This is a genomic window from Streptomyces sp. NPDC005728 (assembly GCF_040630895.1).
GTDB lineage: Bacteria > Actinomycetota > Actinomycetes > Streptomycetales > Streptomycetaceae > Streptomyces.
Window position 1 is genome coordinate 50141 of the sequence record NZ_JBEXYL010000028.1, and the last position, 52213, is coordinate 102353.

At 70.6% G+C, this 52213-nt stretch carries 51 protein-coding genes and 3 pseudogenes; 34 read left to right on the top strand and 20 right to left on the bottom strand.

Annotated features, from left to right (window positions below; translation table 11 throughout):
• From ABZ471_RS20480 to ABZ471_RS20490, 3 genes and pseudogenes are all read left to right on the top strand, one after another.
• A pseudogene (locus ABZ471_RS20480) lies at positions 1 to 413 on the top strand (hypothetical protein); the annotation flags it as partial.
• Between the two features lie 154 nt (positions 414 to 567).
• Entirely contained in the window at positions 568 to 1221 is a 654-nt protein-coding gene (locus ABZ471_RS20485; RefSeq protein ID WP_359068191.1) for a 2'-5' RNA ligase family protein, read from the top strand.
• Positions 1222 to 1302: 81 nt separating this feature from the next.
• Complete coding sequence (locus ABZ471_RS20490) at positions 1303 to 1899, top strand: helix-turn-helix domain-containing protein (RefSeq protein WP_359068192.1); 597 nt, start codon at positions 1303 to 1305, stop codon at positions 1897 to 1899.
• A 33-nt stretch (positions 1900 to 1932) separates the two neighbouring features.
• Here the strand turns inward: ABZ471_RS20490 and ABZ471_RS20495 are convergent, their stop codons facing one another.
• The 7 genes from ABZ471_RS20495 to ABZ471_RS20525 form a co-directional block, all read right to left on the bottom strand.
• Positions 1933 to 3126, bottom strand: coding sequence for a TerD family protein (locus ABZ471_RS20495; protein WP_359068193.1), 1194 nt, complete (start codon positions 3124 to 3126; stop codon positions 1933 to 1935).
• A gap of 72 nt (positions 3127 to 3198) precedes the next feature.
• On the bottom strand, positions 3199 to 4188 hold the full coding sequence (locus ABZ471_RS20500) for a zinc-dependent alcohol dehydrogenase family protein (RefSeq protein ID WP_359068194.1): 990 nt from the start codon (positions 4186 to 4188) through the stop codon (positions 3199 to 3201).
• Entirely contained in the window at positions 4185 to 5030 is an 846-nt protein-coding gene (locus ABZ471_RS20505; RefSeq protein ID WP_359068195.1) for a carbohydrate ABC transporter permease, read from the bottom strand. Before ABZ471_RS20505 ends, ABZ471_RS20500 begins: the two co-directional genes overlap by 4 nt.
• Complete coding sequence (locus tag ABZ471_RS20510) at positions 5027 to 5965, bottom strand: sugar ABC transporter permease (RefSeq protein ID WP_359068196.1); 939 nt, start codon at positions 5963 to 5965, stop codon at positions 5027 to 5029. The genes ABZ471_RS20505 and ABZ471_RS20510 overlap by 4 nt, the downstream gene beginning before the upstream one ends.
• Positions 5962 to 7332 carry a sugar ABC transporter substrate-binding protein gene (locus tag ABZ471_RS20515; RefSeq protein WP_359068197.1) on the bottom strand — a complete coding sequence of 457 codons (1371 nt, stop codon included), beginning with the start codon at positions 7330 to 7332 and terminating at the stop codon, positions 5962 to 5964. The genes ABZ471_RS20510 and ABZ471_RS20515 overlap by 4 nt, the downstream gene beginning before the upstream one ends.
• 78 nt (positions 7333 to 7410) lie before the next feature.
• Positions 7411 to 8181: a DeoR/GlpR family DNA-binding transcription regulator gene (locus tag ABZ471_RS20520; RefSeq protein ID WP_359068198.1), complete on the bottom strand. Its 771-nt coding sequence runs from the start codon at positions 8179 to 8181 to the stop codon at positions 7411 to 7413.
• Positions 8182 to 8453: 272 nt separating this feature from the next.
• Positions 8454 to 9263, bottom strand: a complete 810-nt coding sequence (locus ABZ471_RS20525) for an NAD(P)-dependent oxidoreductase (protein WP_359068199.1) — start codon at positions 9261 to 9263, stop codon at positions 8454 to 8456.
• Between the two features lie 222 nt (positions 9264 to 9485).
• On the opposite strand from ABZ471_RS20525, the gene ABZ471_RS20530 reads away from it, so the two are divergent.
• Positions 9486 to 10427, top strand: coding sequence for a 5-dehydro-4-deoxyglucarate dehydratase (locus ABZ471_RS20530; protein ID WP_359068200.1), 942 nt, complete (start codon positions 9486 to 9488; stop codon positions 10425 to 10427).
• Positions 10424 to 11587, top strand: coding sequence for a hypothetical protein (locus ABZ471_RS20535; RefSeq protein WP_359068201.1), 1164 nt, complete (start codon positions 10424 to 10426; stop codon positions 11585 to 11587). Before ABZ471_RS20530 ends, ABZ471_RS20535 begins: the two co-directional genes overlap by 4 nt.
• Here the strand turns inward: ABZ471_RS20535 and ABZ471_RS20540 are convergent.
• On the bottom strand, positions 11524 to 12759 hold the full coding sequence (locus ABZ471_RS20540) for an MFS transporter (protein ID WP_359068202.1): 1236 nt from the start codon (positions 12757 to 12759) through the stop codon (positions 11524 to 11526). The genes ABZ471_RS20535 and ABZ471_RS20540 overlap by 64 nt on opposite strands.
• 175 nt (positions 12760 to 12934) lie before the next feature.
• Between ABZ471_RS20540 and ABZ471_RS20545 the strand changes: the two genes are divergently transcribed.
• The 21 genes from ABZ471_RS20545 (at position 12935) to ABZ471_RS20645 (ending at position 32616) form a co-directional block, all read left to right on the top strand.
• Positions 12935 to 13513, top strand: a complete 579-nt coding sequence (locus tag ABZ471_RS20545; protein WP_359068203.1) for a TIGR03086 family metal-binding protein — start codon at positions 12935 to 12937, stop codon at positions 13511 to 13513.
• 95 nt (positions 13514 to 13608) lie between these two features.
• A complete protein-coding gene (locus tag ABZ471_RS20550) occupies positions 13609 to 13914 on the top strand; it encodes an antibiotic biosynthesis monooxygenase (protein WP_359068204.1) in 306 nt (101 codons plus the stop codon).
• Between the two features lie 11 nt (positions 13915 to 13925).
• Entirely contained in the window at positions 13926 to 14207 is a 282-nt protein-coding gene (locus ABZ471_RS20555; protein WP_359068205.1) for a hypothetical protein, read from the top strand.
• Positions 14208 to 14243: 36 nt separating this feature from the next.
• Positions 14244 to 14504: a hypothetical protein gene (locus ABZ471_RS20560; RefSeq protein ID WP_359068206.1), complete on the top strand. Its 261-nt coding sequence runs from the start codon at positions 14244 to 14246 to the stop codon at positions 14502 to 14504.
• Between the two features lie 37 nt (positions 14505 to 14541).
• Positions 14542 to 15303, top strand: a complete 762-nt coding sequence (locus ABZ471_RS20565; RefSeq protein WP_359068207.1) for an MBL fold metallo-hydrolase — start codon at positions 14542 to 14544, stop codon at positions 15301 to 15303.
• A 120-nt stretch (positions 15304 to 15423) separates the two neighbouring features.
• Positions 15424 to 16080 (top strand): GntR family transcriptional regulator, encoded by a 657-nt coding sequence (locus ABZ471_RS20570; protein WP_359068208.1) that lies wholly within the window; start codon positions 15424 to 15426, stop codon positions 16078 to 16080.
• Entirely contained in the window at positions 16077 to 16988 is a 912-nt protein-coding gene (locus ABZ471_RS20575; RefSeq protein WP_359068209.1) for a dihydrodipicolinate synthase family protein, read from the top strand. The genes ABZ471_RS20570 and ABZ471_RS20575 overlap by 4 nt, the downstream gene beginning before the upstream one ends.
• Positions 16976 to 18706: an L-arabinonate dehydratase gene (araD, locus tag ABZ471_RS20580; RefSeq protein ID WP_359068210.1), complete on the top strand. Its 1731-nt coding sequence runs from the start codon at positions 16976 to 16978 to the stop codon at positions 18704 to 18706. Before ABZ471_RS20575 ends, araD begins: the two co-directional genes overlap by 13 nt.
• Before the next feature lie 106 nt (positions 18707 to 18812).
• The gene (locus ABZ471_RS20585; protein WP_359068211.1) at positions 18813 to 19748 is read left to right on the top strand and encodes a sugar ABC transporter permease; all 936 of its coding nucleotides are present in this window, start codon (positions 18813 to 18815) and stop codon (positions 19746 to 19748) included.
• An 8-nt stretch (positions 19749 to 19756) separates the two neighbouring features.
• Positions 19757 to 20629, top strand: coding sequence for a carbohydrate ABC transporter permease (locus tag ABZ471_RS20590; protein ID WP_359068240.1), 873 nt, complete (start codon positions 19757 to 19759; stop codon positions 20627 to 20629).
• Positions 20626 to 21918 carry a pectate lyase gene (locus ABZ471_RS20595; protein WP_359068212.1) on the top strand — a complete coding sequence of 431 codons (1293 nt, stop codon included), beginning with the start codon at positions 20626 to 20628 and terminating at the stop codon, positions 21916 to 21918. Before ABZ471_RS20590 ends, ABZ471_RS20595 begins: the two co-directional genes overlap by 4 nt.
• Entirely contained in the window at positions 21915 to 23054 is a 1140-nt protein-coding gene (locus tag ABZ471_RS20600; protein ID WP_359068213.1) for a Gfo/Idh/MocA family oxidoreductase, read from the top strand. The genes ABZ471_RS20595 and ABZ471_RS20600 overlap by 4 nt, the downstream gene beginning before the upstream one ends.
• A 2-nt stretch (positions 23055 to 23056) precedes the next feature.
• Positions 23057 to 23902: a PmoA family protein gene (locus ABZ471_RS20605; RefSeq protein ID WP_359068241.1), complete on the top strand. Its 846-nt coding sequence runs from the start codon at positions 23057 to 23059 to the stop codon at positions 23900 to 23902.
• Positions 23899 to 25407: a family 43 glycosylhydrolase gene (locus tag ABZ471_RS20610; protein ID WP_359068214.1), complete on the top strand. Its 1509-nt coding sequence runs from the start codon at positions 23899 to 23901 to the stop codon at positions 25405 to 25407. Before ABZ471_RS20605 ends, ABZ471_RS20610 begins: the two co-directional genes overlap by 4 nt.
• Before the next feature lie 31 nt (positions 25408 to 25438).
• On the top strand, positions 25439 to 25621 hold the full coding sequence (locus ABZ471_RS20615; RefSeq protein ID WP_359068215.1) for a hypothetical protein: 183 nt from the start codon (positions 25439 to 25441) through the stop codon (positions 25619 to 25621).
• Positions 25622 to 25673: 52 nt separating this feature from the next.
• Positions 25674 to 27011, top strand: coding sequence for a sugar ABC transporter substrate-binding protein (locus ABZ471_RS20620; protein WP_359068216.1), 1338 nt, complete (start codon positions 25674 to 25676; stop codon positions 27009 to 27011).
• Positions 27012 to 27143: 132 nt separating this feature from the next.
• Entirely contained in the window at positions 27144 to 27923 is a 780-nt protein-coding gene (locus ABZ471_RS20625) for a rhamnogalacturonan acetylesterase (RefSeq protein ID WP_359068217.1), read from the top strand.
• A 67-nt stretch (positions 27924 to 27990) separates the two neighbouring features.
• On the top strand, positions 27991 to 29259 hold the full coding sequence (locus tag ABZ471_RS20630; protein ID WP_359068218.1) for a polysaccharide lyase family 1 protein: 1269 nt from the start codon (positions 27991 to 27993) through the stop codon (positions 29257 to 29259).
• Positions 29260 to 29328: 69 nt separating this feature from the next.
• Entirely contained in the window at positions 29329 to 30462 is a 1134-nt protein-coding gene (locus ABZ471_RS20635; RefSeq protein ID WP_359068219.1) for a pectinesterase family protein, read from the top strand.
• A gap of 23 nt (positions 30463 to 30485) precedes the next feature.
• Positions 30486 to 31589: a chondroitinase-B domain-containing protein gene (locus tag ABZ471_RS20640; RefSeq protein ID WP_359068220.1), complete on the top strand. Its 1104-nt coding sequence runs from the start codon at positions 30486 to 30488 to the stop codon at positions 31587 to 31589.
• Between the two features lie 229 nt (positions 31590 to 31818).
• Positions 31819 to 32616, top strand: a complete 798-nt coding sequence (locus ABZ471_RS20645; protein ID WP_359068221.1) for an HAD family acid phosphatase — start codon at positions 31819 to 31821, stop codon at positions 32614 to 32616.
• Positions 32617 to 32634: 18 nt separating this feature from the next.
• Here ABZ471_RS20645 and ABZ471_RS20650 read toward each other — a convergent pair.
• Positions 32635 to 33669: pseudogene (locus ABZ471_RS20650) on the bottom strand (glycoside hydrolase family 43 protein); the annotation flags it as partial.
• Positions 33670 to 33869: 200 nt separating this feature from the next.
• Here ABZ471_RS20650 and ABZ471_RS20655 point away from each other — a divergent pair.
• A pseudogene (locus tag ABZ471_RS20655) lies at positions 33870 to 34097 on the top strand (pectate lyase); the annotation flags it as partial.
• 94 nt (positions 34098 to 34191) lie between these two features.
• Here ABZ471_RS20655 and ABZ471_RS20660 read toward each other — a convergent pair.
• Complete coding sequence (locus ABZ471_RS20660) at positions 34192 to 35040, bottom strand: hypothetical protein (protein ID WP_359068222.1); 849 nt, start codon at positions 35038 to 35040, stop codon at positions 34192 to 34194.
• Positions 35037 to 35603, bottom strand: coding sequence for a SigE family RNA polymerase sigma factor (locus ABZ471_RS20665; RefSeq protein ID WP_359068223.1), 567 nt, complete (start codon positions 35601 to 35603; stop codon positions 35037 to 35039). Before ABZ471_RS20665 ends, ABZ471_RS20660 begins: the two co-directional genes overlap by 4 nt.
• Before the next feature lie 243 nt (positions 35604 to 35846).
• Here ABZ471_RS20665 and ABZ471_RS20670 point away from each other — a divergent pair, with 243 nt between their 5' ends.
• Complete coding sequence (locus ABZ471_RS20670) at positions 35847 to 37298, top strand: NCS2 family permease (RefSeq protein ID WP_359068224.1); 1452 nt, start codon at positions 35847 to 35849, stop codon at positions 37296 to 37298.
• 42 nt (positions 37299 to 37340) lie between these two features.
• Here ABZ471_RS20670 and ABZ471_RS20675 read toward each other — a convergent pair whose 3' ends face one another.
• From ABZ471_RS20675 to ABZ471_RS20690, 4 genes are all read right to left on the bottom strand, one after another.
• Entirely contained in the window at positions 37341 to 38795 is a 1455-nt protein-coding gene (locus ABZ471_RS20675; RefSeq protein ID WP_359068225.1) for a penicillin-binding transpeptidase domain-containing protein, read from the bottom strand.
• 55 nt (positions 38796 to 38850) lie between these two features.
• Entirely contained in the window at positions 38851 to 39510 is a 660-nt protein-coding gene (locus ABZ471_RS20680) for a response regulator transcription factor (protein ID WP_359068242.1), read from the bottom strand.
• A 17-nt stretch (positions 39511 to 39527) separates the two neighbouring features.
• Entirely contained in the window at positions 39528 to 40772 is a 1245-nt protein-coding gene (locus ABZ471_RS20685) for a histidine kinase (protein WP_359068226.1), read from the bottom strand.
• Between the two features lie 86 nt (positions 40773 to 40858).
• A complete protein-coding gene (locus ABZ471_RS20690; RefSeq protein ID WP_359068227.1) occupies positions 40859 to 41626 on the bottom strand; it encodes an IclR family transcriptional regulator in 768 nt (255 codons plus the stop codon).
• A 140-nt stretch (positions 41627 to 41766) separates the two neighbouring features.
• On the opposite strand from ABZ471_RS20690, the gene ABZ471_RS20695 reads away from it, so the two are divergent.
• The 5 genes from ABZ471_RS20695 (at position 41767) to ABZ471_RS20715 (ending at position 46509) form a co-directional block, all read left to right on the top strand.
• Positions 41767 to 43296, top strand: coding sequence for an aldehyde dehydrogenase (NADP(+)) (locus ABZ471_RS20695; protein WP_359068228.1), 1530 nt, complete (start codon positions 41767 to 41769; stop codon positions 43294 to 43296).
• A gap of 45 nt (positions 43297 to 43341) precedes the next feature.
• The gene (locus ABZ471_RS20700; RefSeq protein ID WP_359068229.1) at positions 43342 to 43950 is read left to right on the top strand and encodes a DUF1349 domain-containing protein; all 609 of its coding nucleotides are present in this window, start codon (positions 43342 to 43344) and stop codon (positions 43948 to 43950) included.
• 99 nt (positions 43951 to 44049) lie between these two features.
• Positions 44050 to 44553 carry a GNAT family N-acetyltransferase gene (locus tag ABZ471_RS20705; RefSeq protein WP_359068230.1) on the top strand — a complete coding sequence of 168 codons (504 nt, stop codon included), beginning with the start codon at positions 44050 to 44052 and terminating at the stop codon, positions 44551 to 44553.
• Positions 44554 to 44624: 71 nt separating this feature from the next.
• On the top strand, positions 44625 to 45350 hold the full coding sequence (locus ABZ471_RS20710; RefSeq protein WP_359068231.1) for a DsbA family oxidoreductase: 726 nt from the start codon (positions 44625 to 44627) through the stop codon (positions 45348 to 45350).
• 97 nt (positions 45351 to 45447) lie between these two features.
• Complete coding sequence (locus ABZ471_RS20715) at positions 45448 to 46509, top strand: aminotransferase class V-fold PLP-dependent enzyme (protein ID WP_359068232.1); 1062 nt, start codon at positions 45448 to 45450, stop codon at positions 46507 to 46509.
• 60 nt (positions 46510 to 46569) lie between these two features.
• Here the strand turns inward: ABZ471_RS20715 and thpD are convergent, their stop codons facing one another.
• The 5 genes from thpD to ABZ471_RS20740 form a co-directional block, all read right to left on the bottom strand.
• Entirely contained in the window at positions 46570 to 47457 is an 888-nt protein-coding gene (gene thpD, locus ABZ471_RS20720; protein WP_359068233.1) for an ectoine hydroxylase, read from the bottom strand.
• Positions 47458 to 47462: 5 nt separating this feature from the next.
• The gene (locus tag ABZ471_RS20725; protein ID WP_359068234.1) at positions 47463 to 47867 is read right to left on the bottom strand and encodes an ectoine synthase; all 405 of its coding nucleotides are present in this window, start codon (positions 47865 to 47867) and stop codon (positions 47463 to 47465) included.
• Between the two features lie 30 nt (positions 47868 to 47897).
• On the bottom strand, positions 47898 to 49169 hold the full coding sequence (ectB, locus tag ABZ471_RS20730) for a diaminobutyrate--2-oxoglutarate transaminase (protein ID WP_359068235.1): 1272 nt from the start codon (positions 49167 to 49169) through the stop codon (positions 47898 to 47900).
• 13 nt (positions 49170 to 49182) lie between these two features.
• A complete protein-coding gene (gene ectA / locus ABZ471_RS20735) occupies positions 49183 to 49701 on the bottom strand; it encodes a diaminobutyrate acetyltransferase (RefSeq protein ID WP_359068236.1) in 519 nt (172 codons plus the stop codon).
• A gap of 253 nt (positions 49702 to 49954) precedes the next feature.
• Complete coding sequence (locus tag ABZ471_RS20740) at positions 49955 to 51055, bottom strand: aminotransferase class V-fold PLP-dependent enzyme (RefSeq protein ID WP_359068237.1); 1101 nt, start codon at positions 51053 to 51055, stop codon at positions 49955 to 49957.
• 147 nt (positions 51056 to 51202) lie between these two features.
• Between ABZ471_RS20740 and ABZ471_RS20745 the strand changes: the two genes are divergently transcribed.
• Entirely contained in the window at positions 51203 to 52045 is an 843-nt protein-coding gene (locus ABZ471_RS20745) for a transporter substrate-binding domain-containing protein (protein ID WP_359068238.1), read from the top strand.
• Positions 52046 to 52213: the final 168 nt, after the last annotated feature.

Consider the following 52213-nt stretch of genomic DNA (forward strand, 5'->3'; position numbering starts at 1 on the left):
ACGATCACAAGTATCCGGCGTCGAAGAAGCAGGATCACAAGCAGAAGCCGTCGAAGCAGGATCACAAGTATCCGGCGTCGAAGAAGCAGGATCACAAGCAGAAGCCGGCAAAGCAGGATCACAAGTATCCGGCGTCGAAGAAGCAGGATCACAAGGGGCAGGCTTCGAAGAAGCACGAGCACAAGCAGCAGCCGGCAAAGCACGAGCACAAGCAGCAGGCGTCGAAGAACCACAGCCACAAGCACCAGGCGTCGAAGCACAGCCACAAGCACCAGGTGTCCAAGCACGGTCACAAGCAACGTGCGTGGAAGCACGGTCACAGGCACCACGCGTGGAGGCACGGTCACAAGCACGGGGGTGTGGTTGAACGTTTCTCCCGCGTTTGGGTCGCGGCGGGCACTTCGGTTGCATGAGGGGTCGGATCACATGGCGGGGATCGCTGAGGCACGGGCCGCCACGGGGCGTATGACCCACGTCCGCATCGCCGCTGTGGGCGTCCCGAGGCCGTGAGCCACCCGCGGGAGTCCACGGGCGGCGGCCGTCGGCGGGCGGGGCCATGATGGCGGTGTGCCCCGCTCCCCGACGCAAGGCCCGGCCGAGGCCCCTGGCCCGGCTGCGGCGCCCGGCCGCCTCCAGTCGGCCCCCACGCCCCGGACCGCCGTGGCGTGGCTGCCCCCGGCCGGACTGTGGCCCGCCATCCAGCGCATCCGCGCCCAGTACGACCCGCAGATCCGCCGCTGGCCGCCCCACGTGAACCTGGTCTTCGGCTTCGTACCGGAGGAGGACTTCCCGGCGGCGCTCCCGCTGCTGGCCGCCGCGGCCGCGGGGTGCGAGCCCTTCGGCATCCGGCTCGCCGGGATCCGCACCTTCCGCCATCGGTCCTGCACCACCGTGTGGCTCGACCCCGCGGCGGCCGGTGCCGCGCCCTGGACGGAGCTGCGGTGCGCGCTGGCGGAACCCTTCCCGTACTGCACGGACCGTTTCCCGTGCTTCACTCCGCACCTCTCGCTCGGGCGCACCCGCGTCCCGCGCGCTCTCGAGGCCGAGTGCGCCGCCCGGCTCGACGTGCTGCACGCGCGCGTGGCCGAGATCGCACTCCTTTCCCGCCGCGGTGACGGCCCCATGCGGACGCGCGCCACGATCGGCCTGGGCACCGGGGCGGTACGCCGCCTCGGACCGGACCCGGTCACCGGCGGGTACGAGCCACCGGAGTGGCACTGACCGCGGAGCTGAGCGGGAACTGTCGCTGAACGGTGCTCGCTAAGCTGCGGAGAGGTTCCCCGGTCTGCAAGGAGTATCTGGATGGCGCAGGTCAGACCCATGCGTGCGGATGCTCGGCGCAACTATGAGCGGTTGCTGAAGGTGGCGGCCGAGGCCTTCGCCGAGCATGGGGAGCACGCGTCGCTGGACGACATCGCCAAGCGCGCCGGCGTCGGCTCCGGCACCCTCTACCGGCACTTCCCGACCCGGCAGGATCTGCTGGAGGCCGCCTACGTGGACCGGATCAAGGCCATGGCGGACCGGGCCGACGAGCTCACCGCGGAACTGCCGCCGGGCGAGGCGCTGGTGGAGTGGCTCTACGAGGTCTGCGTCGGGACGATCCAGGTGCGCGGCATGAAGGCGCTGTTGGGCTCGGCCGTCACCGACGGAAGCTCCGTCGCGGCCACGGACTGCGGCACCTCTCTGCAGGACGCGGCGCGTCGGCTGGCGGAGGCGGCACAGCGGGAAGGCAGCCTGCGCAAGGACGTCGAGCCGATCGAGGTCCTGCGCCTGGCGCATGGCGTGGCGTTGGCGTCGGAGCTGGCGAACGGGCAGGGCAAGGAGATACGCCGCTATCTGTCACTGCTGACGGAGGGACTGCGGCCGGGCGGGGAGGCCCGAGCGCCGGGCGCCCCCTGACCGAGGGGGCGCCGGTGGCTGTCGTACGACCGCTTACAGAGCCCGTGCTCCCGGGTCCACCATGTTCTTCACCGTCCGCGCCTTCACGAAATCACCCATCGCCGTCATCTCCCACTCGCCGGAGAACTGCCGGATGAGCTTGGCCATCATCACGCCGGTCTGGGGCTCTGCCTGGGTGAGGTCGAAGCGGACCAGTTCCTCGCCGCTGCCCGCGTCCACCAGGCGGCAGTAGGCCTTGGCGACCTCGGTGAACTTCTGGCCGGAGAAGGAGTTGACCGTGAAGACCAGACCGGTGACCTCCTGCGGGAGACGCCCGAGGTCGACGGTGATCACCTCGTCGTCGCCCCCGCCCTCGCCGGTGAGGTTGTCGCCGGAGTGCTTGATCGCGCCGTTCAGGATCTTCAGCTTGCCGAAGTAGCAGCTGTCGATGGCGTTGCGCTGGGGGCCGTAGGCGATGACCGACGCGTCCAGGTCGATGTCCTTGCCGCGGAACGCGGGCTCCCAGCCCAGGCCCATCTGCACCAAGGAGAGCAGCGGGCGGCCGCCCTTGACCAGGGACACGGTCTGGTTCTTCTGGAGGCTGACCCGGCCCTTGTCCAGGTTGATCTTCCCGGTGCCGGGCGCGGGAGCCGGCGGAGCGGCCGGGGCGGGTGGTGCGGCCGGGGTGACCGGTGCCTGGGCGGCGGGTGCCGGCGGTGCGGCCGGCTGCTGCGGGGCCGCCGGTGCGGCGGCGGGCTCCTCCACCGTCACGCCGAAGTCCGTTGCGATGCCCGCCAGTCCGTCGGCGTACCCCTGGCCGACGGCGCGGGCCTTCCACTGGCCGTTGCGCCGGTAGATCTCCACGATCACCAGCGCCGTCTCCGTGCCGAGCTGCGGCGGAGTGAACGTGGCCAGGGCCGAGCCGCCGTCCGCGTCCCGGATCGTGGCCGTCGGCTCGATGCCCTGGAACGTCTGGCCGGCCGCGTCCGGGCTGGCCGTGACCACGATCTTCTCGATGTCGGACGGCACGGCGGCGGTGTCGACCGTGATCGCGTCGGGTGCCGCACCGCCGCCGGACGTGTACGTCACGCCCGGACCTGCGGGCTGGTTGTAGAAGATGAAGTCGTCGTCGGAGCGAACCTTGCCGTCGGCGGTGAGCAGCAGGCCCGACACGTCGAGCCGCACCGGTGCGGAGACGTCCACCGTCACGCGGGCGGCCGACAGAGGGATGTTCGAGCCTGGGGTCATAGCTGTCATGCCGGGTGAACGAACAACACCGCTTTACCGTTCCCTTACCGACGAGCGGCCCCCTCGATCGGCTCAGGGCACCACCACGATCTTCCGTCCCACCCCTGCCGCGAACTGCTCCAGCGCCTCGGGGTACCGCGCCAGCGGGACCCGGTCGCTGATGAACACCTCCGGGTCCAGCACCCCGTTCGCGAACAGCTCGGCGGCCCGTTCGAAACTGTGCAGCACCGCCATGGAGCCGGTGATGGTGATCTCCTGGTTGTAGATGCGGTACGGGTCGATCGTCACGCGGGTCGCGTAGTCGGCCACCCCGAACTGCAGGAACGTACCGGCCTTCGTCACCCGGTTCAGGCCGTCCTGGATCGCCGCCGCGTTGCCCGTCGCGTCGACGACCAGGTCCCAGCCCTGCGGGCGGTCCAGTTCGTCCGGGCTGCCGGCCGAGCCGGAGACGCCGAGCCGGCGGGCCGTCTCCAGGCGGGCCGGGTTGACGTCCACCACGTCCACGCTGGCCGCGCCGGTGCGCTTGGCCAGCTCCAGCATCATCAGGCCCATGGTCCCGGAGCCGTAGATCAGGACGTGCGCGCCGAGCCGGGCCCGGAGGACGTCGTAGCCGCGTACCGCGCAGGACAGGGGTTCCACCAGGGCCGCGTCCTCGGTGCGCACGTGCTCGGGCAGCTTCACGCAGTTCGCCACGGGGGCCACCGCGTACTGGGCTGCTCCGCCGGCCGTGGTCACGCCGATCGCGGCCCAGCGCTCGCACAGGTTGTTGTGGCCGGTACGGCAGTAGCGGCACTCGTGGCAGTACAGGGAGGGGTCCACGGCCACCCGGTCGCCGACCGCGACCTCCGTGACCCGGGTGCCGATCCCGACCACCGTGCCCGCGAACTCGTGTCCGGGTACGAGCGGCAGCTTGGGTGCGAACTCGCCCTGGAGGATGTGCAGGTCCGTGCCGCACAGGCCGCAGGCGGCGACCTCGACGACGACCTCGCGGGGCCCTGGCGTCGGGTCCGGGACCTCGGTGACGACGGCGCGGCCCACGGACTCGATGACGGCGGCCTTCATTTCACGGCTCCCAACGACAGGCCCTGGACCAGCTTGTCCTGGGCGGCGAACCCCGCGGCGAGCACCGGCAGGGAGATGACGAGCGACGCGGCGCACACCTTGGCCAGGAACAGGCCCTGGCTGGTGATGAAGCCGGTCAGGAAGACGGGGGCGGTCTCGGCGACCACGCCCGTGAGGACCCGGGCGAAGAGCAGCTCGTTCCAGCTGAAGATGAAGCAGATCAGGGCCGTCGCCGCGATGCCGGGCAGGGAGATCGGGGCCACCACGCGGGCGAGGATCACCGGCAGGCGGGCCCCGTCCACCCGCGCCGCCTCGATGATGGCGACCGGTACCTCGGCGAGGAAGGACTGCATCATCCACACGGCGATCGGCAGGTTCATCGAGGTGTAGAGGATGACCAGCAGCCAGATGTTGTCGAGCATTCCGGCGTTCTTGGCGAACAGGTAGACGGGCAGCAGGCCCGCCACGGCCGGCAGCATCTTCGTGGACAGGAAGAAGAACAGGACGTCCGTCCACTTCTTCACCGGCCGGATCGAGAGTGCGTACGCCGCCGGGAGGGCGAGCAGCAGCACGCAGAGCGTCGAGACCAGCGACGCCACCGTGGAGTTGATCAGCGCAGGCCAGGGGCTCGCCCCGCCGCCCGTGCCGAAGAACTCGCGGTAGCCGTCCAGGGTGAGGGAGGCGGTGAAGGAGGGCGGGTTGGTCGCCGCGTCCGCCTCGGAGTGGAAGGACGTCAGGGCCATCCAGGCGATGGGCAGGAAGAAGACGATGCCGGCCAGCCAGGCCACCAGGCCCAGTCCGAATCCTCTGCGTACCCTGCGCTTGACGACGGTTGCGCTCATGCGCGGGACACCTCCTCGCGGAACAGGGACGACACCACGCGCAGGGCGAAGGTCGTGATGATGATCGAGCCGATGACCACCAGGACGCCCGCGGCCGAGGCGAGGCCGTTCTCGTGGGCCTGGTAGAAGCTCTGGTACACGGTGTAGGGCAGGTTGGCGGTGCCGAGGCCGCCCGAGGTGATCGTGAACACCGCGTCGAAGTTCTGCACGATGTAGATCGAGCCCAGCAGGGCGCCGAGTTCGAGATAGCGGCGCAGGTGGGGCAGGGTGAGGTGGCGGAAGATCTGCCAGTCGCTCGCGCCGTCCACCCGCGCGGCCTCGATCTGCTGCTGGTCCCGGCCCTGCAGCCCGGCCAGCAGGATCAGCATCATGAACGGCGTCCACTGCCACACCAGCGAGGCCTCGACCGCTAGCAGCGGGGTACGGGAGATCCAGTCGGGCTGTGGGCCGCCCACATAGTGCAACAACCCATTGAGCAGGCCGTATTCGGGGTTGTAGAGCACATGCTTCCAGAGCAGGGCCGCGGCCACGGGCACCACCAGGAACGGGGCGATGAGCAGGGTGCGTACGACACCCCGGCCGCGGAACCTGCGGTCCAGCAGCAGGGCCAGCGCCAGGCCGAGGACCAGGCTGGCCAGCACCACCGCCACCGTGAGCAGCACGGTCGTCCACACCGAGTGGCGCAGGTCCGCGTCGGTCAGCACCTGGTGGTAGTTGTCGACGCCGGTGAAGCGGCGGGCCTTGGGGTAGAGGGCGTTCCAGTCGAAGAAGGAGATCACCAGCGTGGCCACGAACGGCAGCTGGGTCACCACGATCATGAAGACCAGGGCCGGCAGGAGCGGGGCCCGGGTGGCCCAGGCGCGCAGTCGGGCCGAGGGTTGTCTCACCGCCCGTACGGGGGTGGTCGCCAGGGAGGTCGTCGTCTTCGCTGTCATCGTCCCTCGTACTCCTTGGAGATCTTCTCGGCGAGCTGCTGGGACTTCTTGAGGGCCGAGTCGACGGACTGGCGTCCGGCGATGGCCGCGCTGATCTCCTGTGAGACCTTGGTGCCGAGGTCGGTGAACTCGGGGATGCCGACGAACTGGATGCCGGGCGCGGGGCGCGGCTGCACGCCGGGGTCGTTCGGGCGGGCGCTCTCGATGGCCTCCTTGGTCATCTCCTGGAAGGCGGCGGCCGAGGTGCGGTAGTCGGCGTTCGTGTACGTCGACGCCCGCTTGCCCGCCGGGACGTTCGGCCAGCCGCTGGTCTCGCCGACCAGTTGCTCGTAGCCCTTGCCGGACGCCCAGGAGACGAACTTCCAGGCCTTGTCGGGGTTGCGGGAGGCCTTCTGGATGCCCCAGGCCCAGGTGTAGAGCCAGCCGGAGGAGTCCGTCCGCTCGACGGGGGCGGGGGCGTAGCCGAGCTTGCCCTTGACCGGCGAGTCGGCCGCCTCCAGCAGACCGGCCGCGGACGTGGCGTCGTACCACATGGCGACCTTGCCCTGGGTCATGTCGTTGAGGCACTCGGCGAAGCCGGACTGGGCCGCGCCCGCTTCTCCGTGATTGCGGACAAGATCGACATAGAACTTTGTCGCCTTCTCGAACTCGGGGGAGTCCAGGCGTGCCTTCCAGTCCTTGTCGAACCAGGTGCCGCCGAAGGTGTTCACGACGGTGGTGAGCGGTGCCATCAGCTCGCCCCAGCCGGGCAGCCCGCGCAGGCAGACGCCCTTCATGCCGGGCTGTGCGCCGTCCGCCTCGGCGGCCAGGTCGGCGACCTGCTGCCAGGTCGGACGGGCCGGCATGGTCAGGCCCTTCGCCGCGAACACGTCCTTGCGGTACATGAGGAAGGACGACTCGCCGTAGAAGGGCTGCCCGTAGAGCTTGCCGTCGTCGCCGGTGAGGGACTGGCGCATCGGCTTCAGCACGTCCTGCTCGTCGTACGTCGGGTCCTTGGCGACGTACGCGTCCATGTCGTGCAGCCAGCCGTTGCGGGCGTAGATCGGAATCTCGTAGTTGGACAGGGTGGCCACGTCGTACTGGCCGGCCTGGTTGGCGAAGTCCTGGCTGATCTTGTCGCGGACGTCGTTCTCGGGCAGGACGGTGAAGTTGACCTTGATGCCGGTCTCCTTCGTGAAGTGCGCGGCGGTCAGCTTCTGCAGCTCGGCCATCTGAGGGTTGTTGACCATCAGGACGTTGAGAGAGTCGCCGCCTGAACCGGACCCGCCGGCACCGACCCAGCAGCCGGAGAGCAGCGGGGCGAGCAGCGTCCCTGCGGCGGCCATGGCGAGCGTGGCTCGCGGCCTCCGTCGGCTCTGGGTTCGCATGGATCGCTCCTGGATCTATCGGGATATAAGGGGCGCAAATTGGTAGGGACGAGCCCTGTAGGTGGGTGCGTTTGTTTTTCAGACCCGGATGACCTGCGGGCCCAGCAGGGAGTAGCGGTGGGCCTCGGCCGCCGGGAGTGGCGTGCTCGTCACGATCGCCTCCAGTTCGCCGACCTCGGCGAACCGGCAGAAGCTGACCGCTCCGAACTTGGTGTGCACGCCCGCGAAGACCGTCCTCCGCGCGGCACGGATGGCCTGGGCCTTGACCTCGCTGACCGCGGGGTCGGGGGTGGTCAGGCCGTGTTCGCGGGAGATGCCGTTGGCGCCTATGTAGGCGAGGTCGACCACGAAACCGGACAGCATCTTCGTCGTCCAGTGGTCGACGGTCGCCAGCGTGCCGGCCCGGACCCGCCCGCCGAGCAGCAGGACCGACATGTTCTCGGCCTCGGCGAGGGCGCCCGCGACGGGCAGGGACGCGGTGACCACGGTCAGCGGCCGGTCCGTCGGCAGGGCTTCGGCGATGAGCTGCGGGGTGAAGCCCTCGTCGACGAAGACCGTCTCCGCGTCCCCCAGCAGCTCGGCCGCGGCGCTCGCGATCCGGCGCTTCTCGGGGACGTGGCTGGTGGCGCGGAAGGCGAGCGTCGTCTCGAAACCGGCGCTCTCGACCGGGCAGGCGCCGCCGTGGGTACGGCGGACCAGCCCGTGGTCCTCCAGGGCGCGCAGATCGCGCCGGATGGTCTCCTTGGCCACGCCCAGCGCGGCGGCGAGTGCGGTGACGTCGACCGAGCCGGTGGCGCGCGCGGCCAGTACGATCTCGCGCTGGCGTTCTTCCGCCGTCCTGGTGCTCATGCCATCACCCGCTTCCCTGTGGAACTGCCCGTTCGGGCCATGGGGGAAGTTCTACAGCGGGTCTGCGAGGCTGACCAGGTCTGTTGCGGGCCCGATACTGCCCGTGTGTGCCCGTTTGCGAAGCGGTGTGCCCGCCTCGGAGCTGCACGGCTGCCGGGCGCCGGGTGGGAGCGGGCGGCCCGGATGCCCGAACACGGCGGCGGGCGGGCCCGTTCGGTGCCCGCCCGCCGCCGCGAACGCTCGTTTTCGGCCCCGGGGAGCCGCCGGGGGTGTCAGTACGGCCAGATCGGCGGGTCGTTCACGAAATGTCCGCCGAGGTGGCTGTGAGCCGGGTTCTGCGGGTCCGGCTCGCCCTGCTCGGCGATCAGCTTCTCGGCGTAGGGCTCGGAGTCGTCCTGCGGCGCGTAGCCGAGCGCTCGCGCGGTGGTGAGGTCCCACCACAGGCGGGTGTTGGCCGACGAGCCGTAGACGACCGTGTGGCCGACCTCCTCGGCGGTCAGGCCGGCGTGGAAGAGGCGGGCGCCGTCGGCCGGGCTCATCCACACCGAGAGCATGCGCACGCTCGTCGGCTCCGGGAAGCAGGAGCCGATGCGCACGGAGACGGTCTCCAGGCCGTGCTTGTCCCAGTAGAGCTGGGCGAGGTCCTCGCCGAAGGACTTGGACAGGCCGTAGAAGGTGTCCGGGCGGTGCGGGGTGTCGATGGGGATCAGCGGATCCCCCTCGCGCGGGGCCGGGGTGTAGCCGACGGCGTGGTTGGAGGAGGCGGAGACGATCCGCGGCACGCCTTCGAGGCGGGCGGCCTCGTACAGGTTGTAGGTGCCCTCGATGTTGGACTTCAGGATCTTCTCGAAGGGCGCTTCCAGGGAGATGCCCGCGAGATGCAGGATCGCGTCCACGCCCCGCACGGCCTCGCGCAGGGCCTCCTTGTCGCCGAGGTCGGCGGTGACGGCGTCCGGCGCGTCCGCGACGGGGCGCACGTCGAACGGGCGCAGCGTGTAGCCGTACTCCGGCAGCAGGGACCGCATCAGGGTGCCGAGCCCGCCGGCGGCGCCGGTGAGCAGAACGGTGCGGGGTGCGGGCATCCTCGATCTCCTTGACAACGGTGGCCGCATGCATGGACAGAATTCACATGCATGGACACGCTAGGGAGCTGTGACGGGCCTAGTCAAGTGTGCCGTGGAGTGGGGAAAACCGTTGCCGTGTCGCGGGTTTGCCCGCTTGACCCGTCCCGAGACGGGCCCGTAGCGTGAGGTTGTTCAGGGATATAGACGCCGATCAGAAACATGCACCGACAGGGAGCGCCCGTGACGCCAGCCCCTCTCGCCGCCCGGCTCCGTGACCCCAGCGGGCCGCTGTTCTTCCCGGTCACGGCCTACGGCCCCGACGGCTCCGTCGACCTCGACGTCTACCGCACCCATGTGGGCAGGGGCGTCGCGGCCGGTGCCGCCGCCGTGTTCGCCTGCTGCGGGACCGGGGAGTTCCACGCGCTGCTGCCGGAGGAGTTCGAGGCCTGCGTCCGGGCGGCCGTCGAAGCGGCCGAGGGGCGGGTCCCGGTGATCGCGGGCGCCGGCTACGGCACCGCGCTCGCCGTCCGCTACGCGCGTCTCGCCGAGGCCGCGGGCGCCGACGGGCTCCTCGCCATGCCGCCGTACCTCGTGCTCGCCGGTCAGGAGGGCCTGCTGCGGCACTACCGGGAGGTCGCGGCGGCCACCGCCCTGCCGGTGATCGTCTACCAGCGCGACAACGCCGTCTTCACCCCGCGGACGGTGGTCGAACTCGCCCGCACCGAGGGCGTCATCGGCCTCAAGGACGGCCTCGGTGACCTGGACCTCATGCAGCGGATCATCAGCGCCGTCCGTACCGAGGTTCACGGTGACTTCCTGTACTTCAACGGCCTGCCCACCGCCGAGCAGACCCAGCTCGCCTACCGCGCCCTCGGCATCACCTTCTACTCCTCCGCCGTCTTCTGCTTCGCCCCCGAGCCGGCCCTCGCCTTCCACCGGGCCCTGGAAGCGGGTGACCAGGACACCGTGCGGCGCCTCCTGGACGGCTTCTACCGCCCCTTCGTGGAGCTGCGCGCCCAGGGCCGCGGCTACGCCGTCTCGCTCGTCAAGGCGGGCGTACGCCTGCGCGGGCTGGACGTGGGCGAGGTCCGGCCGCCGTTGCACGAGCCGGGGGAGGACCATGTCAAGCAGCTCGCCCAGCTGATCGAGCGTGGCTACGCGCTGCTGGAGGAGGGCGCGTGAAGGCGTCGGCGTTCGTCTATCCCTGGGACGTCAACGGGGACCCCGAGGCGCCCGCCCGCATCGCCGCACTCGGCGTGCGGCAGGCGACCCTCGCGTCCGCCTACCACTCCACCCGCGCCCTGACCCCCCGCCACCCGCGTCACCGCATCGTCACCGCCGAGTACGCGGCCGCCCTGTACCCCGTCGGCAACCGCTGGGCGGGCCGCGGCCTGCGGCCGTACCCCGCCGGGCGCTGGGCGCCCGCAGACGCCTACGGCGAGGCCGCCGAGGCGCTCGCGGCGGCCGGCCTGGAGGTGCACACCTGGGTCGTCCTCGCGCACAACTCCCGCCTGGGCGCGGAACATCCGGACACCTCGGTCGTCAACGCCTACGGCGACCGCTACCCGTGGGCCCCCTGCATCGCCCAGTCCGCCACACGCGCGTACCTGGTCGACCTGGCCGCCGAGGCCGCCGTACGCCCCGGTGCGCGCGGCACCGAACTGGAGTCCCTCGGCTGGTACGGCCTCCAGCACCTGCACGCCCACGACAAGACTTCCGGCGTCGGCCTCGGGGACGCCGGGCAGTACCTGATGTCCCTCTGCTTCTGCCCGGCCTGCCGCACCGGACACGGCGAACAGGGCCTCGACGCGGACGGGCTGGCGGCCGCCGTACGGGACGCTCTCGAACCGCTGTGGCGAGGCGCCGCCGACGACGGGGGCTGGCCGACGGTCGAGAAGCTCCTCGGCCAGGACACCGCGGCCGCCACGCGCGCGTGGCGCAGCGCCACCGCCCGCACCCTCCAGGAGCAGGCCGTCACCGCCGTACGAGCCGCCGCACCCGACGGCTTCCAGGTCCTGCTCCACGCGGACCCGGTGCCGTACCACTGCGGCGCCAATGCCGGCGTCGACCCCGCGCACATCCTCTCCGTCGCGGACGGCGTGGTCGTGCCGTGCACGGGCGGTACGACCCTGCTGTCGCCCTTCGCCGAGCAGGCGCGCGAAAACACGGTCCTGGCCGCCAACTTCACGGTGGTCTCCGGGATGGGCGGCAGCCCCGGCACACTCGCGGCCGACGCGGCACGCGCGCGTGCCGAGGGGGCGACGGAACTGCGGCTGTATCACGCCGGGTTGGCATCGGACGGGGATCTCGCGGCGGTGCGCGAGGCGCTCGGCGCGCGCTGAGCCGCGAGCACGCCGGCCGGCACGAGCAGTGCCAGGCCGTACAGGGGCAACAGCAGGCCGGGGCCGGCCAGTTCGACCAGACCGGCCCCGACGGCCAGCCCGATCACGTTCGGCGTGAACATCAGCGTGTTCGCGGTGGCGGTCGCACGGCCCAGCAGCGGCCCCGGGGTCTCGCGCTGTACGGCGGTGAGCGCGGCGATCAGCACACAGGGCAGGCCCAGACCGATCGCCGCGCCGGACACCAGGGCCACCGGATCCCACGGCACGGCCCGCGCGGCCACCGCCGCCGCCAGCAGCGCGACCCCGGCCGCCGCGAACCGGTGCCCGCCGAGGCGCCGCAGCGCAGGGCCGGAGACCAGTCCGACCGCCACCGAGCCGACGCCCTGGGCGGCGTACAGCACGCCCGCGTAGGCGGGGGAGTGTCCGAGGCGGTCCACCACGGCGTACACCGTCGTGCCGCTCAGAGCGGCGAGCAGCATCGTCGTACCGCCCGCTCCGACCAGCGGCCGCAGCCCGGGGTGCCCCCACAGATGACGGACGCCCTCAGCCGTCTCCCGCCACCAGCCGTCACCGGAGCGGACCGGCCGCTCCTCGCGCACCCGCAGGAGGGCACACAGCCCGGCGGCAAGCACGAAGGTGACCGCGTCGAGGCAGGCGACGGCCGGTCCGCCGTAGACCGCGTAGAGGCCCGCGCCGGTCAGCGGGGCGACGAGCTTCATGCCCTCCGTGACGGTCATCCGCAGTCCGTTGAAGTCGCCGAGGAGGTCCGGGGCGACGGCGGCGGCGACCAGGGCCGACTCGGCGGCCTCGCCGACGACGCCGGCGGCGCCGTACAGGAACAGCACGGCGAACAGCAGCCACAGTCCGCCGGGCGCGTCGACGGTGAAGAGGGTGGGGAGGAGGGCTGCCAGGCCCAGGTTCACGGTGATGAGCAGCGGCCTGCGGCGGAAGCGGTCGGCGAGGGTGCCGAGCGCCGGGCCGGCCAGGGTGGGCGCCCACATCGCGAGCATGCACAGCGCGGCCAGGCCGTTGGAACCGGTGAGGTCCTTGACCCACACGCCCGACGCCAGCCACAGCGAGGACGTGCCGAAGGCGGACACCAGCAAGCCCGTGAGATACAGCCCGGCATTGCGGTCCCGCAGCACACGGGCCACGGTCCAGGAGGTCGTCATGCCTGCTCATCGTGGGCCTAAGGGGGGTGCACACGGATCGGTCACCTGCCCTATCCGCGCGCGACGGCGGCCGGGCACCACGGGAGTGGCTGCGTGGCCGCAGGGCACCGATGAGTTTCGCCGAGCCGTCCGGTCACCCCTCCGTACGGGTAGCGCAACCCCCAAGGAGCAACGCATGACCACCTCGATCCTCGACCTCGGCCCGCAGACCCGGATCCTGGCGCGGCTCGCCGAGACCGTGACCGACGACCAGCTGTCGGCCCGCACACCCTGCCCTGACCTGGCCGTACGCAATCTGCTGGGTCACCTGCTGGGACTGTCCGTCGCCTTCCGTGACGCCGCCCGCAAGGACCTGGGCGCGACGACCGACACCCCGCCGAACACCGTCGTCCCGGACATCGGCCCCGGCTGGCGCGAGGAGCTGCCCAAGGCGCTGGACGAACTCGCCGACGCCTGGCGCGACCCGGCCGCCTGGACCGGTATGACCCGCGCGGGCGGGGTGGACCTGCCCGGCCAGGTCGCGGGTGCGGTCGTCGCCGACGAGCTGGTGATCCACGGCTGGGACCTGGCCCGCGCCACCGGCCACCCCTACGCCCCCGACCCCGAGGCCGTCACCTCGGCCCACGGCTTCCTCCTGTCGGCGACCGGCGGCGGCAACGGCCCCTTCGGCCCGGTCGTCCGGGTCCCGGCCGAGGCGCCGCTGCTGGACCGGGCGGTGGGCCTGAGCGGGCGCGATCCGCAGTGGAGGCCGTAGACGTACCGGCGAGCGCCGGGCGGCGGAAGCGGCGCATCGGACCTACCGTGACCTGAGAGGGGGCGGGCCGAACGCGTACAACGGAGGAAGCCGCCATGCAGGAGCACTACGTGTGGGTGACGACGCGCCGCCTTCAGCCGGGCACCCTGGAGGAGTTCGAGCGGGCATGGCGCCCCGCCCCCGCCCCGCAGGGCCTGCGCCGCGCCTTCGCGTACTGGTCCGAGGACGGGCAGGAGATCACCGGCGTGTCGTTCTGGGACTCCCAGGAGGCGTGCGACGCATGGCGGGCCTCCGAGCCGGAGGTGCAGCGGAGGGCTGCCATGGAGCCGTACGTCGCCTCGGAGAGCGAGGGCTTCTACCGCGGCCGGGAACTCACCCTCCCCGGTGTCGGCCATGGGTGAACGCGGCTGACATGAGCGAGATCGTCGTCGTGTACGAGCTCGACCAGCCGTCGGCCGCACGCACCTCCCCGGACGCCTCGCCCGACGCGGAACGGCTCCCGCGCCGGGTGCACGCGGTGCCCACCGCGCCCGGCAGACCCGACGCCGCCGGACCGCGGACCCTCTGCGGCAAGGACACCTTCGCCATGGAGTCGGCCCGGTGGCGGCCGTCCGAGCACCCCGGGGCGCGGTGGTATCCCGCCGAGTACGCGTCCGTGGTCTGCCCCGACTGCGATGCCGTGATGGAGATCTGAGTGGCATCCCCGGTCCGGACGAGGGGCGGGGGCGTCATGGCGCGGCCGGTCGTGGGACTGTGGCTGTTCCACGACGGGCACGGCGTCCAGGATGCCGCGGCCGGTCTCCAGCCCTGGCTGGAGACCTTCTGCGATCCCGTCCTGCCCGTCGGCGACGGACACGCAGACTCCTGGATCGCCGACGCCCGCACGCTCGGGCTGAAGCAGGCGGACGCCGACGGGACCGGATGCCATGTCGGCGACGCAGAGTTCCTCGCCGCCCGGCTGCGCCACCCCGGCTTCCACTGGGTGAAATGAACCGGAGCAGGACGTGAGGCGTCGTACCCTCCCTGCTATGCCGCTCACCCTCACCGTCCTCGGTACCGCCTCGCCGCACCCGGGCCCGGACCGGCCCTGCTCCGGCTACCTGGTGTCCGGCGGCGGCGCCGAGGTGTGGGTGGACGCGGGGCCCGGTACGTTCGCCGCGTTGCAGCGGCACACGGACCCCGCCCGGCTCACCGCGATCTGGATCTCGCATCTGCACGCCGACCACAGCGCCGACCTGCTCGCCGCCGCCTACGCCTTCGCCTTCGGCGGCATGGTCCCGCACGCGCCGGTCCCCGTGTACGCGCCCCAGGACTGCGCGCGCCGGCTGGCCGGCTTCTTCGGCCGCCCGGACATCGCGTTCCTGAAGGGCGTCTTCGACTTCCGGGACCTGTACGACGGCCACGACGTCCGGCACTGGAACCTCCGCCTGACCGCCCGCGCCGTCGCCCACGACACCGAGGCGTACGGGCTGCGCGCCGAGTGCCAGGGCAGCGTCCTGGCGTACTCGGGAGACAGCGGACCCTGCCCCGCGCTCATCGAACTCGCCTCCCGTGCCGACCTGTTCCTGTGCGAGGCGGACATCGACGAGCATCGCATTGGCGAACACCCCCAGCAGGTCCATCTGACGCCCGAGGACGCGGGCCGTATCGCCCGGGACGCGCGCGTACGGGAGCTGCTCGTCACCCACGTCGGCCCCGCGCTCACCCGTGAGGCGGCCACCGAGCGAGCCGCCGCGGTCTCCGGCCGGCCCACCTACACCGCCGTCGAGGGCGACACCCGCACCGTCTGAGACGCCGCCAACCTTCCTTTGTCAGAAGCATTGACGAAACACGGGCCCCCTCCTACCTTCAACGCGTCGTACTTCGTACGTCATATATGAGACGCCATATGTGAGATCCGAGAGGGCCGCATGACCTCTGTGCCCACCCCGATCCCGTCCCGCACGCAATACGTGCTGGACGCGATCAAACACCGCATCCTGACGGGGCAGCTGACGCCCGGCCAGGCCCTGGTCGAGACGGAGCTGGCCGCACAGTACGGGGTGTCCAAAACCCCCGTGCGGGAGGCGCTGAAGACCCTCGCCGGGACCGGTCTCGTCGTGATGAGCCAGTACAAGGGCGTCACGGTGCGCATGGTGGACGCGGACATGGCGCGCGAGGTCTACGACGTGCGGCTGCTGCTGGAGCCCGAGGCGCTGCGCCGCGCGGTACGGCGCAGCGCGTCCCTCGACGCCGCCCGCGACGCGCTCGCGCGGGCCGACGCCGCCACCGACACCGCCGAACGCTCCCTGGCCAACCGGGAGTTCCACCGCGCCCTCTACCTGCCGTGCGGCAACCCGCTGCTCGGCCGGATGCTGGACGAGGTCCGCGACCAGGCCGCCCTCGTCTCGGCCGTGGCCTGGGCGACCGACCCCTCCTGGGAGCGGGAGGCCGCCGAACACCGCGAGATCCTGCGGCTCGCACTGGACGGCGCCGCGGACGGCGCCGCGAGCGCCCTGCACGCCCACATCGCGTCGTTCGTAGCGCGGGCTTTCCCCGAGCCCCGCCCAGAGGAAGGTCAGGAATGAGCAGCGTGACGTTCGAGGCCCAACGGGCGGCCCTGGCCGACGTGGTGGCCATCCCGGTGACCCCCTTCGCCGAGGACGGCTCCGTCGCCGAGGACACCCACCGGGCCCTGCTGCGTCGCCTGCTCGACGGCGGGATCAGAACCCTCACCCCGAACGGAAACACGGGCGAGTTCTACGCCCTCACCCCCGAGGAGCGCCGCCTGGTCACCGAGTTGACCATCGACGAGGCCGGCGACCGTGCCGTGATTCTCGTGGGCGTCGGGCACGACCTGCCCACCGCGATCGCCTCCGCCCGGCACGCCCGCACACGCGACGCGCAGATGGTGATGGTCCACCAGCCCGTCCACCCCTACGTCTCAGCGGCCGGCTGGGTCGACTACCACCGTGCCATCGCCGAGTCCGTGCCCGAACTGGGCGTGGTCCCCTACATCCGCAACGACCGGCTGCCCGGCGCCCGCCTCGCCGAACTCGCCGACCACTGCCCCAACGTCATCGGCGTCAAGTACGCCGTCCCGGACGCCGCACGGTTCGCCGCCTTCGCCCGGGACGCGGGCCTGGACCGCTTCGTGTGGGTGGCGGGCCTCGCCGAACCGTACGCCCCCTCGTACTTCTCCGCGGGCGCCACCGGCTTCACCTCCGGGCTCGTGAACGTCGCCCCGGCCGTTTCGCTGAACATGATTGAAGCGCTTCGATCCGGCGACTACCCGGCCGCGATGAAGGTCTGGGAGCAGATCCGCCGCTTCGAGGAACTGCGCGCCGCCCACGGCTCCGCCAACAACGTCACCGTCGTCAAGGAGGCCCTCGCCGCGCTCGGCCTGTGCCGCCGGGACGTCCGCCCGCCGAGCAGGCAGCTGCCCGAGGACGAGCGCGCCGAGGTCGCCGCGATAGCCGCCGGGTGGTCGATATGAAGTCCCCCGAGGAGCTGAGAAGTCATCAGTGGTACGGCACCGACGGACTGAGGTCCTTCAGTCACCGCGCCCGCACCCGCCAGCTCGGCTACCTGCCCGAGGAGCACCTGGGCAAGCCGGTCATCGCGATCCTCAACACCTGGTCCGACATCAACCCCTGCCATGTGCACCTGCGGGACCGGGCGCAGGCCGTGAAGCGCGGGGTGTGGCAGGCGGGCGGATTCCCGCTGGAGTTCCCGGTCTCCACCCTCAGCGAGACCTTCCAGAAGCCGACCCCGATGCTCTACCGCAACCTGCTCGCGATGGAGACCGAGGAACTGCTGCGGTCGTACCCCGTGGACGGTGCCGTCCTGATGGGCGGCTGTGACAAGTCCACGCCGGCGCTGCTGATGGGCGCCGCATCCGTGGACCTGCCCGCCGTCTTCGTACCGGCCGGGCCCATGCTCCCGGGCCACTGGCGCGGTGAGGTCCTCGGCTCCGGCACCGACATGTGGAAGTACTGGGACGACAAGCGGGCCGGCCTCGTCGGCGACTGCGAGATGACCGAGCTGGAGAGCGGCCTGGCCCGCTCGCCCGGCCACTGCATGACCATGGGTACGGCGTCCACGCTGACCGCCGCCGCGGAGGCGCTCGGCGTGACGGTCCCGGGGGCCTCCAGCATCCCGGCCGTCGACTCCGGGCACGACCGGATGGCCGCCAAGGCAGGCCTCCGTATCGTCGAACTGGTCCACAAGGGCCGGAAGTTGAGCGACATCCTCACCCAGGACGCCTTCGAGGACGCCGTCACCACCGTCCTCGGCCTCGGCGGCTCCACCAACGCCGTCATCCACCTGATCGCCATGGCCGGACGGGCCGGCGTCCGGCTCACCCTCGACGACTTCGACCGCATCGCCCGCACGGTGCCGGTGCTGGCCAACGTCCGGCCCGGCGGACAGACGTACCTCATGGAGGACTTCCACTTCGCCGGCGGCCTGCCCGGATTCCTCTCCCGGATGCCGGACCTGCTGCACCTGGACCGGCCGACGGTCTCGTACGACACCCTGCGCGAGCAGCTGGACGGCGCCCAGGTCCACAACGACGACGTCATCCGGCCCCGGGACAACCCGGTCGCGAGCGAGGGCGGGGTCGCCGTCCTGCGCGGCAACCTCTGCCCGGACGGCGCCGTCATCAAGCACATCGCCGCCGAGCGGCACCTGCTCAAGCACACCGGTCCGGCGGTCGTCTTCGACGACTACAAGACGATGCAGCGCACCATCAACGACCCGTCGCTCGGCATCACCGCCGACAGCGTGCTGGTGCTGCGCAACGCCGGACCCAAGGGCGGCCCGGGCATGCCTGAGTACGGCATGCTGCCCATCCCCGACCACCTGCTGAAACAGGGCGTGCGGGACATGGTGCGGATCTCCGACGCCCGGATGAGCGGCACGAGTTACGGCGCGTGCGTGCTGCACGTCGCGCCCGAGTCGTACATCGGGGGACCGCTGGCCCTCGTCCGCACGGGCGACTCGATCACCCTGGACGTCGAGGCGCGCACCCTCCATCTCCACGTGGACGACGAGGAGCTGGAGCGCAGGCGGGCGGAGTGGACACCGCCGCCCGCCCGGTACGAGCGCGGCTACGGCGCCCTCTACAACGAACAGATCACCCAGGCCGACACCGGCTGCGACTTCGAGTTCCTGGCCCGCCCGGGCAAGGTGCCGGACCCGTACGCCGGCTGAACCCCGCACACCCACTGTCGAAGCGCTTCACCCATGTGTATGTAGCAAGCGCTTCCTGTACCCGCTGCACCCGCTCTACCCGCCCCACTGTGAACGGAGAACAGTCATGGCCCAAGCCGCAGCCGTGGCGAAACCGCCCGCGCCACCCCGGCGGCGCCGTGCCTCCGCGACCCCGCGCAGGCTGCCGTACCTGCTGATCGCCCCGGCGGCCCTGCTCATGCTGGGCTTCATCGCCTACCCGGTCCTCAGCGTCTTCTACTACAGCCTGCAGAACTACAACCCCACCAAGCCGTGGCGGAACGGTTTCGCGGGCTTCGACAACTTCACCCAGGCCTTCACCCACGACCCGCAGTTCTGGGACACGCTGACCTTCAGCGCCAAGTGGGTCGTGGTCGAGGTCGGGCTGCAGCTGCTGTTCGGCCTGGCGCTGGCGCTCATCGTCAACCAGACCTTCGTGGGCCGGGCGGTCGGCCGCGCCCTCGTCTTCTCCCCGTGGGCCGTCTCCGGCGTGCTGACCTCCGCGATCTGGGTGCTGCTCTACAACTCCCAGACGGGCATCACCCGTTACCTCGCGGACGCGGGCATCGGCTCCTACGGCACCAGCTGGCTGTCGGACACCTCGACCGTGTTCCCGGCCGCGGTGGTCGCCGACCTGTGGCGCGGCGTCCCCTTCTTCGCGATCCTCATCCTCGCCGACCTCCAGTCCGTCTCCCGGGACCTGTACGAGGCCGCCGAGGTCGACGGGGCGAGCCGCCTCAAGCAGTTCTGGCACATCACCCTGCCCCATCTGAAGGACGCGATCGTCCTGTCCACGCTGCTGCGTGCGGTGTGGGAGTTCAACAACGTCGACCTGCTCTACACCCTCACCGGTGGCGGACCCGCGGGCGAGACCACCACCCTGCCGCTCTACATCGCCAACACCAGCGTCGACGCACACAACTTCGGCTACGCCTCCGCCCTGACCACGGTGGCGTTCGTGATCCTTCTCTTCTGCTCGATCGTCTATCTGCGGCTGAGCAAGTTCGGAGGTGAGACCAAGTGATCACCGAGATCGCTCCCGCACCCGAGCGCACGGCGCCCGAGCCCGCCCGGCCGCGCGGTCGGCGCCACGCCTGGGACGAGGTCCCGCGCTGGCAGATCTACCTCCCCCTGGGGATCTACCTCCTCTTCACCCTGATCCCCTTCTACTGGATCATGCTCTTCGCGCTCCGCCCGGCCGGCTCCACCTCGCTCGTGCCCTGGCCGATGACCTTCGACCACTTCCAGAAGGTGTGGACCGAGCGCAGCTTCGGCACCTACTTCACCAACAGCGTCTACGTCGGCATCGCCACGCTCGTCCTGACCACCGTGGTAGCCCTGGCCGGCGGCTACGCGCTCGCCCGCTTCGACTTCAAGGTCAAGCGCGGCTTCATGCTGGCCCTGCTCTGCTCCCAGTTCGTGCCGGGCGCGCTGCTGCTGGTCCCGCTGTTCCAGATCTTCGCCAGGCTGTCGATGATCAACTCGCTGGGCAGCGTCATCATCGCCGAGACCGTCTTCCAGTTGCCGCTGTCGATGATCCTGATCAGCGGGTTCATCCGGAACGTGCCGTACTCCCTGGAGGAGGCGGCCTGGGTGGACGGCTGCAACCGGCTGACCGCCTTCCGGATCGTCGTCCTGCCGCTGCTGCGGCCCGGGTTGATCGCCGTCGGCTCCTTCGCCTTCGTGCACGCCTGGAACCACTTCCTGTTCGCCCTGATGTTCCTCTCCGACCAGAGCAAGCAGACCATCCCGGTCGGCCTCAACACCCTGATGAGCGCGGACAGCGTCGACCTGGGCGCCCTGGCCGCGGGCGGCATCATCGCCGCCGTACCGGTCGTGATCGTGTTCGCCTTCATCCAGAAGTGGCTGATCACCGGCTTCAGCGCGGGGGCGGTGAAGGGGTGAGGCTCCGTCAGACCGCGGTTGCGGCAGCCCTGTTGGGAGTGCTGTGCGTACCCGCGCACGCCGACGACGCCCGTGACATCAGCCGGGACGTGCTCGCCCCGGACGACGGCTGGGCAGCGGCCGAAGGCGGCACCACCGGCGGCGCCGCGGCCGACGACGCACACGTCCACACGGTGACCGACCGCGCCGGACTCGTCCGCGCCCTCGACGCCGGCAGCGACACCCCGAAGATCATCAAGGTCGCCGGGACCATCGACGCAGACACCGACGACTCCGGGCACCACCTCGACTGCGCCGACCACGCCGCTGACGGGTACGGCCTGAAGAAATACCTGGCCGCCTACGACCCCCGCACCTGGGGCTCCGCCAGGCCCAGCGGCCCGCAGGAGGAGGCACGCCAGGCCTCGGCGGCCCGGCAGGCCGAACGGGTCGTCCTCCCCGTCGGCTCGAACACCACGATCGTCGGCCTCGGCTCGAAGGCCGTCCTCAAGGGCGGCGACCTGCAGATCAAGGACGCGGGCAACGTCATCGTCCGCAACCTCGAACTCCGCGACGCCTACGACTGCTTCCCCGTCTGGCAGCCCAACACCGGTGGCCTCGGCGACTGGAAGACGGCGTACGACACCCTCTCGCTGACCGGCGCCACCCACGTCTGGATCGACCACGTCACCGCCTCCGACAAGGGCCACCCCGACGCCGCCGAGCCCAGCTATTTCGCCCGCAACTACCTGCGCCACGACGGCCTGATGGACATCACGGGCGGCTCCGACCTGGTCACCGTCTCCTGGTCCCGGTTCACCGACCACGACAAGGCGATGCTCATCGGCAACAGCGACTCGGCCACCGGCGACCGCGGCAGGCTGCGGGTGACCCTGCACCACAACCAGTTCGAGTCCGTCGTCCAGCGCGCACCGCGGGTCCGCTTCGGGCAGGTGCACGTGTACGACAACCGGTACGTGGTTCCCGAGGGGGCGGAGTACCGGTACTCCCTGGGCGTCTCCACCGAGTCCGCGATCTACGCCGAGAACAACGCCTTCCACACCCCGAGCCACGTGGAGGCCGCCGACCTCGTCAAGAGCTGGAACGGCTCCGCCCTGCACCAGAGCGGCACCCTCTTCAACGGCTACCCGGTCGACCTGCTCGCCCTCCACAACGCCTACAACTCGGGCAGCGAGCGCGACCTGACGGCGGACGTCGGCTGGACGCCTACCCTGCACGGAAAGATCGACAGCGCCGCGGTGGCCGACCGAGAGGTGGCGGGCGGTGCGGGCGCAGGGAGGATCCCATGACCGTACCCATCGTTCTGGCGGGCGCGCGCGGCCACGGCCGCTGGCACCTCGACAACATCCGCCGCCTCCAGCGGAACGGCCTCGTCCGGCTGGCCGGGATCTGCGAACTGACCCCGCTGAGCGAGGAGGAGATCCCGGACGGTCTGGGCACGCCCGAGCAGTCCGCCGACTTCGGGGCGCTCCTCGACTCCACCGGGGCGGAGATCGCCGTCATCTGCACGCCGATCCCCACCCACACCGACCTGGCGTCGAAGGCCGCAGCACGGGGCGTGCACATTCTGCTGGAGAAGCCGCCCGCGCCGTCGTACTCGGCGTACCGGCGGATGGCCGACGGGGTCGCCGAGGCGGGAGTGGTCTGCCAGATCGGGTTCCAGTCCCTGGGCTCCCATGCCCTGCCCGCGATCCGGCGGTTCATCGACGGGGGCGCGATCGGCGAGGTCGTCGGGGCCGGCGGGGCCGGGGCCTGGGCCCGGGACGAGGCCTACTACCGCCGGGCCCCCTGGGCGGGCAAGCGGCGCCTGAACGGCGTCGACGTGGTCGACGGGGTCCTCACCAACCCCCTCGCGCACGCGGTCGCCACCGGCCTCGCCCTCCTCGGCACGACCCGCTCCGAGGACGTCACCGTCATCGAGACCGAGCTGCTGCGCGCCAACGACATCGAGTCCGACGACACCTCCTGCGTCCGCGTGAGCACCGCACACGGCCCGGTCACGGTCGCCGCGACCCTGTGCGCCGAGCAGCCGGAAGAGCCGTACGTCGTGGTGCACGGCGGCAGCGGCCGGATCACCTTCTGGTACAAGCAGGACCGGGTGCTGCTCCAGCGGGCCGGCCATGGTCCCGAGGAGAGCGTGTACGGCCGCACGGACCTGCTGGAGAACCTGGTCGCGCACCTGACCGCCGGCGCGCCGCTGCTGGTGCCCCCGGACGAGACCGGTGCCTTCATGAAGGTGGTCGAGGCCATCAGGACCGCCCCCGACCCGGAGCCGCTGCCCGAGACCGCCTGGCGCCGGCTGCCCACCGAGCGGCGCCGGATCGTGCCCGGCATCGACGGTCTGGTCGCGGCCTCGGCCGACACCCTCGCCCTCTACTCCGAGCTGGGCGCCTCCTGGGCCCTACCGAAAGAGGTGAGCACGTGATGATGACGCAACACGACACCCCGGTCCTGCGGGTCGCAGGCCGCCCGGTCTGCCGGTACGTCACCCGGCCCGAGCTGCCGGCCCGCCTCGCACCGCGCCCCTATCTGCACCCCGTCACCACCCTGGCCGGCACGGCGGTCACCGAGCTGAGCCCCGCGGACCACGCCCACCACCTCGGCGTCGGTGTCGCCGTCCCCGACGTCGAGGGGCACAACTTCTGGGGCGGGCGCACCTTCGTCCCGGGCCAGGGCCCGACCGAGCTGGACAACCACGGCGCCCAGCGGCACACCGCCTTCCAGCTGCGCGACCCCGACGGCTTCGTGGCGGAGCTGCGCTGGGTCGCCTCCGGAGCCGAGTTGCTGCGCGAGCGCCGTACCGTCGCCGCGACCGAACTCACCGACTCCGCCTGGGCGTTGGACTTCACCTTCTCCCTCACCAACGTCTCCCCGGGCCTGCTGTCCATCGGCAGCCCGGCCACCAACGGGCGGCCCGGCGCGGCCTACGGCGGCTTCTTCTGGCGGGCCCGCAGGGAGGAGTCGGCACCGGACGTCTTCACCGCCGACCGCGAGGGCGAGGCCGAGGTGCACGGCACCCGCGCCGACTGGGTCGCGCTGGCCGGTGCCGGCTGGACGCTGGTCTTCGCCGGGGCCACCGAGGAGACCCGGCGCGACCCGTGGTTCGTGCGCGCGACCGAGTATCCGGGGGTGGGATCCTCCCTGGCGCACGCGGATCGGCTGCCGGTGCCGCCCGGCGAGACCGTCGTACGCCGGGTCGTCACCGTCGTCGCCGACGGACGCCTGGATCGCGGTGACGCGGCCGCGCTGGTCCGCAAGGCGGTGAGCCAGTGACGGGCGAGACGTACGAGAACCCGGTCCTGAACGCCGACTGGTCCGACCCGGACGTCGTCCGGGTCGGCGACGACTTCTACCTCACCGCCTCCAGCTTCGGCCGCGCGCCCGGCCTGCCGCTGCTGCACTCGCGCGACCTCGTCAACTGGACCCTCGTCGGCCACGCCCTCGAACGCCTCGAACCGGAGGAGGAGTTCGGGACGCCGCGGCACGACTGCGGGGTCTGGGCACCGGCGATCCGGCACCACGACGAACGCTTCTGGATCTTCTGGGGCGACCCCGACCAGGGCATCTACCAGATCAACGCCCCCGGGATCCGTGGCCCCTGGACCCGGCCGCACCTCCTCAAGCCGGGCAAGGGTCTCATCGACCCGTGCCCGCTGTGGGACGACGAGACCGGCGAGGCCTACCTGGTCCACGCCTGGGCCAAGTCCCGCTCCGGCATCAAGAACCGGCTCACCGGGCACCGTATGCACCCCGACGGCACCTCCCTGCTCGACGAGGGCAAGGTGATCGTGGACGGCGACCGCATCCCCGGCTGGTTCACGCTGGAGGGCCCGAAGCTCTACCAGCACGACGGCTGGTTCTGGATCCTCGCGCCCGCCGGGGGAGTGGAGACCGGCTGGCAGGGCGCCTTCCGCTCGCGCGGCTTCTTCGGGCCCTACGAGGAGCGGATCGTCCTGGAACAGAAGGACACCGAGGTCAACGGGCCGCACCAGGGCGGCTGGGTGCGCAGCCCGGCCGGCGAGGACTGGTTCCTGCACTTCCAGCAGCGGGGCGCCTACGGCAGGGTCGTGCACCTCCAGCCGATGGGCTGGGGCACGGACGGCTGGCCGGTCATAGGTGACGACGGCGCCCCCGTCGCCGTACACCGCCGGCCGGACCTCCCGCCGCAGCCGCCCGCCGCTCCCGCCACGGCCGACGACTTCCCCGGCGGACGGTACGGCCGCCAGTGGCAGTGGACGGCCAACCAGGGCGACGGCTGGGCCACCCAGCATTCCGGGGACGGGCTGCGGCTGGCCTGTGTCCGCTCGGCCGACGCCCACGACCTGCGCAGACTGCCGCATGTGCTCACCCAGCGGCTGCCCGGCGTGCCCTGCGCCGTCGAGGTCGGGCTGCGCCTGGACGGCACCGAGCCGGGGGCGCGGGCCGGGCTCGCGGTGCTCGGTGACGCCTTCGGGTGGATCGGTCTTGAACGCGGGGCCGACGGTACGGTCCGGCTCGTGCACCGGTTCGCGGACCAGGCCGCCGAGGGGGAGCGGGAGGCCGGTGTGCCGTGTGTCGCGCCCGAGGGGCGGGCTCGGCTGCGGATCGAGGTGGCGGCCGGGGCACGCTGCCGCTTCTCGTACGACGTAGGAGACGGCCTGCGCCTGTCCGGACCGGTCTTCACGGCCACCCCCTGGCGCTGGGTCGGCGCTCTGCTCGGCCTGTTCGCCGTCGCGCCCGAGGGATCGGGGCGTGCCGGGGCGGCGACCTTCACGGAGTTCCGGATCAGCCCCTTGTAGTCCGTCCCCTGTATGCCTGTTGGGAGCCGCAATGACGCACTTCCCTGGCAAGCGCTTGCCAAGGTCGAGGCCGGGTAACACGACAGGCCGGACGGACGAGTACGGCACGGCCTTCGAGCCACGTGACTTCCACGCCCACCACCTCGACCCGGCCGCCGCCGTCCCCGCGCTGGTCAAGCGCTTCTCCGGTCCGCAGGCGCGGATCGGTCACTGACACCCCCACAGCTCCACCCCTTCCGCTGGATCCAGAAGAAGAGAGCCGACCAATGAAGAGCAGCATCCGCAGAAGCAGGCGCGCCGCCACGGCCGTCGCCCTGGGCTCCGTGCTCGCGCTGACCGCCACCGCCTGCGGCGACGACGGCAGCGGCGGCGCGGGGGACAAGGGGGGCGAGGGCTCCGGCAAGGGCACGATCACCTTCTGGGACAACAACGGCGGTGTGCGCACCGACATCTGGAAGCAGATCATCGCCGACTTCGAGAAGAAGTACCCGGACATCAAGGTCGAGTACGTCGGCATCCCGGCGGCGAGCGCCCAGTCCAAGTACGACACCGCCGTCCAGGGCGGTGGTCTGCCGGACGTCGGCGGGGTGGGCACCGCGATGCTCGCCGAGGTCGCCGTCCAGGGGGTGCTGGAACCGCTGGACAGCCGGCTCGGCAAGAGCCCGCTGAACGGAAAGCTCAGCCAGAACCTCATCGACGTCAGCAAGGCGGCGGGCGGCGGGGACACGCTGTACCAGGTGCCGACCTCCGCCAACAACGGCACGCTGTGGTACCGGACGGACCTGTTCAAGAAGGCCGCCCTGGACGCGCCGACCACCTGGTCGAAGTTCTACGAGGCCGCCGACAAGCTCACGAACAAGGGCAAGAACGCGTTCGGCTTCACCATCCGTGGCGGTGAGGGCGCCATCGCGCCGGCCCTCGACGCGGTGTACGGCCAGACCGGCATCACCTCGTTCTGGAACGGCGACAAGACCACCGTCAACGACCCCAAGAACGTGGCCGCCCTGGAGAAGTACGTCGCGCTCTACAAGAAGGACACCCCGTCCGCCGACGTCAACAACGACTTCACGAAGATGGTCGCCCAGTGGGACAGCGGCACGATCGGCATGCTGAGCCACAACCTGGGGTCGTACCAGGACCATCTGAAGGCGCTGGGCAAGGAGACGTTCCGGGGCATCCCGAATCCCACGATGGACGACGGCACCCGGGTGCAGGTGTCCAACCCGGTGGACGGGCTGAGCCTGTTCAAGTCGAGCAAGAACAAGGCGGCGGCCTGGAAGTTCATCGAGTTCGCGGTGTCCGCAGCGGAGAACTCCAAGTTCAACGAGTCGGCGGGGCAGGTGCCGGCGAACACGGAGGCGGCGAAGGACACGTGGATTCAGCAGGCCGAGCCCACGAAGCTGGCGGCGGAGGCGTTGAACGGGGGCAGTACGAAGATTGTGCAGTTGCCGTACTACCTGCCTGACTGGAACACGATCTCCAAGTCGGACAACGAGCCCAATTTCCAGAAGCTGCTGCTCGGGAAGATGAGCGCGAAGGAATTTCTCGACACGCTGGCCGATCAGCTCAATGCTGCGCAGGCGGACTGGAAGAAGAACCACTGATAGCTCGGGTGGTTTCGGATTCGTGGGGGGCCGCGGGTCCGTTGTGGCTGGTCGCGCCCGCGCGACGGAGTCGCACATTGATACGGACCCGCGCCCCTGAATTCCGTACCCCATGTTTGAAAGGTGTACCTTGTGGCCCTCACGCGCAGACAGGTGACTTCCGCTGCCCTCGCCGCCGTACCCCTTGTCGGCCGGTCCCCGAAGGAGCATCGCACCGTCTACATCGCCGGTGATTCCACCGCGGCCCAGAAATACGCCGACGCCGCTCCCGAGACCGGGTGGGGAATGGCGCTCTCCTTCTTCCTGCGGAAGGAGGTGAAGGTCGCCAACCATGCGGTGAACGGGCGGAGTTCGAAGAGCTTCGTCGACGAAGGCCGGCTCGACGCCATTCTCTCCGTGATCCGGCCCGGCGATTTCCTGATCGTCCAGTTCGCGCACAACGACGAGAAGAGCACCGACCCCACTCGCTACACCGAGCCCTGGACCACGTACCAGGACTGTCTGCGGCAGTACATCGACGGGGCACGGACGAAAGGGACCCACCCCGTCCTCGCCACCCCCGTCGAACGCCGCAGGTTCGACGCCGACGGGAACGCCGTACCGACCCACGGTGAGTACCCGGCGGCCATGCGCGCGCTCGCCGAGGAGGAAGGGGTCGCGCTGCTCGACATCGAGGCGCTGTCGCTCGCGTTGTGGCAGGAGCTGGGTGTCGAGGAGACGAAGAAGTACTTCAACTGGACGGACACCGAGCAGGACAACACGCACTTCAACCCACCGGGCGCCATCGCCGTGGCCCGGCTCGTGGCGCAGGAGCTGCTGCGCACCCGGGTGCTGGGCCGGCATGACGTCGTCCGGTTGCACGAGGACATTCCGACGTCCTGGATCACCTGGCCGCCCGCACCGCAATCGTGACCTCACGAAAGAGGAGACCCGCACAGTGCGTACACAGAAATGTCATGGACGTGTCATAGGTGCGCTCGTGGGCTGCACCGCCCTCGTGCTCGCCGTCACCGGGGCCGCCTCCGCGCAGCCCGGTCGGGGCCCCGAGCGCCAGGTGCTGCCCGCAAGCGACGGCTGGGCCGCCTACGGCACCGGGACGACCGGCGGTGCCGCCGCCGATGCCGCGCACGTCCACACCGTCACCACCTGGGAGCAGTTCAAGGCCGCCCTCGCGGACGGCGCCAGTACCGCGAAGATCATCAGGGTGAAGGGCACGATCGACGCGGACGGGCCGAGCTGCGACTCGTTCGCCGTGCCCGGCTACGACTTCGACACCTACCTGAAGACCTACGACCCGGCCGTGTGGGGTCGCACCAAGAACCTCGACGGCGAGTCCGACGGCAGCCCCGAGGGCCTGCGCCGGGCCTCCGCCGCCCAGCAGGACGCCTACATCAAGGCGAACATCCCCGCCAACACCACCATCGTCGGCATCGGCAGGGACGCCGGCTTCAAGGGCGCCAGCCTCCAGATCAAGGGCGCCGACAACGTCATCGTCCGCAACCTGAGCTTCGAGAGCCCCCTCGACTGCTTCCCGCAGTGGGACCCCACCGACACCGCCGACGGCAACTGGAACTCCGAGTACGACAGCGCGGTGGTCTACGGCTCGACCCATATCTGGATGAACCACAACACCTTCACCGACGGCGACCACCCGGACAGCACCCTGCCCCACTACTTCGGCCGGATCTACGAGCAGCACGACGGCGAACTGGACATCGTCAAGGGCGCCGACTACGTCACCGCCTCCTGGAACGTCTTCGAGGACCACGACAAGACGATCCTCATCGGCAACAGCGACAGCGCCTCCACGGCCGCGGTCGACCGGGGTCATCTGAAGGTCACCTTCCACCACAACCTGTTCTCGAACCTGGTCGAGCGCGCACCCCGCGTCCGCTTCGGACAGGTGGACTCCTACAACAACCACTTCGTCGCGGGCGACGGCTACTCCTACAGCTACGGCATCGGCATGGAGTCCCAACTCGTCGCCGAGCACAACGCGTTCACCCTGCCGACGGGTGTGAAGACCGGTTCGATCCTGAAGAAGTGGAAGGAGGCGCCTCTCACCGCCACCGACAACTACGTCAACGGCGTGCCGACGGACCTGATCGCCGTCCACAACACCGAGATCCCGGGCGAGATCCTGCAGTCCGGGGCCGGCTGGACGCCGACCCTGCGCACCGAGGTCGACCCCGCCAAGGCCGTGCCGGGCCTGGTCGACCACTGCGCGGGCGCGGGCCGCCTGGGCTGACCCACCGGGGCCGGACGCCCGGCCCCGGCCCCCTTCTCCCCACGAGCCGCACCGCGAAGGAGCACTCCCATGCCCTCGCCCCACCTCCCTCTGTCCAGACGGCGTTTCCTGCTCGCGAGCGCCGGGGCCGCCGCCGCGCTCGGCCTCGCCGCCGTCCCCGCGCGGGCCGCCGGGGGACCGCGCCCGTTCGGCCGGTACGGGTCACCGGCCCGCCGCCTCACCCCGGCGACCCTGTACGTCCACCCGTACGGCCGCGGTGACTTCACCTCCGTGCAGGCCGCCGTGACCGCCGCCACCGGCAGCGGCCGGACGCTGGTCCTCGCACCCGGCACCTACCGGGAGACGGTCGCCGTCGACGTCAGCCGTACGGAGACGACCTGGATCGGCGCCTCCGAGGACCCCCGGGACGTCGTCATCGTCTACGACCACGCGGCCGGCACCCCCAAGCCCGGCGGCGGCACCTACGGCACCACCGGATCGGCCACCACGACCGTGCAGGCCGACGGCTTCACCGCCCGCTGGATCACGTTCGCCAACGACTGGCTGCGCGCCGACCACCCCGACATCAGCGGCACCCAGGCCGTCGCCATCAAGGTGCAGGGCGACCGCAGCGCCTTCCTGCACTGCCGCTTCCTCGGCCACCAGGACACCCTGTACGCCGACTCGACGGCCCTCGGCACCTTCGCCCGCCAGTACTACGCCCACTGCTACGTCGAGGGTGACGTCGACTTCGTCTTCGGACGGGCCACCGCCGTCTACGAGCACTGCCACTTCCGCACCCTGAACCGCACGGACCTGGCCGGGGCGCCGTACGGCTTCGTCTTCGCGCCCTCCACGGCCGTCGCCAACCCGCGCGGCTACCTGGTCGTCCGCAGCCGTGTCAGCAGCGAGGCCCCCGACGCCTTCTACAAGCTGGCGCGCCCCTGGGTGCCCGGCTCCGACCACACCGCCCGCCCCATGCTCACCGTCCGCGACACCTGGCTCGGCCCCGGCATCGACGCGGCCGCGCCCTACACCGACATGTCGGCCACCTACCCGTGGCAGAACCAGCGGTTCGCCGAGTACCGCAACGCGGGGCCGGGCGCCGTGATCACCGTCCCCGCCGACCGGCCCCAGCTCACCGACACCGAGGCCGGGCTGCACACCCCCGCGGCCTACCTCGGCGACTGGCACCCCCACTCCCATCCCCACCGCTCGCTCTGAGCCGACGAAAGGACCCGCACGTCATGCGTCGCATCAAGAGCACCCTCACCGTCCTCGCCATCGCCGGACTCGGCCTGGTCGCCACGCCCGCGCACGCCGCGACCGTGGTGGTCAGCAACTCCACCGACCTGGCGAACGCCATCAAGAACGCCACCGCCGGCACCGTCATCCAGGTACGCGGCGGCACGTACTACCCGACCGCGACCCTCCAGTCGACGGCCAACGGCACTTCGTCCTCCCCGATCACCCTCACCGCGTACGGCTCGGAGACCGTGAAGATCGACGGCTCCTCGATGCCCTCCGGCTCCTGGATCTTCAAGCTGACCGCCGACTACTGGAACGTCTCCGACATCACCTTCCAGAACTCCCCGGACAGTGCGGTCGTCTGCCAGTCCTGCACCGGCACCGACTGGAACAACATCAAGACCATCAACGGCGGCGACTCCGGCTTCACACTCACCGGGGACGGGACCGTGAACAACACGGTCAAGAACCTGGACTCGTACGGCAACTACGACGCCGCCACGCACGGCCAGAACGCGGACGGCGTCGCCGTCAAGTTCGGCTCCGGCACCGGCAACCTGGTCAGCGGAGCGCGCCTCTACAACAACTCCGACGACGGCATCGACCTCTGGTCCTTCTCCTCCCCGGTCACCATCGAGCACACCTGGTCCTTCGGCAACGGCAAGAACCGCTGGGGCGACACCGCCTTCGAGGGCAACGGCAACGGCTACAAGCTCGGCGGCAACGGCGTGACGGTCGCCCACGTCGTCAACAACTCCGCCGCCTGGGACAACGCCGGCAACGGCTTCACCGAGAACTCCAACACCGGCGCGATCGTCATCAACCGCACCACCGCCTACGCCAACGCCCAGTGGGGCTACTACTTCGCCACCAGCTCCGCCCGCCTCGGCAAGAACCTCGCGGTGAGCAACGGCGGCGGACTGGTCGGCAAGGGCTCCTCGGTCGTCTCCGCCGGCAACAACTGGGACTCCGGCGTCTCCACCCCGTCCTTCGTCTCCACGGACGCCTCCACGACGTACAACGCCCGCAAGCCGGACGGCTCCCTGCCGTCGACGACGTTCCTGACGACGGGCAGCGCGACGATCGGGGCGACGATGAATTAGAGCTGGCCCGGTGGCTGACCCCGGGCGCCGACTGGTCGCTTGCCGCCTTCCGTCCCGGCGGCGAATTGCTCGCCGCCGCAGACACCAAGAGCACCACGCGCCGTACGTCCCCGGCGAACCCTACGACCCGCCGTGCGACTGACCAGCCCCTGCATCCAACCGAATTGGTGTGTATCGATCGGGCAACGAATCTCGCCTTCCACTGGGTGACGCGCGTAGAAAACCTGTCATGCATAAATCACTACGGATCGCGGCGGTCACCGCCGCCTGTGCCCTCGCCGGTGGCGCCCTGTACGGCGCCGGCGCGGCCACGGCCGGTCAGTCGACGGCGAACTCGACCCATGAGCCCTACAACATCGGGCTCCTGGTGAAGGACATCGACACCTACTACGGCACCACCGCCGACGCCAACGGCGTCTACCAGGCGTCCCCGGACAGCCCGTACGCCAAGGACCTGGCGCGCATCGACGCCGACGCCAGGCGCTACATCGACAAGGCGGCCCGCAAGGCGCACCGCCACGGCGAGAAGCCGGCCGTCGTCTTCGACATCGACGACACGCTGCTGCTCAGCCTCGACTACGAGAAGCGGTACAACTACACGTACAACGGGACCACCTGGGCCGACTACGTGAACAAGGCCAGCCGTCCGGCCGTGTTCGGCAGCCCCGAGCTGGTCCAGTACGCCGAGTCCAAGGGCGTCGAGGTCTTCTACAACTCCGGTCTCAGCGAGGCGCAGCGCAGCGCCGCCGTCGAGAACCTGAAGAAGATCGGCGCCGATGTGAACCTCGACGCCGACCACATGTTCCTCAAGGACAAGGCCAACCCGCCGGCCTACCTGGGCGACTGCGCCACCCCGGGCACCTGGAACTGCACGACCGTGCAGTACAAGGGCGGCACGCGCAAGCACATCGAGGACGACCTCGGGTACGAGGTCATCGCCAACTTCGGCGACCAGTACTCGGACCTGGACGGCGGCTACGCCGACCGCACCTACAAGCTGCCGAACCCGACCTACTTCGTCTCCTGACGGTCATCCGTAGGTCCTGAGCAGCCGCTCGTACTCGGCCCCCGTCACCGGCAGCACCGTGCCGTGGCGGGGGCTGGCGGGCAGTGCGTAGTCCGTGGACAGGGTCCACCTGCCCGAGGCGAGGTCGGTGGTCTCGAAGGGTACGTAGCCGCGCAGGCCGTACTCGTCGATGAACAGGTACCACTTCTTCTCGGTGTTCGACTTGAACACGGTCGGCCCCTCGCCCCGCTGGATGGAGCCGCTGCCGATGCAGTCGGAGACGAAGCCGTACGACGTGGCGGTCAGGTCCCGCGACTTCTCGGCGGTGATGAACTTCGAGCAGGGCGAGCTGGAGCTGGGGTCCCGCTCGTCCTTGGTGAAGCGGTAGTACGTCCCCTTGTCCTTGATGACCGTCGAGTCGATCACCGAGTAGCCCGGGTCGTCCCAGACCTTCGGCTCGCTGAAGGTGCGGAAGTCCCTGGTGGTCGCGTAGAGCATCCGGTTGTACGTCGAGCCGGTGTGGCCGGGGTCGTCGGCGGCGTACAGCTTCGACGCCCAGAAGACCACGTACTCGTGGAGCCGGTCGTCCCAGTAGGCCTCCGGGGCCCAGGTGTTGCCCGCGTTGTCCGGTGCCACCTTCACCAGCCGCTGATCGGTCCAGTGCACCAGGTCGGTGGACTCCCAGATCATGACGGACCTGCTGCCGTGCCGCTGGACGTAGTCCCAGCTGCCGCTGCTGTTCCGGTACATCCGCAGGTCGGTGGCGATCAGATAGAACCTGTCACCCTTGGGGGAGCGGATCACGAAGGGGTCGCGCAGGCCCTTCTCGCCGATGGTCGAGGTCAGCACCGGCTTGCCCGCGTTCAACTCCCGCCAGTGCAGCGGGTCGTTGTCCTGACTGAGGGCGTAGCGGATCTGTTCGCCGTCGGCGGTGCCCTCGCCGGTGAAGTAGGCGAAGAGATAACCCGCGTACCTGGGATGCCGTGTCTGCGCGGAGCCCGGCGGGGCGGTCAGCAGGGTGAGGAAGAGGGCGGCGAGGAGGGGGACCAGCAGGGTCCTGGTTCTGAGGCGCATGGCAGTCCTGTGAGGGTTTGGGGACTTCTGTTGATTGGTGCGCGCTCTCGGAGTGTGGCCAGTGATGATCAGGGCGTCAATCCGTGTGCAGGCGACTCGGGCGGCCGAAACTTTCGGTCGTTTTCGCTCGGGCGCGGCAACCCGATCCGGTCACGGCGGCGACTGGCATGCGTCCCAACCCCCTGGGAAAGGAACGACCAGTGCGGCAGAGCACCGGACGCCACCGCAGGACGCGCACTCTCTCGATCGCCGCCGCGGTGGCGGTCGCCGCGGGGGCCGGCGGCGTCTGCCTCGGCCTGTCGAACGGCGGCGCCCAGGCCGCCGCGACCACGGTCACCGTGTCCACCACCGCCCAGCTGGAGTCGGCCGTCAGAAACGCCGCCGCCGGTACCGTCATCCAGGTGCGGGGCGGCACCTACTACCCGACTGAGATCCGCGGATCGTCGGGGCTGATCGCGTGGTTCCCCGCGCCCTGTGAGGTGTCGGCGCCCCCGTCGGCCGGAGCTGCGGAGGCGTTTCGGTCTAGGAATCGCCTTCGCTGGTGTCGTGTGCCGCGAAGTCGCCCGTCACCGTGTACGGGTGGCCGTCCGCCGTGCCCGCGATCGTGTAGCTGTCGTCCTTCGCGTCCCGGCCGCCGCGCTCGTGGTGGTACTGGCCCGCGAACACCCACTCGCCCGCCGGGACCTTGCTGCCGTCCTTGAGGGTCCAGGTGTAGACGAGGAAGCCGTTCCTCTCCCCGACGGTCAGGGTGAAGTCCGTCTCGGGCAGGGACCGCCAGGCGCCCGCCGAGGTGACCCCGCCGGTCCGGGCAACCTTCAACTCGACGGTGAGCGAGGTCAGTTGACCGGAGGTCTTCAGGGTGAGGTTGCTCTGCGCCCAGAAGTCGTTGCTGTGCGGGTCCACCGAGCCGTCCGACCACAGCGGGCCGTCCTGCTCGCCGTGGGCCACGGGCGGCTGTGCGGAGGTCTGCGGAGTCCGCGACGGTGAGGAATCGGGGGTGCGGGGCGGGTGTGGGGCGCCCGTACCGGGTGCCGGGTCCGCGGGGTGCGCCGACGGTCGCGTCGTCGCGTCCGGTGACGGTGTGGGCGTCGGTGAGACCGCGACGGTCTGCTGCGGGGGAGAGGAGTCGTTCCTGACCGCCGACGCCACCGCGTACCCGCCGACCGCGAGGACTCCGGCCACCGCCGCGGTGGCGCCGACCACGCGCATCCAGCCGAACACCGGCGAACGCTCAGCCCGGTGGCCGACGCCGGGCCGGCCCGCCATGCCACGCTCGACCCGGGCCAGGATGCGCGCCCGGTCGGGTTCATGGGCCTCGGCCGCCTCGTGCAGCCGGTCGCGCAGCTCGTCGTGCACGTCCTGCCGCCTCATCGGTTCCTTCCTCCGCTCTCGCCACCGCGCGCCATCGCCGCGTGCACCTTCTGCGGCACACTCCGGGGACCGAGCAGTCGTTGCAGTTCGGCCACGCCCTTGGACGTCTGGCTCTTCACCGTACCGACCGACACCCCGAGAGCCAGCGCGGTGTCCTTCTCCGACAGGTCGAACGCGTGCCGGAGCACCACACACGCCCGCTTGCGGAACGGCAGCCTGCGCAGCGCCTCCTGTACGTCCACCACGCCCGCGACGTCCGGGTTCTCGGTCCTCTCCTCGCGGTGCGACCAGAACAGCGCGATCCGGCGCCGCTCCCGCACCGCGCTGCGGATCCGGGAGCGGGCCAGGTTGGCGACCACGCCCCGCGCGTACGCCACCGGATGGTCGGCCGCGCGCACCCGGTCCCAGCGGTCCCACAGCGCCAGCAGCGCATCCGCGGCCAGGTCGTCGGCGGCATCCGCCTCGCCCGTCAACAAGTGGGCGAGACGGGAGAGTTCGGCGTAGTGGCGTTCGAAGAAGGCGTGGAACTCCACGGAGGCGGCGTCGTCGACGACTGAGCCCACGGGTGACCCCTTCTCGGTACGACGGTGAGTGTCATGTAAATGACATGCGAACGTCCGGTGGAGGCCCGGACGGAGATCCGGAAGCGTAGCAGTGATCTTTTTGCGTGCAATGTACGGAGGATCGGACGCCGTATGACACTCCGAACCCGATTCCGTAACACGGTGAATACCTGAAACGGGTTCAACGAGGGAACAATCCAGCCAGCATCCGCACACGCTCACCAGGCAACGAGGAGTAGGACCATGTCCGAGACGCAGAAGGTGGACCAGCGGTCGAGCGCCGCGCCACCTGCCGGGAACAGCGTCGACCGGTACTTCAGAATCTCCGAGCGGGGATCGACGTTCGGCCGGGAGATACGGGGCGGCTTCGCCACGTTCTTCACGATGGCCTACATCCTTGTCCTGAATCCGATCATCCTGGGCAGCGCCAAGGACAAGTTCGGTCACTCCCTCGACACCGGCCAACTCGTCACCGCCACCGCGCTGGTGGCCTGTGTGATGACGGTCATCATGGGCGTCGGCGGCAACCTCCCCCTTGCCATCGCCGCCGGCCTCGGCCTCAACGCTGTCGTCGCCTTCCAACTGGCCCCGCTGATGAGCTGGCCCGACGCGATGGGCCTGGTCGTCCTGGAGGGCGCGCTGATCTGCCTCCTGGTCCTCACCGGACTCCGGGAAGCGATCATGAACGCGATCCCGCAGCAGCTGAAGCAGGCCATCGGCGTCGGCATCGGCCTGTTCATCGCCTTCATCGGCTTCGTGGACGCCGGGTTCGTCAGCCGTATCCCGGACGTCGCCAACACCACCGTCCCCGTGCAGCTCGGCGCCGTCGGCCGCCTCACCGGCTGGCCCGTCCTCGTCTTCTGCCTCGGTGTCCTGCTGACCATCGCGCTGCTCGCCCGCAAGGTGAAGGGCGCGATCCTCATCAGCATCGTGACCATGACCGTCGTCGCGATCGTCATCAACGCCCTCGCCGACATCAAGAGCTGGGGCCTGACCACCCCGAAGGTCCCGGACAAGCTCGTCGCCGCCCCGGACTTCGGGCTCGTCGGTCACTTCAGCCTGTTCGGCGGCTTCGCGGAGGCCGGTGTCCTCACCGCCGTCCTGCTGGTCTTCACGCTGATCCTGTCGGACTTCTTCGACGCGATGGGCACCATCGTCGGCATCAGCGCGGAGGCCGGACTGCTCGACGAGAAGGGGCAGGTGCCCGGTATCGGCCGCGTCCTGTTCATCGACGGCGCCGCGGCCGTCGCCGGCGGTGTCGGCTCCGCCTCCTCCAACACCGCCTACATCGAGTCCGCGGCCGGCGTCGGCGAGGGCGCCCGCACCGGCTTCGCCAACCTGGTCACCGGCGGCCTCTTCGGCCTCGCGCTCTTCCTCACCCCGCTGCTGACGATCGTCCCGCTGCAGGCGGCCGCGCCCGCGCTGATCGCGGTGGGCTTCCTGATGATGACCCACGTCAAGCACATCGACTGGGACAAGTACGAGATCGCCATCCCGGCGTTCCTCACCATCGCCGCGATGCCGTTCACCTACTCGATAACGGACGGCATCGGCGCGGGCTTCCTGTCGTACGTGCTCATCAAGGCGGTGCTGGGCAAGGCGAAGGAGGTCAACTGGCTGCTGTGGGGCGTCTCGGCGCTGTTCCTCGTCTACTTCGCGATCGATCCGGTGGAGCAGATCCTGGGCGTGAAGTGAGGCTTGGGGGGCGGTTCTGCCGAACCGCCCCCTTCCCGGTGTCTACTTCAGCGCCGCCTGCATCATCGCCTTGGCCACCGGCGCCGCCAGACCATTGCCGCTGACCTCGGAGCGCGCCGCGTCCGACTGCTCCACCATCACCGCGACAGCGACTTCCTTGCCGTTGCTGTCGGACTTGCCGTACGAGGTGAACCAGGCGTACGGCGTCTTGCTGTTGTTCTCGCCGTGCTGGGCGGTACCGGTCTTGCCGCCCACGGTCGCCCCGTCGATCAGCGCGTTCGTACCGGTGCCGTCCTTCACCACCGTCTCCATCGCCGACTGCAACTGCTCGGCCGTGCCGGAGCTGACGATCTCCTTGGTGTCCGCGCTGTCGTCGTAGTCCTTCAGTACGTCACCGCCGCTGTCGGTGATCCGCGACACCATGTGCGGCGAGACCAGCTTGCCGCCGTTGGCTATGGCCGCCGACACCATGGCCATCTGGAGCGGGGTCGCGGTGACGTCGAACTGGCCGATGCCGGACAGGGCGGTCTGCGCCTTGTCCATGTCCGAGGGGTACACGCTGGCGTAGGCCCGCACCGGCACGTCCAGCCGGTCGTCGTTGAAGCCGAACTTCTCGGCCATCGCCTTCACCTTGTCCTGGCCGAGGTCGACGGCCATCTTGCCGAAGACGTTGTTGCAGGAGTACTGGAGGGCGACCCGGATCGAGGCGTTCTCGCACGGGGCCGACGTGTTCTCGTTCCTCAGCGGGCGCGTCGTGCCCGGCATGGTGTACGGGTCGGGACTGCGGGTGTGCTGGTCCACGTTCTCGTACAGCCCGCTCTCCAGCGCGGCCGCCGCCACGACCAGCTTGAACGTCGAGCCCGGCGGCAGCGGCTGGCGCAGCGCACGGTTGGTGAGCGGCTTGTCCTTGTCCGCGTTGAGCCGCTTCCAGGCCGCCCCGGCCGTGTTCGCGTCGGTGAGCTGCCCGGGGTCGTACGACGGGGTCGACACCACCGCGAGGATCTTGCCGGTCTTCGGGTCGATCGCGACGGCCCCGCCCTTGTTGCCGCCGAGCGCGTCGTACGCCGCCTTCTGCACGGCCGGGTCGATCGTGGTGAGCACGTTGCCCGGGTCGGCGCGCTTTCCGGTGACCGTGCCCAGCACGGTCTTCAGCTGATTGTCCGTGCCGTTGAGGAGATCCCCGTAGATGCCCTCCAGCTGGGTCGGGGCGTAGGCCTGCGAGGCGTAGCCCGTCACCGCCGCGTACAGCTTGCCGTTCTTGTACGTCCGCTGGTACGCGAGGTCGCTTCCCTTCGTCCGGGCCGAGCCGGTGATCGAGTTCCCGGCCACGATGATGTTCCCGAGCGGCTGTGAGTACGTCTCGATCACGTTCCGCCGGTTGTCGTTGTCGTCCGCGAGGGCCTTGCCGTCGTAGAACTGCACCCAGGTCGCCCTGACCAGCAGGGCGAGCACGAGCAGCAGCGTGAAGACGGACGCTCGCCTGATCGTCTTGTTCATCCCGCTCGTGAAGACGATCGAGACAGGGACAATCGTTCCCGTACGCCCGCTTTTCTTATCGTGTGTTCAGAAACCCGGCCTCGTACGCGGCGATCACCGCCTGCGTCCGGTCCCGGGTGCCCGTCTTGGCCAGCACGGCCGCGACGTGCGACTTCACGGTGGCCGGGCCGACGTCCATGCGCCGGGCGATCTCCGCGTTGGTCAGCCCGGCAGCCATGTGCCGCAGCACCTCGCTCTCGCGTCCCGTGAGCCGGCCCACCCAGGCCGGGGGTACCGGCGCCCTGCGCGCGTGCTCGGTCGCGAGGGTCCGTACGGCCGACGGGAACAGCAGGCTGTCGGTGCGCGCGACCAGCCGTACCGCCTGGACGAGGGTGTCGGCGTCCGACCGCTTCAGCAGGAACCCGGCGGCTCCGGCACGCAGCGCGTCGTACACGTAGGAGTCGTTCTCGAAAGTGGTCACGACCACGATCCGGGGCGGCTCGTCGAGGGTGGCGAGGATCTGCTCGGTGGCCCGGATGCCGTCGGCCTCCGGCATGCGGACGTCCATGAGGACGACGTCGGGGCGCAGCTCCCGGACGACGGACACCGCCTCGGCGCCGGTGGCCGCCTCGCCGACCACCTCCAGGCCGGGCTCGGCGGAGAGGATGGCCCGCAGGGCGGTGCGGACCATGCGCTCGTCGTCGGCGAGGACGACCCGGATCGGGGGCCGGGGCATGCGGGTCCTTTCGTCGGTCACGTGGATCCCTTCAGCGGCAGTCGGGCCTGCAGGCGCCATGTGTCCCCGGACGCGCCCGCGTGCGAGGCGCCGCCCAGCAGCCGTACCCGGTCGGCGATTCCGCGCAGGCCGTGGCCGCCGCCGGGGCGGGGAGCGGGGGAGGCGCCGAGGGGGTTCTCGAGGGTGATCTCCAAGTACCCGTCGGTGGTGGTGATGCGGAGGGCGACCGGTTCGCCGGCGTGCTTGAGGGCGTTGCTCAGGCCCTCCTGCACGATCCGGTACGCCTCCCGGGAGACCAGCGGGGGCAGGGCGGCGGGGCCGGTGTCGACAGTGGCCGTCACACGCTGCCCGCCCGCCCTGGTCCGGCGCAGCAGCCCGTCCAGGTCGGCCGCGAGGGTCGGCGCGGGGGCGGTGCCGGGGGCGCCGCCGTCCCGCAGCACACCGAGGACGGCGTCCAGTTCACCGACCGTGCGCCGGGTGGTGTCCTCGATGGCGGCCAGTGCCTCGCGCACGAACTCGGGGTCGGCGCCGAGGACGCGGCGGGCGGCGCTCGCCTGGAGGGTGACGGCGCTCAGCGCGTGTCCCACGGAGTCGTGCAGTTCGCGGGCGAGCCGGTTGCGCACGGCGAGGTCGGCGGCGCGCGCCTCGGCCGCGGCGAGCCGGTCCGCGGGGGTGGGTCCGAGCAGGGCGGGCGCCCAGCGGGCGAGCAGGGCCCCGCAGCCGGCGGCGCAGGCCGCGAGGGCGACCAGCATCGCCATGCCTGCGAGGGGGCAGAGCGCCAACGCCCAGCCGTGGTCGAGGACTTCGGGGAGTCCGAGCCGGGGGTCGCGCAGCCCGGCGAACAGGGGCACCGCCATCAGCGCCACGGCGAACGGCGGCACGGCCAGCGACATCCCCGAGAGGATCCCGCCGAGCCCCAGATGCAGCGTGAACCAGGCGGCCGTACGGCCCCGTTCGGACCGCGTCCGGGCCGGGCCGGGGGCGAGGGCGTCGGCGTCGACGCCGCACAGGGCGCGGGCGGCAGCCGACTCCAGCGGGCGGGTCAGCGGGAAGAGGGAGGTGACGGCGGCGATCGGCAACCCGACCGCGAACGAGCCGAGTTGCAGGGGCAGGGACCCGAACACGTCGGCCACGCCGGTGAGCGGCCCCACGACCACCGAGCCGACGAGGACGTACGGCATGGCGAGCGCACCGCCCAGGATCAGATGGATCCAGCGGCGCCGCGCCCGCCCGTCGAAAAGAAGTCCCCACACCCTGGTCATGCAGCAACGCTCCTGCTTCGACCGCCTGGTTCACGTCCTGCGCACCGACGATCCGCCTCCGCCGGACGGGGGAGACGCCGTCGTCCTCACAGCCTCCGCGTCGCCAGCGTGAGGCGGTCCCGCGCGTCGAACAGCGCGTCCTTGATCATCTGTTCGTGGGCGGGGGTCAGCCGGGCCACCGGGACCGAGCAGCTGATGGCGTCCCGGGCGGGGGTGCGGTACGGGATCGCGACACCGAAGCAGCGCAGGCCCAGCGTGTTCTCCTCGCGGTCGACGGCGAAGCCCTGCTCGCGGACCTGGTGGAGTTCCTCGATCAGCTTCTCGCGGTCGGTGATCGTGTGCTCGGTCAGGGCGGGCAGCGTCTCCGGCAGGAGCTTGCGGACCTGTTCGTCGGTGTGGGTGGCGAGCAGCGCCTTGCCGAGGGAGGTGGAGTGGGCGGGCAGGCGGCGGCCGACGCGGGTGAAGGGGCGCAGATAGTGCTGCGACTGCCGGGTGGCCAGGTAGACGACGTTCGTGCCGTCCAGGCGGGCCAGGTGGATGGTCTCCGTGGTGTCGTCGGAGAGGCGGTCGAGGGTCGGCCGGGCGGCCGCCACCACCTCGTCGCCGTCGATGTAGGACGTGCCGACCAGCAGCGCCCGCACCCCGATGCCGTACCGCGTCCCCGTCGCGTCCGTCTCCACCCAGCCCAGCTCCACGAGTGTGCGCAGCAGCATGTACAGGCTGGACTTGGGGTAGCCCACGGCCTCCTGGACGGCTGCGAGGGAGTGCATGCCGGGCTTTCCGGCGAAGTACTCGAGCAACTCAACGGTCCGCACCGCGGATTTGACCTGTGCCCCTGTCTCGCCTGCCGACATCGCCCTTGACCCCTTCGTTCGACGACGACCTGGATATATAGTCTCCGAGCAGCGTATTCATCATCAGAGACAGCGTTCAGTATATCGAACGCGCTGGATGATTGACCCAGGAATTGCGGCCTTACTTGGAGGGATCCGCGGTGGCAGCAGCACCAGTCTGGAGTGTCGACCCGCGTACCGGGAAGCAGCGTGAACAGGTTGCGGTGGAGGCCACAGCCCTGGAGGTGGACGCGGCTGTCCGCGCGGCGCACGCCGTCCGCGGCGCGCTCGCCGACCGCACCGTGCGCTCCGCCTTCCTCCGCTCGGCCGCCGCCGGCCTCGAAGCGGCCAAGGACGGCCTCATCGAGACCGCCGACGCCGAGACCGCCCTCGGCCCGGTCCGGCTGACCGGCGAACTCGCCCGCACGGCGTACCAGCTGCGCGCCTTCGCCGGCATCGTCGACGAGGGCGCCTTCCTGGACGTCGTCATCAACCACCCCGACGACACCGCCACCCCGCCGATACCGGACCTGCGCCGCTACAAGGTCCCGCTGGGCGTCGTCGCCGTCTACTCCGCCTCCAACTTCCCCTTCGCCTTCTCCGTGGCGGGCGGCGACACCGCGAGCGCGCTGGCCGCGGGCTGCCCGGTGGTCGTCAAGGCCCACCCCGACCACCCGGGCCTGTCCGAGCTGGTCGCCAAGGTGCTGCGCCGGGCCGCCGCCGAACACGGCATCCCCGAGGGCGTCGTCGGGCTCGTGCACGGCTTCGAGGCGGGCGTCGAGCTGATCAAGCACCCGCTGGTCGCCGCCGCGGGCTTCACCGGCTCGGTGCGCGGCGGGCGTGCCCTGTTCGACGCGGCCGCCGCGCGACCGGTGCCGATCCCGTTCCACGGTGAGCTGGGCTCGCTGAACCCGGTCGTGGTGACCGAGGCGGCGGCGGCCGAGCGGGCGGAGGCGATCGGCTCCGGGCTGGCCGGGTCCATGACCCTGGGCGTCGGCCAGTTCTGCGTCAAGCCGGGCCTGGTGCTGGTGCCGTCCGGCGCCGCGGGCGACGGGCTCGTCAAGGCGCTCACGGACGCCGTCAGCGACACCGACGCGGGTGTCCTCCTCGACCACCGCATGCGGGACAACTTCGTCGCGGGCGTCGCCGAGCGCGTACAACTGCCCGAGGTGGACTCGCCGGTCACGCCGGGCGCGGGCGGCGAGCACACGGTCAGCCCGGGGTTCTTCACGGTGCCCGCGAGCAGGCTGGCCGAGCAGGGCGCGTACGACCTGCTGCTTGAGGAGTGCTTCGGACCGGTCACCGTGGTGGTCCGCTACGAGGACGAGGGCGAGGCGACGGCGGTGCTGTCGCGGCTGCCGGGCAACCTGACGGCGACGGTGCATCTCTCGGCCGAGGAGGCCGCCGGCGAGGGCCGTGGTGCCGAGATCCTTGCCGAGCTGACGCCGCTGGCGGGCCGTGTCCTGGTGAACGCATGGCCGACGGGCGTGGCGGTGGCTCCGGCCCAGCACCACGGTGGTCCCTACCCGGCCACCACCTCGACGTCGACGTCCGTCGGCGGGACGGCCATCGAGCGGTGGCTGCGGCCGGTCGCCTACCAGAACGCGCCCGAGGCGTTGCTGCCGGCCGAACTGAAGGACGGCAACCCGCTGGGCCTCCCGCGCCGGTTCAACGGCGTCCTCGAACGCTGAACACATTCACGGGACGGACGAAAAGGAACCTGGGACACTCGCGCAATGGACGTGGAACTTCCCGAACTCCCCTTCCCCCTGAGGACCTACGGGCCCGACGGCAACTGGTCCTACGAGGGGGGTGTGCTCACCGGGTGGGCCGGCCCCCGGCAGGACCGGTTCGTGCCGCCCACCGGTGAAGCCGAGGAGCCCGCCTCCGACGCGCCCCGGCTGCTCGGGGCGCCCGAGGGCGACTTCCAGCTGGCAGCCCGGGTCACCGTCGGGTTCAACGCGTCCTTCGACGCCGGTGTCCTCTACGTCCACGTCGGCGACCGCGCCTGGGCCAAGCTCTGTCTGGAGTACTCCCCGGACGTGCCCACCGTCTGCACGGTGGTCACCCGGGGACACTCCGACGACGCGAACTCCTTCTCCGTGGAGGGGAGTTCGGTATGGCTGCGGGTCAGCCGGACCGGGCGGGCCTTCGCCTTCCACGCCTCCCCGGACGGCGAGCGCTGGACCTTCGTCCGGCTCTTCACCCTCGGCGAGGAGAAGGAGACCGGCGCGGCGCTGGTCGGCTTCATGACTCAGTCGCCGATGGGGGAGGGCTGTGTGGTCACCTATGACCACCTCGCGTTCAGCCCTGCCTGGCCGAGCGACCTGAGAGACGGAAGATGAGGGCGAACGTCAGGGTGGGCAGGTTCTCACGCAGAGTGCCTGCAGGGCCCGGCTCAGCCGTCATGGAACCGGGCCCGGTGCCGTCACGTCCTCCGTTGCATGATCAGTGAACGTGTGACCGACGCCCTGGTGATCCGCACCGCCGTGGCCGCCGAGACCGAGTCCATCGCCGATCTGCACGTCCGGGCCCGCTCGACCTACTACCCGGACGGCCTTCCCCAGGCCGACTTCGACTGGGTCGAGGCCTGGCGCGGCTCCATCGAGCGCCCCGACGGGCATGTGCTGTGCGCCGTCGCGCAGGGCCGGATCTCCGGCATCGCCTCCTTCCGCACCCCGGACGGCGCACCCGCGGACACGGTCAAGCTGTTCCAGTTCCACGTCGACCCGGACCACTGGCGCTCCGGCATCGGCACGGCCCTGCACACGGCCTGCGTGGAGGAGTGGCGGGCCGACGGCAAGCGGACGGCCGTGCTCGACGTGCACACGGACAACGCCCGCGCCCAGGCCTTCTACACCCGCCAGGGCTGGATCCCCGACCCGGAGAACCCGCCCGCCGAGGGCGACCACCACCTCTTCCTGCGCTTCCGGGTGCCCGGGGAATGAACGGGGCTGTTTGAAGGTTCACGTACGTGGAGAGAGCCTCCGTGCCCGTACGACCTGGAGAGAGCCGAGACATGCGCGTCGAGATCTGGAGCGACATCGCCTGCCCGTGGTGCTACGTGGGCAAGGCCCGCTTCGAGAAGGCTCTGGCCGCCTTCCCGCACCGCGACGAGGTCGAGGTGGTGCACCGCTCCTTCGAGCTGGACCCGGGCCGCGCCAAGGGCGATGTGCAGCCGGTGATCACCATGCTCACCAAGAAGTACGGCATGGACGAGGCACGGGCCCAGGCCGCCGAGGACAGCCTGGGCGCCCAGGCCGCCGCCGAGGGCCTGGACTACCGGACCCGGGGCCGCGACCACGGCAACACCTTCGACATGCACCGTCTGCTGCACTTCGCCAAGGAGCAGGGCAGGCAGGACGAGCTGATCCAGACCCTGTACCGGGCCAACTTCGCCGAGGAGCGCTCGCTCTTCACCGGGGGCGACGAGCTCCTCGTGGAGCTGGCCGTGGAGGCCGGACTGGAGGCGGAGGCCGCCCGCGCGGTGCTCGCCGACCCGGCCGCGTACGCCGACGAGGTCCGCGCCGACGAGAGCGAGGCCGCCCAGCTCGGCGCGAACGGCGTGCCCTTCTTCGTCCTCGACCGCACCTACGGCGTCTCCGGCGCCCAGCCCGCCGAGGTCTTCGCCCAGGCACTGACCCAGGCCTGGGGCGAGCGGTCCCCGCTGAAGCTGGTCGACCAGGGGGACCAAGGAGACGGGGCGGCCTGTGGACCGGACGGGTGCGCGGTGCCTCAGCACTGAGAAACCGCAGGTCGGCGCGGACGTATAAGCGCTCCTAAGCGGATCCACGTAAAAATCCGCAATGGACTACTACTTCCTGGGGCCGCAGAGTGGACCCATGGAGACCACGGAGACGTTCGAGAGCCTCGTCCGCGCCGAGTTCACCCCGAGGAGCACCTACCTCAACACCGCCAGCAACGGCCTGCTGCCGGCCCGTACCGTCGCCGCCCTGCACGAGGCGGCGCTGCTGCGGGCCGAAGGCCGGCCGCTGACCTCGCTGTACGAGGACGTGGAGGCCTGCCGGGCCGCCTACGCCCGGCTCGCCGGGGTCCCGGCCACCCGGGTCGCGGCCGGCGCCTCGGTCGCCGCGCACACCGGTGTGATCGCCGCCTCGCTGCCCGCCGGTGCCGAAGTCCTCACCGCCGAGGACGACTTCACCTCCGTGCTGAACCCCTTCCACGTCCGCGGCGACCTCAAGGTCCGCTCGGTGCCGCTGGAGCGGATCGCCGAGTCCGTCCGCCCGGGCACCGCGCTGGTCGCGGTCAGCGCCGCCCAGTCCGCCGACGGGCGCATCGCCGACCTGCCCGCCCTCCGGGAGTCCGCCCGCGAGCACGGCGCGCGCACCTACGTCGACTTCTCCCAGGCCGCCGGCTGGCTGCCGATGGACGCGGACGCCTACGACTTCACCGCCGCCGTCTCCTTCAAGTGGCTGCTCGGCCCGCACGGGGCGGCCTTCCTCACGGTCCCCGAGGACTTCGGCGGGCTGACCCCGGTGCTCGCGGGCTGGGTCGCCGCCGAGCGGCCGTGGGACAGCTGCTACGGCCCGGTCGCCGAACTCGCCCACTCCGCCCGGCGGTTCGACCTCACCCACGCCCTGTTCACCTTCGCGGGCCTGCGCCGCTCCCTCGACCTGATCGAGGAGCTGGGCGCGGCCGCCGTCCACGCCCACGACGTGGCCCTCGCCGACCGGTTCCGGGCCGGACTCGCCGCCCTCGGCCGCGCGCCCGTGCCCGCCCCCGGCTCGGCGATCGTCTCGGTGCCCGGACTCGGCGGCCGCCAGCCCGAACTGAGCCGCGCCGGCATCGAGGTCTCCGACCGCGCGGGCAACCTGCGCGCGGCCTTCCACCTGTACAACACGCCCGCGGACGTGGACCGCCTGCTGGACGCGCTGTCCCACTGACACGACCGGACCGGGGCCTCCCGTCCCACACGAGGAGGCCCCGGCCCGGTGCTCGGGGGGTTACTTCACCGGAGTGAAGTCGCGCGCGCCGATGAACTCAGGCCTGCGGATCGGTGCCGCGAACGGCTCCACCGCCGTGTTCTCCACGCTGTTGAACACGATGAAGACGTTGCTGCGCGGGAACGGCGTGATGTTGTCGCCGGAGCCGTGCATGCAGTTGCAGTCGAACCAGGTCGCCGAACCGGCCCGGCCCGTGAAGAGCCGGATGCCGTGCTCGCTCGCCAGCCGGGTCAGCGCCTCGTCGGACGGGGTGCCCGCGTCCTGCATCTGCAGCGACTTCTTGTAGTTGTCCTTCGGCGTGGCCCCGGCGCAGCCCAGGAACGTCCGGTGCGAGCCCGGCATGATCATCAGGCCGCCGTTGGTGTCGTGGTTCTCGGTCAGCGCGATCGAGACGGACACCGTGCGCATGTTCGGCAGGCCGTCCTCGGCGTGCCAGGTCTCGAAGTCCGAGTGCCAGTAGAAGCCGCTCGCGCCGAAGCCCGGCTTGACGTTGATCCGGGACTGGTGGACGTACACGTCGGAGCCGAGGATCTGCCGGGCCCGGCCGACGACCCGCTCGTCCCGCACCAGGTTCGCGAACACCCGGCTGATCCGGTGCACTTCGAAGACCGAGCGGATCTCCTGCGACGCCGGCTCGACGATCGCGCGCTCGTCGGCCCGGATCGCCGGATCGGCGACCAGCCGGTCCAGCTCACTCCGGTAGACCTCGACCTCGTCGGGGGTGATCAGCTGGTCGACGGCGAGGAAGCCGTCGCGCTCGTACGCCCGGAGGCCGGCGGCCGGGATCGGCCCCGGGGTGTCCGGGGAGCCCCAGACGACCGGGTCCTGCCGCGGGACGGTCACCTCGGCGGCGGCGCGGCTGGGGTACAGGTCGGTGACGGTGGTCATGGGTGTCACACCTCCTCGGGCTCGGTGAGCAGCGGGTAGACGCCGTTCTCGTCGTGGTCCTCCCGTCCGGTCACGGGCGGGTTGAACACGCAGATGCAGTGGAAGTCCTCCTTGACCCGCAGCGTGTGCCGCTCGTGCCCGTCGAGGAGGTACATGGTGCCGGGGGTGATCGTGTAGGTCCTCCCGGCCTCGTGGTCGGTGAGTTCGGCCTCGCCCCGGGTGCAGACGACGGCCTCGACGTGGTTGGCGTACCACATCGACGTCTCGGTCCCGGCGTACAGGATGGTCTCGTGCAGGGAGAAGCCGACCCGCTCCTTGGCGAGGACGATCCGCTTGCTCTCCCAGGTGCCGGACGCGGCCTTCACATGCCGGTCGGTGCCTTCGATGTCCTTGAACGATCGGACGATCACGATGCTGTGCTTCCTCCTCGGTGGATGGTGCTAGGCGGTCTCGCGGACGGACCGGGCGACGACGCTGAGACCTTCGTCCAGCTCGTCGGCGGTGACGGTGAGCGCGGGCAGCAGCTTGACGACCTCGCCCTCCGGGCCGGACGTCTCGATGAGCAGCCCGAGCTCGAAGGCGCGCCGGGCGACCCGGGAGGCCCGCGCCTTCTCGTGGAACTCCAGGCCCCACACGAGTCCGCGCCCGCGGTACTCCTTCACGTCGGCGAGGTTCTCCTCGGTGATGGAGATCAGCGCCTGCTCGATCTGCTCGCCGCGGGCGCGGGTCTGCTTCTCCATGGCGGAGCCGTCGGTCCAGTACGTCTCCAGGGCCGCGGTGGCGGTGACGAACGCGGGGTTGTTGCCGCGGAAGGTGCCGTTGTGCTCGCCCGGCTCCCAGACGTCGAGTTCGGGCTTGAACAGGCACAGCGACATCGGCAGGCCGTACCCGCTGATCGACTTGGAGACCGTGACGATGTCGGGCGTGATGCCCGCCTCCTCGAAGGAGAAGAAGGCGCCGGTACGCCCACAGCCCATCTGGATGTCGTCGACGATCAGCAGCATGTCCTGCCGCTCGCACAGGTCGGCGAGCGCCCGCAGCCACTCCGGCCGCGCCACGTTGATGCCGCCCTCGCCCTGCACGGTCTCCACGATCACGGCGGCGGGCTTGTTGAGCCCGGACCCCTGGTCCTCCAGGAGCCGCTCGAACCAGAGGAAGTCCGGGACCGTGCCGTCGAAGTAGTTGTCGAACGGCATCGGCGTGCCGTGCACCAGCGGGATGCCGGCGCCGGCCCGCTTGAAGGCGTTGCCGGTGACGGCCAGGGAGCCCAGCGACATGCCGTGGAAGGCGTTGGTGAAGGAGACGATCGCCTCCCGCCCCTTCACCTTCCGGGCGAGCTTCAGCGCGGACTCCACCGCGTTGGTGCCGGTCGGCCCCGGGAACATGACCTTGTAGGGCAGGTCGCGCGGGCGCAGCACCAGGTCCTGGAAGGCCTGCAGGAAGGACCGTTTGGCCGTGGTCGACATGTCCAGGCCGTGGGTGACACCGTCCCGGGACAGATAGTCGATCAACGCCCGTTTCAGTACCGGGTTGTTGTGTCCGTAGTTGAGTGAGCCGGCCCCGGCGAAGAAGTCGAGGTACGCATGGCCGTCCTCGTCGTACATACGGCTGCCCTGCGCACGGTCGAACACGGTGGGCCAGCCGCGGCAGTAGCTGCGCACCTCGGACTCTAGGGTCTCGAAGACGCTGAGGTCGGGCTGGGTGATGGTCACGGTGAATCGCTCCTCAGTGCGAGGTGGAGGGGGTCAACGGGCCGATGCGGTACAGGACTTCGGGGTCGTGCGGGCCGTCCGGGAACAGGTCGGCGGGGAACAGCACCTCCCGGGTCAGGTCCGCGCGGTGGCGGGCGGCGAACGAGGTGAACAGGCGCTCGGAGGCGGTGTTCCCGGGGGCGATGGTGGTCTCGACGCGGGTGATGCCGCGCTCGGCGGCGAGCCGGGAGGTCAGCCCGTCCAGCAGCCGGGCGGCGATGCCGCGACCCCGGTGGGCGGCGTCGACGGCGACCTGCCAGACGAGCAGGGTGTCGGGGCGGTCGGGCCGCACGTACCCGGTGACGAATCCGACGGGCTCGCCGTCCGTGCCGCGCGCCACCGCCGAGGTGCCGGCGAAGTCCCGGCACCACAGCAGATAGCTGTACGAGGAGTTCAGGTCGAGGGTTTTCGAATCCTTGGCGAGACGCCAGAGCGCGGCCCCGTCGGCCACCGTCGGTCGGTCGATGAACAGGTCTGCTGGTGCGGCAGTCATGCGGCACGAATTTAGCGAGGCAAATTCAGAAATGCACGGGCGGGTTGACCGGTGCGAGAGGCGGTGTAGGTGAAATGTCTGAGTTACCCCATGGCAAACCATGACAAATCCCCACGGTTGTGGAGTGTGTCACAGCCTCGAAATCCCTGCGAAACCTTGTTGTTTAGCCTCGCAAAAAGCGGGCAGAAGAAGACGGGAAGCTATCGTTCAATAAATTCGCAGGAATTGTGAAACCTATTTGAATTCAGGTCGTTTATCGCCAGGTTTCGTCCGCCGCGCGGCGGGCTCCCGCCAGGTCCACCGTCAGCCCGCGCTCGGCGAGGGCGGCGCCCAGGGCCTCCAGGCAGCTGTACACGGCACCCGGGCTCGCGTCCGGCCCGTAGTGGTTGACCCGGATCATCTCCTTGGCCAGGGCGCCGCCGCCCGCCGCCAGGGGGAGGGCCGGGTCGCTCTCCAGGGCCCGCGCCACCAGCTCCGACGCCACCGCCCCGGCGGGGACGCGCAGGGTCGTCGCGACCGGTGCCGCCTCCTTCGCCTCGTACACGTACGGCTCCAGGCCCCCGCCCAGGGCCGCCACGCCGGCGCGCACGGCCAGCGCGGCGCCGCGGTGCCGGGCCATCACCGTCTCCAGGCCCGCCGACTCGATCCGCTCCAGGCACGCCTCCAGCGCCAGCATCTCCAGCTGGGCGGGCGCGTGCAGCAGCGCCTTGCGGCCGCCGTCGATCCAGCGCTCCTTCCAGTCGAGGAGGGAGAGGTAGGAGCGGCGCGGCGCGTTCGGGTTGGCCGTCATACGGGCCCACGCCCGCTCGCTCACCGAGATCGCCGACACGCCCGCCGGGCCGCCCATCGCCTTCTGGGCCCCGATCACGCACAGGTCCACGCCCCACGCGTCCGGCAGCACCGGCTCCGCCCCGACGGAGGCGACCGCGTCCAGGTAGAACAGCGCGCCCTGCTCCCGCACCGCCTCGCCGATCTCCGCGACCGGATTGGTGTTGCCGGTCGCCGCCTCCGCATGGACGAGGGACACGAAGTCGATCTCCGGGTGGGCGGCGAAGGCCTCCCGGACCTGGGCCGCCGTCACCGCGGTGTGGAAGGGCACCGGGAGGTCGATCACCGTCGCCCCGCAGTCCCGGAGCCAGTTCCCGAACGTCTGGCCGTACGGGCCCGTGATCACGTTCAGTGCTGTCGTGCCGGGACCGGCCGTCGAGCGGATCGCACCCTCCAGCGGCAGCAGCGCCTCGCCCTGGGTGATCACGACGTCCTGCCGGGTGTCCAGCAGCCGGGCCACCCGGTCCTCGATGGCGGCGAACCGCCCGGCGTCCAGCGGGGGCAGGTCGAGGAAGGGATGGGTCATGGCACTGCTCTCTTCGTTCACGGAGGTTCACGGGCGTCGACTCCACCGATCTTAAGTCGGACGGCCTCGTAACCATGGGTTTGATTTGAGAGACTCAAACTCTTCCTTATAATCGGAACCCACAGTTCCCCCATATGGAGATCCCCCATGAAAACGCTCGGACGCCGGACCCGCCTTCTGGCCGCCACCACCGCGACGGCCGGGCTCGTGCTCGTGGCCGGCTGCTCCTCCAGCGACTCCGGGAGCGGCAAGACCACCGTCAAGGGGGTCCACCTCGCCAAGGCCGGTCAGCTGACCACCTGCACCCACCTGCCGTACCCGCCGTTCCAGTCGGAGATCGACGGCAAGGTGCAGGGCTTCGACGTCTCCCTCATCGACCTCGTCGCCAAGGACCTGGGTGTCAAGCAGCAGGTCCTCGACACCCCGTTCGAGAACTTCAAGACGGGTGCCTTCCTCAACTCCGGCCAGTGCGACCTGGCCGCCGCCGGTATGACCATCACCGCCGAGCGCAAGAAGAACGTCGACTTCTCCGACCCGTACTTCGAGGCCACCCAGGCCGTACTGGTCGACAAGAAGGCCGGCGTCAACTCGCTCGCCGATGTCAAGGCCAAGGGCAAGAAGCTCGGCGCCCAGGCGCAGACCACCGGCGAGGACTACGCCAGGGGCAAGGGCTACGACCCGGTCTCCTTCCACTCCTCCGACGCGGTCCTCAACGGCCTGCGCACCGGCCAGGTCCAGGCCGTGATCATCGACTACCCGGTCGTCCAGGGCTGGCTGAAGGACAAGGCCAACGCCGACGCCTTCAAGGTCGTCGACAACCTCAACACCGGTGAGCAGTACGGCTTCACGGTGAAGAAGGGCAACGCGGCGCTGCTCGCCGCGATCAACAAGGCCCTCAAGGACGCCAAGGCCGACGGCACCTACAAGAAGATCTACGAGCAGTGGATCGGCCCGTACCACTCCGCCGCCGCCTCGCCGTCCGCCTCCTGACCCCATGACCGACACGGACACGCAGACCCAGCCGAAGAAACCGGGCCTCACGCGCCGTCAGAAGCGCAGGCTGTCGCGCGGCCCAGACCACCAACCAGATCAAATCACTGATCATCACCGCGCCCGCTGCGGTACGCGAAGCACTGCGCTCGCTGACCACCACCGAGT

Bases quoted from the DNA above. Each gene is read 5' to 3' on its own strand.
- ABZ471_RS20490 (WP_359068192.1), top strand. From the start codon at position 1,303: ATGGCGCAGGTCAGACCCATGCGTGCGGATGCTCGGCGCAACTATGAG.
- ABZ471_RS20495 (WP_359068193.1), bottom strand. From the start codon at position 3,126: ATGACCCCAGGCTCGAACATCCCTCTGTCGGCCGCCCGCGTGACGGTG.
- ABZ471_RS20500 (WP_359068194.1), bottom strand. From the start codon at position 4,188: ATGAAGGCCGCCGTCATCGAGTCCGTGGGCCGCGCCGTCGTCACCGAG.
- ABZ471_RS20505 (WP_359068195.1), bottom strand. From the start codon at position 5,030: ATGAGCGCAACCGTCGTCAAGCGCAGGGTACGCAGAGGATTCGGACTG.
- ABZ471_RS20510 (WP_359068196.1), bottom strand. From the start codon at position 5,965: ATGACAGCGAAGACGACGACCTCCCTGGCGACCACCCCCGTACGGGCG.
- ABZ471_RS20515 (WP_359068197.1), bottom strand. From the start codon at position 7,332: ATGCGAACCCAGAGCCGACGGAGGCCGCGAGCCACGCTCGCCATGGCC.
- ABZ471_RS20520 (WP_359068198.1), bottom strand. From the start codon at position 8,181: ATGAGCACCAGGACGGCGGAAGAACGCCAGCGCGAGATCGTACTGGCC.
- ABZ471_RS20525 (WP_359068199.1), bottom strand. From the start codon at position 9,263: ATGCCCGCACCCCGCACCGTTCTGCTCACCGGCGCCGCCGGCGGGCTC.
- ABZ471_RS20540 (WP_359068202.1), bottom strand. From the start codon at position 12,759: ATGACGACCTCCTGGACCGTGGCCCGTGTGCTGCGGGACCGCAATGCC.
- ABZ471_RS20545 (WP_359068203.1), top strand. From the start codon at position 12,935: ATGACCACCTCGATCCTCGACCTCGGCCCGCAGACCCGGATCCTGGCG.
- ABZ471_RS20550 (WP_359068204.1), top strand. From the start codon at position 13,609: ATGCAGGAGCACTACGTGTGGGTGACGACGCGCCGCCTTCAGCCGGGC.
- ABZ471_RS20555 (WP_359068205.1), top strand. From the start codon at position 13,926: ATGAGCGAGATCGTCGTCGTGTACGAGCTCGACCAGCCGTCGGCCGCA.
- ABZ471_RS20560 (WP_359068206.1), top strand. From the start codon at position 14,244: ATGGCGCGGCCGGTCGTGGGACTGTGGCTGTTCCACGACGGGCACGGC.
- ABZ471_RS20565 (WP_359068207.1), top strand. From the start codon at position 14,542: ATGCCGCTCACCCTCACCGTCCTCGGTACCGCCTCGCCGCACCCGGGC.
- ABZ471_RS20570 (WP_359068208.1), top strand. From the start codon at position 15,424: ATGACCTCTGTGCCCACCCCGATCCCGTCCCGCACGCAATACGTGCTG.
- ABZ471_RS20575 (WP_359068209.1), top strand. From the start codon at position 16,077: ATGAGCAGCGTGACGTTCGAGGCCCAACGGGCGGCCCTGGCCGACGTG.
- ABZ471_RS20585 (WP_359068211.1), top strand. From the start codon at position 18,813: ATGGCCCAAGCCGCAGCCGTGGCGAAACCGCCCGCGCCACCCCGGCGG.
- ABZ471_RS20600 (WP_359068213.1), top strand. From the start codon at position 21,915: ATGACCGTACCCATCGTTCTGGCGGGCGCGCGCGGCCACGGCCGCTGG.
- ABZ471_RS20605 (WP_359068241.1), top strand. From the start codon at position 23,057: ATGACGCAACACGACACCCCGGTCCTGCGGGTCGCAGGCCGCCCGGTC.
- ABZ471_RS20615 (WP_359068215.1), top strand. From the start codon at position 25,439: ATGACGCACTTCCCTGGCAAGCGCTTGCCAAGGTCGAGGCCGGGTAAC.
- ABZ471_RS20620 (WP_359068216.1), top strand. From the start codon at position 25,674: ATGAAGAGCAGCATCCGCAGAAGCAGGCGCGCCGCCACGGCCGTCGCC.
- ABZ471_RS20635 (WP_359068219.1), top strand. From the start codon at position 29,329: ATGCCCTCGCCCCACCTCCCTCTGTCCAGACGGCGTTTCCTGCTCGCG.
- ABZ471_RS20640 (WP_359068220.1), top strand. From the start codon at position 30,486: ATGCGTCGCATCAAGAGCACCCTCACCGTCCTCGCCATCGCCGGACTC.
- ABZ471_RS20645 (WP_359068221.1), top strand. From the start codon at position 31,819: ATGCATAAATCACTACGGATCGCGGCGGTCACCGCCGCCTGTGCCCTC.
- ABZ471_RS20660 (WP_359068222.1), bottom strand. From the start codon at position 35,040: ATGAGGCGGCAGGACGTGCACGACGAGCTGCGCGACCGGCTGCACGAG.
- ABZ471_RS20670 (WP_359068224.1), top strand. From the start codon at position 35,847: ATGTCCGAGACGCAGAAGGTGGACCAGCGGTCGAGCGCCGCGCCACCT.
- ABZ471_RS20675 (WP_359068225.1), bottom strand. From the start codon at position 38,795: ATGAACAAGACGATCAGGCGAGCGTCCGTCTTCACGCTGCTGCTCGTG.
- ABZ471_RS20680 (WP_359068242.1), bottom strand. From the start codon at position 39,510: ATGCCCCGGCCCCCGATCCGGGTCGTCCTCGCCGACGACGAGCGCATG.
- ABZ471_RS20685 (WP_359068226.1), bottom strand. From the start codon at position 40,772: ATGACCAGGGTGTGGGGACTTCTTTTCGACGGGCGGGCGCGGCGCCGC.
- ABZ471_RS20690 (WP_359068227.1), bottom strand. From the start codon at position 41,626: ATGTCGGCAGGCGAGACAGGGGCACAGGTCAAATCCGCGGTGCGGACC.
- ABZ471_RS20700 (WP_359068229.1), top strand. From the start codon at position 43,342: ATGGACGTGGAACTTCCCGAACTCCCCTTCCCCCTGAGGACCTACGGG.
- ABZ471_RS20705 (WP_359068230.1), top strand. From the start codon at position 44,050: ATGATCAGTGAACGTGTGACCGACGCCCTGGTGATCCGCACCGCCGTG.
- ABZ471_RS20710 (WP_359068231.1), top strand. From the start codon at position 44,625: ATGCGCGTCGAGATCTGGAGCGACATCGCCTGCCCGTGGTGCTACGTG.
- ABZ471_RS20715 (WP_359068232.1), top strand. From the start codon at position 45,448: ATGGAGACCACGGAGACGTTCGAGAGCCTCGTCCGCGCCGAGTTCACC.
- thpD (WP_359068233.1), bottom strand. From the start codon at position 47,457: ATGACCACCGTCACCGACCTGTACCCCAGCCGCGCCGCCGCCGAGGTG.
- ectA (WP_359068236.1), bottom strand. From the start codon at position 49,701: ATGACTGCCGCACCAGCAGACCTGTTCATCGACCGACCGACGGTGGCC.
- ABZ471_RS20740 (WP_359068237.1), bottom strand. From the start codon at position 51,055: ATGACCCATCCCTTCCTCGACCTGCCCCCGCTGGACGCCGGGCGGTTC.
- ABZ471_RS20745 (WP_359068238.1), top strand. From the start codon at position 51,203: ATGAAAACGCTCGGACGCCGGACCCGCCTTCTGGCCGCCACCACCGCG.